Source organism: Shewanella sp. SM101 (genome assembly GCF_025654465.1).
GTDB classification, from domain to species: Bacteria; Pseudomonadota; Gammaproteobacteria; order Enterobacterales; family Shewanellaceae; genus Shewanella; species Shewanella oncorhynchi.
In genome coordinates, this window is sequence record NZ_JAKKRH010000004.1 from 1 (window position 1) to 57,671 (window position 57,671).

The 57,671-nt window shown below is 44.0% G+C and carries 46 protein-coding genes and 4 pseudogenes (1 of these 50 running past the window's edge); 13 read left to right on the forward strand and 37 right to left on the reverse strand.

Translation table 11 applies throughout. From position 1 onward, the window contains the following. The 3 genes and pseudogenes from L5M38_RS03065 to L5M38_RS03075 all read left to right on the forward strand — a co-directional run. A pseudogene (locus L5M38_RS03065) lies at positions 1-239 on the forward strand (IS4 family transposase); the annotation flags it as partial. A 331-nt stretch (positions 240-570) separates the two neighbouring features. Beyond that, positions 571-2,181, forward strand: a complete 1,611-nt coding sequence (locus L5M38_RS03070) for an ABC-F family ATPase (RefSeq protein WP_263178317.1) — start codon at positions 571-573, stop codon at positions 2,179-2,181. A gap of 206 nt (positions 2,182-2,387) precedes the next feature. Continuing rightward, complete coding sequence (locus tag L5M38_RS03075) at positions 2,388-2,543, forward strand: hypothetical protein (protein WP_168827125.1); 156 nt, start codon at positions 2,388-2,390, stop codon at positions 2,541-2,543. Positions 2,544-2,546: 3 nt separating this feature from the next. On the opposite strand, the pseudogene L5M38_RS03080 reads toward L5M38_RS03075, so the two are convergent. The 5 genes and pseudogenes from L5M38_RS03080 to L5M38_RS03100 all read right to left on the reverse strand — a co-directional run. Next, positions 2,547-2,918, reverse strand: a pseudogene (locus L5M38_RS03080) (Fic/DOC family protein); the annotation flags it as partial. Between the two features lie 373 nt (positions 2,919-3,291). After that, positions 3,292-3,759: a hypothetical protein gene (locus L5M38_RS03085; protein WP_263178318.1), complete on the reverse strand. Its 468-nt coding sequence runs from the start codon at positions 3,757-3,759 to the stop codon at positions 3,292-3,294. A 137-nt stretch (positions 3,760-3,896) separates the two neighbouring features. Then, a complete protein-coding gene (locus L5M38_RS03090) occupies positions 3,897-4,325 on the reverse strand; it encodes a hypothetical protein (RefSeq protein ID WP_219252384.1) in 429 nt (142 codons plus the stop codon). A gap of 327 nt (positions 4,326-4,652) precedes the next feature. Beyond that, positions 4,653-5,714 carry an HNH endonuclease gene (locus L5M38_RS03095; RefSeq protein ID WP_263178319.1) on the reverse strand — a complete coding sequence of 354 codons (1,062 nt, stop codon included), beginning with the start codon at positions 5,712-5,714 and terminating at the stop codon, positions 4,653-4,655. Next, entirely contained in the window at positions 5,704-6,384 is a 681-nt protein-coding gene (locus L5M38_RS03100; protein WP_263178320.1) for a class I SAM-dependent methyltransferase, read from the reverse strand. The genes L5M38_RS03095 and L5M38_RS03100 overlap by 11 nt, the downstream gene beginning before the upstream one ends. A gap of 390 nt (positions 6,385-6,774) precedes the next feature. Between L5M38_RS03100 and L5M38_RS03105 the strand changes: the two genes are divergently transcribed. After that, positions 6,775-8,409 carry a diguanylate cyclase gene (locus L5M38_RS03105; protein WP_263178322.1) on the forward strand — a complete coding sequence of 545 codons (1,635 nt, stop codon included), beginning with the start codon at positions 6,775-6,777 and terminating at the stop codon, positions 8,407-8,409. 108 nt (positions 8,410-8,517) lie between these two features. Here L5M38_RS03105 and L5M38_RS03110 read toward each other — a convergent pair whose 3' ends face one another. From L5M38_RS03110 to L5M38_RS03155, 10 genes are read right to left on the reverse strand one after another with little or no spacing between them, the layout of a single operon-like run. Beyond that, positions 8,518-9,567, reverse strand: coding sequence for a chemotaxis response regulator protein-glutamate methylesterase (locus L5M38_RS03110; protein WP_263148274.1), 1,050 nt, complete (start codon positions 9,565-9,567; stop codon positions 8,518-8,520). Between the two features lie 3 nt (positions 9,568-9,570). After that, complete coding sequence (cheD, locus tag L5M38_RS03115; protein ID WP_105252529.1) at positions 9,571-10,191, reverse strand: chemoreceptor glutamine deamidase CheD; 621 nt, start codon at positions 10,189-10,191, stop codon at positions 9,571-9,573. Continuing rightward, entirely contained in the window at positions 10,178-11,023 is an 846-nt protein-coding gene (locus tag L5M38_RS03120; RefSeq protein ID WP_028759906.1) for a CheR family methyltransferase, read from the reverse strand. Before L5M38_RS03120 ends, cheD begins: the two co-directional genes overlap by 14 nt. Then, positions 11,024-13,021, reverse strand: a complete 1,998-nt coding sequence (locus L5M38_RS03125; RefSeq protein WP_263178324.1) for a methyl-accepting chemotaxis protein — start codon at positions 13,019-13,021, stop codon at positions 11,024-11,026. It lies immediately after the preceding gene. A 5-nt stretch (positions 13,022-13,026) separates the two neighbouring features. Next, positions 13,027-13,539 (reverse strand): chemotaxis protein CheW, encoded by a 513-nt coding sequence (locus tag L5M38_RS03130; protein WP_049821692.1) that lies wholly within the window; start codon positions 13,537-13,539, stop codon positions 13,027-13,029. 10 nt (positions 13,540-13,549) lie between these two features. Beyond that, on the reverse strand, positions 13,550-15,703 hold the full coding sequence (locus tag L5M38_RS03135) for a chemotaxis protein CheA (protein WP_263178325.1): 2,154 nt from the start codon (positions 15,701-15,703) through the stop codon (positions 13,550-13,552). 17 nt (positions 15,704-15,720) lie between these two features. Continuing rightward, positions 15,721-16,086, reverse strand: a complete 366-nt coding sequence (locus tag L5M38_RS03140; RefSeq protein WP_028759902.1) for a response regulator — start codon at positions 16,084-16,086, stop codon at positions 15,721-15,723. Positions 16,087-16,089: 3 nt separating this feature from the next. Further along, the gene (locus tag L5M38_RS03145) at positions 16,090-17,823 is read right to left on the reverse strand and encodes a SpoIIE family protein phosphatase (RefSeq protein WP_263178327.1); all 1,734 of its coding nucleotides are present in this window, start codon (positions 17,821-17,823) and stop codon (positions 16,090-16,092) included. Positions 17,824-17,831: 8 nt separating this feature from the next. Continuing rightward, entirely contained in the window at positions 17,832-18,116 is a 285-nt protein-coding gene (locus tag L5M38_RS03150; RefSeq protein ID WP_028759900.1) for an STAS domain-containing protein, read from the reverse strand. Positions 18,117-18,130: 14 nt separating this feature from the next. After that, on the reverse strand, positions 18,131-19,273 hold the full coding sequence (locus tag L5M38_RS03155; protein ID WP_263167375.1) for a methyl-accepting chemotaxis protein: 1,143 nt from the start codon (positions 19,271-19,273) through the stop codon (positions 18,131-18,133). Between the two features lie 276 nt (positions 19,274-19,549). Between L5M38_RS03155 and L5M38_RS03160 the strand changes: the two genes are divergently transcribed. After that, complete coding sequence (locus L5M38_RS03160) at positions 19,550-22,255, forward strand: acetate--CoA ligase family protein (protein ID WP_105252534.1); 2,706 nt, start codon at positions 19,550-19,552, stop codon at positions 22,253-22,255. 131 nt (positions 22,256-22,386) lie between these two features. Here L5M38_RS03160 and L5M38_RS03165 read toward each other — a convergent pair whose 3' ends face one another. The 5 genes and pseudogenes from L5M38_RS03165 to L5M38_RS03185 form a co-directional block, all read right to left on the reverse strand. After that, a complete protein-coding gene (locus L5M38_RS03165; RefSeq protein ID WP_028759897.1) occupies positions 22,387-23,415 on the reverse strand; it encodes a GGDEF domain-containing protein in 1,029 nt (342 codons plus the stop codon). A gap of 188 nt (positions 23,416-23,603) precedes the next feature. Then, positions 23,604-25,236, reverse strand: a pseudogene (locus L5M38_RS03170) (phosphoethanolamine transferase). Between the two features lie 268 nt (positions 25,237-25,504). Continuing rightward, positions 25,505-27,598 (reverse strand): prolyl oligopeptidase family serine peptidase, encoded by a 2,094-nt coding sequence (locus L5M38_RS03175; RefSeq protein ID WP_263178330.1) that lies wholly within the window; start codon positions 27,596-27,598, stop codon positions 25,505-25,507. Between the two features lie 211 nt (positions 27,599-27,809). Beyond that, the gene (locus L5M38_RS03180) at positions 27,810-28,304 is read right to left on the reverse strand and encodes a MarR family winged helix-turn-helix transcriptional regulator (protein ID WP_263178331.1); all 495 of its coding nucleotides are present in this window, start codon (positions 28,302-28,304) and stop codon (positions 27,810-27,812) included. Further along, the gene (locus L5M38_RS03185) at positions 28,305-29,528 is read right to left on the reverse strand and encodes a cation diffusion facilitator family transporter (RefSeq protein WP_263178333.1); all 1,224 of its coding nucleotides are present in this window, start codon (positions 29,526-29,528) and stop codon (positions 28,305-28,307) included. Positions 29,529-30,168: 640 nt separating this feature from the next. On the opposite strand from L5M38_RS03185, the gene eco reads away from it, so the two are divergent. Next, complete coding sequence (eco, locus tag L5M38_RS03190; protein ID WP_263178334.1) at positions 30,169-30,720, forward strand: serine protease inhibitor ecotin; 552 nt, start codon at positions 30,169-30,171, stop codon at positions 30,718-30,720. Positions 30,721-30,806: 86 nt separating this feature from the next. Here eco and L5M38_RS03195 read toward each other — a convergent pair whose 3' ends face one another. The 4 genes from L5M38_RS03195 to L5M38_RS03210 all read right to left on the reverse strand — a co-directional run bounded on the left by L5M38_RS03195 (position 30,807) and on the right by L5M38_RS03210 (position 34,446). Continuing rightward, positions 30,807-31,082 carry a hypothetical protein gene (locus L5M38_RS03195; protein ID WP_028759892.1) on the reverse strand — a complete coding sequence of 92 codons (276 nt, stop codon included), beginning with the start codon at positions 31,080-31,082 and terminating at the stop codon, positions 30,807-30,809. Continuing rightward, positions 31,075-33,063, reverse strand: coding sequence for an ATP-dependent DNA helicase RecQ (locus L5M38_RS03200; RefSeq protein ID WP_263178335.1), 1,989 nt, complete (start codon positions 33,061-33,063; stop codon positions 31,075-31,077). The genes L5M38_RS03195 and L5M38_RS03200 overlap by 8 nt, the downstream gene beginning before the upstream one ends. A gap of 348 nt (positions 33,064-33,411) precedes the next feature. Then, positions 33,412-33,750: a hypothetical protein gene (locus L5M38_RS03205; RefSeq protein ID WP_105252539.1), complete on the reverse strand. Its 339-nt coding sequence runs from the start codon at positions 33,748-33,750 to the stop codon at positions 33,412-33,414. Positions 33,751-33,918: 168 nt separating this feature from the next. Beyond that, the gene (locus L5M38_RS03210) at positions 33,919-34,446 is read right to left on the reverse strand and encodes a hypothetical protein (RefSeq protein WP_219252409.1); all 528 of its coding nucleotides are present in this window, start codon (positions 34,444-34,446) and stop codon (positions 33,919-33,921) included. A gap of 589 nt (positions 34,447-35,035) precedes the next feature. Between L5M38_RS03210 and L5M38_RS03215 the strand changes: the two genes are divergently transcribed. Then, complete coding sequence (locus L5M38_RS03215) at positions 35,036-36,151, forward strand: tyrosine-type recombinase/integrase (protein ID WP_263178336.1); 1,116 nt, start codon at positions 35,036-35,038, stop codon at positions 36,149-36,151. A 421-nt stretch (positions 36,152-36,572) separates the two neighbouring features. Further along, complete coding sequence (locus tag L5M38_RS03220) at positions 36,573-38,630, forward strand: PhoX family protein (protein WP_173496890.1); 2,058 nt, start codon at positions 36,573-36,575, stop codon at positions 38,628-38,630. Between the two features lie 148 nt (positions 38,631-38,778). On the opposite strand, the gene L5M38_RS03225 is transcribed toward L5M38_RS03220, so the two are convergent. Then, on the reverse strand, positions 38,779-39,543 hold the full coding sequence (locus L5M38_RS03225; RefSeq protein ID WP_263178337.1) for a tRNA-uridine aminocarboxypropyltransferase: 765 nt from the start codon (positions 39,541-39,543) through the stop codon (positions 38,779-38,781). Between the two features lie 394 nt (positions 39,544-39,937). Here L5M38_RS03225 and ampC point away from each other — a divergent pair, with 394 nt between their 5' ends. After that, positions 39,938-41,122 (forward strand): class C beta-lactamase, encoded by a 1,185-nt coding sequence (ampC, locus tag L5M38_RS03230; RefSeq protein ID WP_263178338.1) that lies wholly within the window; start codon positions 39,938-39,940, stop codon positions 41,120-41,122. 380 nt (positions 41,123-41,502) lie between these two features. Beyond that, positions 41,503-42,735: a multidrug efflux MFS transporter EmrD gene (gene emrD, locus L5M38_RS03235; protein WP_263178340.1), complete on the forward strand. Its 1,233-nt coding sequence runs from the start codon at positions 41,503-41,505 to the stop codon at positions 42,733-42,735. Positions 42,736-42,889: 154 nt separating this feature from the next. Here the strand turns inward: emrD and pssA are convergent, their stop codons facing one another. Both pssA and L5M38_RS03245 read right to left on the reverse strand, forming a co-directional pair. Beyond that, entirely contained in the window at positions 42,890-44,203 is a 1,314-nt protein-coding gene (gene pssA, locus L5M38_RS03240) for a CDP-diacylglycerol--serine O-phosphatidyltransferase (protein ID WP_028759883.1), read from the reverse strand. Between the two features lie 11 nt (positions 44,204-44,214). Next, a complete protein-coding gene (locus tag L5M38_RS03245; protein ID WP_028759882.1) occupies positions 44,215-44,547 on the reverse strand; it encodes a DUF1904 domain-containing protein in 333 nt (110 codons plus the stop codon). A gap of 430 nt (positions 44,548-44,977) precedes the next feature. On the opposite strand from L5M38_RS03245, the gene L5M38_RS03250 reads away from it, so the two are divergent. Next, a complete protein-coding gene (locus L5M38_RS03250; protein ID WP_006081710.1) occupies positions 44,978-45,154 on the forward strand; it encodes a hypothetical protein in 177 nt (58 codons plus the stop codon). Between the two features lie 59 nt (positions 45,155-45,213). Further along, positions 45,214-46,707: a D-alanyl-D-alanine carboxypeptidase/D-alanyl-D-alanine-endopeptidase gene (gene dacB / locus L5M38_RS03255; RefSeq protein ID WP_263178341.1), complete on the forward strand. Its 1,494-nt coding sequence runs from the start codon at positions 45,214-45,216 to the stop codon at positions 46,705-46,707. 101 nt (positions 46,708-46,808) lie between these two features. Here the strand turns inward: dacB and L5M38_RS03260 are convergent, their stop codons facing one another. The 10 genes and pseudogenes from L5M38_RS03260 to aroA all read right to left on the reverse strand — a co-directional run bounded on the left by L5M38_RS03260 (position 46,809) and on the right by aroA (position 57,000). Continuing rightward, positions 46,809-48,566: an acyl-CoA dehydrogenase family protein gene (locus tag L5M38_RS03260; RefSeq protein ID WP_198573179.1), complete on the reverse strand. Its 1,758-nt coding sequence runs from the start codon at positions 48,564-48,566 to the stop codon at positions 46,809-46,811. A gap of 221 nt (positions 48,567-48,787) precedes the next feature. Continuing rightward, positions 48,788-49,330 (reverse strand): DUF2058 domain-containing protein, encoded by a 543-nt coding sequence (locus L5M38_RS03265; RefSeq protein WP_006086757.1) that lies wholly within the window; start codon positions 49,328-49,330, stop codon positions 48,788-48,790. A 70-nt stretch (positions 49,331-49,400) separates the two neighbouring features. Next, a complete protein-coding gene (locus L5M38_RS03270; protein WP_028759878.1) occupies positions 49,401-50,222 on the reverse strand; it encodes an SDR family oxidoreductase in 822 nt (273 codons plus the stop codon). A 186-nt stretch (positions 50,223-50,408) separates the two neighbouring features. After that, entirely contained in the window at positions 50,409-51,104 is a 696-nt protein-coding gene (gene pyrF / locus L5M38_RS03275; RefSeq protein WP_113940395.1) for an orotidine-5'-phosphate decarboxylase, read from the reverse strand. A gap of 45 nt (positions 51,105-51,149) precedes the next feature. After that, the gene (gene lapB / locus L5M38_RS03280) at positions 51,150-52,310 is read right to left on the reverse strand and encodes a lipopolysaccharide assembly protein LapB (protein WP_113940394.1); all 1,161 of its coding nucleotides are present in this window, start codon (positions 52,308-52,310) and stop codon (positions 51,150-51,152) included. Between the two features lies 1 nt (position 52,311). Further along, positions 52,312-52,587, reverse strand: coding sequence for a LapA family protein (locus tag L5M38_RS03285; RefSeq protein WP_263167349.1), 276 nt, complete (start codon positions 52,585-52,587; stop codon positions 52,312-52,314). Between the two features lie 122 nt (positions 52,588-52,709). Next, positions 52,710-52,997: an integration host factor subunit beta gene (gene ihfB / locus L5M38_RS03290; protein WP_006081718.1), complete on the reverse strand. Its 288-nt coding sequence runs from the start codon at positions 52,995-52,997 to the stop codon at positions 52,710-52,712. A gap of 73 nt (positions 52,998-53,070) precedes the next feature. Then, positions 53,071-54,741 (reverse strand): annotated as a pseudogene (gene rpsA, locus L5M38_RS03295) (30S ribosomal protein S1); the annotation flags it as partial. A 99-nt stretch (positions 54,742-54,840) separates the two neighbouring features. After that, on the reverse strand, positions 54,841-55,533 hold the full coding sequence (gene cmk / locus L5M38_RS03300; protein ID WP_168827070.1) for a (d)CMP kinase: 693 nt from the start codon (positions 55,531-55,533) through the stop codon (positions 54,841-54,843). 186 nt (positions 55,534-55,719) lie between these two features. After that, a complete protein-coding gene (gene aroA / locus L5M38_RS03305) occupies positions 55,720-57,000 on the reverse strand; it encodes a 3-phosphoshikimate 1-carboxyvinyltransferase (RefSeq protein WP_263167347.1) in 1,281 nt (426 codons plus the stop codon). Between the two features lie 435 nt (positions 57,001-57,435). On the opposite strand from aroA, the gene L5M38_RS03310 reads away from it, so the two are divergent. After that, positions 57,436-57,671: the 5' portion of an amino acid aminotransferase gene (locus L5M38_RS03310; RefSeq protein WP_263178343.1), read on the forward strand. The gene runs 955 nt beyond the window's last position; only the first 236 of its 1,191 coding nucleotides appear in the window; the start codon lies at positions 57,436-57,438; its stop codon lies off the right edge, out of view.

Here is a 57,671-nt window from a genome sequence, read left to right on the forward strand (position 1 = left end):
ATCGATCGGTCCATCCCAATCAACTGAGTTTTCGGGATGCTGCGAGTCATATCATCTTCAAGCTGACACAACTGCCATCACAAACGCCGGGGAATGTCCCGAGAGATGTATTGGATATAGAACGCAATGCACGGCAATTTAAGTTGGATGGTAAACGGGAAAGGGCTTATCCAAGAGTGCTTAAAATGAGCAAAAACAAGTACCCAATTAGACCAAATAAAAATGCCGTTCACTCTTAAGTGAACGGCATTACCGCAGCTGACGGTTTTAATCTACATATCCGCGATATCACGCTAACAGGTATGAACTCAGCATCAAGCTCAAACCCGTTTCTAAATTTTACCTATGATCCGCTGATGCCTTGGGTCAGCCTCAAAATAAACGCAACTGAAACGGCTCGATTTATAGCTGCGCATCACATCCTTGCTCGCATCTTTAGCCCTTAGTCTGTATACTCCGCGACCTTATTATCCCAACTTTAATGTTTTGGCTTAGAGTGGGTGAAGCGCATGTTTCATTTTGAGGCTTGTTTGTCACAATCCCCGTTAGCAAATACCTAGGAAAGCTCCTTTGATCTCTACCGCGAACATCACGATGCAGTTTGGCCCTGAGCCATTGTTTGAAAACATTTCAGCGAAATTTGGCAACGGTCACCGCTATGGTTTGATCGGCGCGAATGGCTGTGGCAAATCGACCTTTATGAAGATCCTCAGCGGAGCGTTAGCGCCAACCTCTGGCAATGTGTCCATCACGCCCGGCTTAAAAGTCGGTACCCTAAGCCAAGATCAGTTCGCGTTTGAACAATACAGTGTGATCGATGCAGTGATCATGGGGGATGTTGCCCTGTGGAAAGTCAAACAGGAACGCGATGCAATCTACGCCAATCCGAATATGACCGAAGAAGATGGCATGCGCGTTGGCGATCTTGAAAGTGAATTTGCCGAAATGGATGGCTACAGCGCCGAAAGCCGCGCCGGTGAAATTCTGCTCGAAGCGGGTATTGAAGAATCTTTCCATTACGGCCTAATGCAACAAGTCGCACCGGGTTGGAAACTGCGGGTCCTGTTGGCACAAGCACTATTTGCCAACCCAGATATTTTGCTGCTCGACGAACCAACCAACAACTTGGACATACATACCATTAGCTGGTTAGAAGCCGAGTTGAACAAACGCAAATGCACCATGATCATTATTTCCCATGATAGGCACTTCTTAAATGCCGTATGTACCCACATGGCCGATATCGATTACGGCGAACTGCGCATTTACCCTGGTAACTACGAATACTTCCTCGCACAATCGTCTTTGATCCGTGAACAATTATTATCGGGCAACGCCAAGAAGAGTGCTGAAATCGAAGAACTGCAAGACTTCGTTAACCGCTTCGGTGCCAACGCATCTAAGGCAAAACAAGCCAGCTCGCGCGCGAAAAAAATGGACAAGATCAAGCTTGATGAAGTGAAATCATCAAGCCGTATTCACCCTTCTATTCGTTTCGATGCTGGCAAGAAAATGCATCGCCAAGCACTGATCCTCGAAGATTTGGCCCACGGGTTTGATGGTGAGCAGCTATTCGAAGGCGGCGACTTAATCCTCGAAGCCGGTGCAAAATTAGCGATTATCGGCGAAAACGGCGTGGGTAAAACCACTTTCCTACGTTGCTTAGTCAATGATTTAGAACATAATAAAGGCGTGATCAAGTGGTCAGAAAACGCATCAATCGGCTACTGTCCACAAGACAGCAGTGACGAATTTGATAATGACTACACGTTAATGGATTGGATGTCACAGTGGCGCCAACCTAAGCACAACGATCTTATGGTACGCGCCATGTTAGGCCGTCTGCTGTTCACCGAAGATGACGCGAACAAGAAAGCCCGTAACTGTTCAGGCGGAGAGAAAAACCGCTTGTTATTCGGTAAGTTAATGATGCAAGACATCAATGTGCTGATCATGGACGAACCGACTAACCACATGGACATGGAAGCCATCGAAGCACTCAATAATGCGTTGAAAGACTTTGAAGGCACTTTGATATTCGTCAGTCATGACCGTGAGTTTGTATCGTCACTCGCAACACGTATCATTGATATTAAAGATAAAAAAGTGATTAACTTCCAAGGCACTTTCGATGAGTACCTTTCAAGCCAAGCAGAAATGGATGCGAGAAAAAGCGCGTAATGTTGTGCTTTGATAAACCTTAATCGGCTATGTCAGCTTGATTAAAAGAGTCGTCATTGGAGAACCTACTGACGACTTTTTATCGATATCTAAAGAGCGATATGATTGGTAAAACATGAAGTATTGCTGCTTTGGGCCTTGGATACACAGCTGTCTATTCGTTATCTAGAGTGCTATAATTCATGCACTTAATTGAGGTTGATCCTATGAAAACTAAATCAAAAAACACACAAGTGACTCAAAATCGACTCTATCGCGCTGTGGCCAGTTCAACCGCTATTGAGACGGGTAAAACTACGGCTGAAGTTGAAGCAAAATTGAAGGCCCAAAAAAGCCGTTTCAGTCATTTGACCTTAGCCTAAACTTCATTCGTTTTTAGCGCTGAGCACATCGTTTACCAAACGAGCCATATGTTGATAATCCCCACCCAACCCTGCTTGAATTGACTTAAAATAAAAATCTCTATTTTGTTCCCAAATCCCATAATCAAGTGGGAGATAACCCGCCTTTACTGCCATCACATCGAGTATCAAACGTGACAAACGTCCATTTCCCTCTCTAAATGGGTGAATTAGGATAAATTCCACATGACTTTCAGCCAAGTAACTCACAACTTCGTCTCTAGAAAACGAATTTAAGCCATTGAACTTGCTTAAATATTCCTTTTCAAACTGAGTGAGACACTTAAGTATTTGAGCCGCTGCCGTAAATTCGAAACCACCTTTTCCCATATTGACTGTACGCCGCTCACCAGCCCAGTAATAAACATTACCGAGCCATTTTCGATGCCACTCAAAGAGCTACCAACCGATAGATGCTCGCTTTCAATAACACCAGATTGAAACACGTACTCATAAAGCTTTAGTAACAACTGAGTCTCTACCTCTGCCATATCCTCTTCATCGGTTATCGCGAGTTTGTTACGAAGTATATGGCCGCCGGAACCGGGTTCGAATTCATCCTCGGTAGTGCCAATATGATATTTCGACATGATAATAGACCCGCTAACTGTAATAACTAATAGAAAAGCAAATATCCGAGTCACAGACAACTTAACACAACTACTCGATGAGATTGACCACACAAGTCTTTGAAATAGGTATGTAGAAACTATGGGCTATAAATTAGCTTATTAATTTTTTTAACCAATATCTCGCGATTTTTAGCCAGTTTAAAAATTGTCGGCAAATGTCGAATGACTATCGGCTCAGACTCGAATACCGCATTGCGATCTTTGGCCTGAATATAATCACGGATCTGAAGCATCATCTGTTTATTAAATGCCCAAAGTGAATGACCTTTAAACTCAAGGGAATAAAATGCGTCATTGGGCCATTCAAGTCGATGTTTCTGTTTTGCCATACACTGATAACAACAAATAAGACCAAGATCTGTACCATCTGTAAAAGCACTGTTCGCCCTATGTTCCCAAGTCGAAGTACCTTGGTATTTTTCTGGCAATTTTTCCCGCCAAGAAGCATCCAATAGCGGAGGGAAAAACAGCACTCCAGGCCATTTATGAGCAAATCTTTGATTAAACAGCTTGATCTCAAACTGCCTACCCTCAAATAAATGCACATCTTTTTTCTCTAAACGAAAAACATGGGCAAAGGTAAAAGTGGCGCAGCCAGCACAATGGGGGCAAGTAACCTCAACTCGTTTGGCAGGCTAAAAAACTCATAAAATCCTGTCATTGATACGACATTCCAAATGATTTAGAGACTAATTTGGAGCTCATCAATTTTCCAACCACCTTCATTTATCATGCTAATTCTTTGTTTTTCATTCGCCTCCGATGCATTACCACAGAGATCTTTTTGTGCATATTCAAGGACGGCCGTATCCCCTTCTATCACCTGCGACACTAAGGTGAGTGCTTTGCACTTGGCAGCCGCTTTTGAAAATGAAAGATAAGATGCGATCACTTCATCGCGGGACAGCTTCATCTGCTGCATATACTGTGGGAACTTAGACTCAACATCCGCTTGCTTACGTTGGGTATAGTAAGCCTTGTCCTCTTGATAACTCATCCCCTGCTGTACCTTAGCATTGTACTCGTCATAGACTTCGCTCGGCGATTTAGGCGTTGTACAACCTATCAGCACAAGCACAGATATGGGCAGTAAGAAAATCGATTTCATCATCTAACCTCCAAAACTAGACATGTATTATCAATAAATTCCATGGTGCATTCATCTGCTTGTTGTCACTGAACGAGTGCGCCATATATATCCACCAAATACTCCTTGTTCTCTTTGAAATCAATTACCTTGGCAGGAAGTAAACCTTTACTATCAACAGGTAACAAAATCAATGAAGATAAAATGTAATGCCACCAAGATAACATGTAAATAGTTCATCGATTACTTTAGCTTGGCAGCGTTGCTCACTCAATTGCAGGAACAAATGCTTTAAGGTCACTCGACCTTGGCGAGTGCTAAAAATAAGTGCCATAAAACTGTGAGCATGCTCTAAATTGCTGTATTTGACAGGTCATTGTCTAATGCATTAAAAGGCACAAAGGTCTTTTTATCGAGCCAGAGAGGCGAGCGATTTTGTCCTGCTAGCTGATAAGCCCAAGTAGTAATGGCTTCAGAGCGATCACTCTCACAGACGAAATATCGACTGAGTTCAGAGTGTAACGTTTGGCCATGCTGGATAATATTTTGCTCATACCAGTTATCTTTATGGTGCTGAGCGGCAAGATGATCGCGTTTTTGATTATTACAACTGCTATGAGCGAGGACAAAATTATGCCCTAAATCATTAGGATATCGTGCCCAAGGGATAAAATGATCCACTTCGCCTGTTTCTTTTAATGATTTTTGGCAATAGAAGCATTGGCCTTTTTGGATATCAAGCAGTACAGGTCTAGCATAGGTGATCGTCTGTCTGTCGCTACCAAACAGAAACTCACTTAAATTGCCTTTACTGCCTATAATGACCTGATTTGCTGGAAACTCGGCGATTTTTTGTACCCATTGAGTACGAGCCAATGACACCACTAAATCGTGAAATCGCCTGAAGCAAAATGCGATCCCCGGATTCAACTCGATGTAATTTTTCGTTTTATCATGGGGATAAAGGAAACATTCTTCATTACGTGACAAGTTTTGTAAGCGCCATAAGGGGCCATCTTTAAACGTACCGCGCGTTTTACGCAATAAAGCTGGATAACTAGGATGCGCTTTTAACTGGGATAGACTGTTAACACCTTGATGGCGTAGTTCAATCAAACTGTTGATCAAGGCTGATTGCTTTCCACTATTTTGGATCAGGACAAAATACCCATCATTGGCACCAAAAGGCAAAGAGTGTTGCCAGTAAAGTTCAATAAACTTCTCTACCAAATCATCAATACTGATCGCGGTTTTCAGCGCAGGATCGGCATTGAGTATTAATGGCCGTTCGATACAGATATCGGCGATCGCATGTAGTAAGGCAAATTTGTAAGTTGCAACGAAATCCCCTTCAACTAACAGACGTTGTAAATAGCTAATAAATTCAACTTGTCTTCTCGCATCAATCGGCATTCAGTCGCTCCTGAATAATAACGCTTGCTTCAGGTGCATTTACGTTTGGCATCAGTTTGGGTGTAAAAACTAGCGTCTGCCAATGCACTTGTGAGCGACCGAGTTTATCGGTTTCATCTTGGCTCAAATCTAAAAGTTGTAGCTGACAATCTGCAGCCAGTGTGAGCAGCTCATCGGCACTGACTGGGTGCATAACGCGTGCATCGGGGCTTGGGCCATGGCGCAAACTGATGACTAAAAGTCCAGTCGAATTGAGTAAGCGTGAGAGTGTTACTAGTGCAAGTGGGCGCTCTGAGGGAGATAAATGCATCCACACAGCGCTGAGTAAAATCAGATCAAACTGTTGCGCTAGGCCAACCACTTTTTGCAACTGAGGTAAACCATCCTCAATCCAACGCACGGGTAGCTCCCGAGTTAACACCTGCCCCATTTTCGCTAAAACAACCGCAGGTTCGACTGCAATAATTTGTGTTTCTTTGCCCTGTGTTTTTTCGGCTAAATAATGCACATCCCGCCCAGAACCTGCTCCCACATCCAATATCGACAATGTATTTTTGGTGAGTAGAGGCAAAAGATGATGCAACCAACTCGAATGCACTTCTTCAAAGGTTTTAGACAAATACTGTGCCGCGAGTATTTCGGCGTGGTCATTATAAAACACAGTGCTCACTGACAACGATCCTTTTGCAACAAGTGATTGTTTTTACAGACGCTAACTTATCACAGTCGTATTTGATAAAAAATACATGTCATTATTATCATGCTGTTTTGCATAAAATATTTAGCATTATGTTGTTCGCGATCACTGTGCTGATTTCAGCTATTCGACCCAATATTCTTATCAATGCCTATGCAATCTCAGCATTTCCCCGTCGTTTTTGTCGCAGTGGTTTACACTCTATGAGTGAGTGTAAAGATAAGTGCAATTGATTGAATCTGTTACATGCTCTCCAGAGCAGTTTCCATTTCAGTGTGGGAGTAAACGGGTTTTAACGTCTTGGCGTAGCGTCTACATAGAGATTAAGACCTAGGGCTCAATTATTTAGGATATCTATTGCCTATGAGTTTTGAAGATTCGTTAGAGCAACTTAAACGACAGTTTTTACATGCACTGCCGGATAAAAAGAAACAAATCATTACCTTGTGGATTTCATTGCGTAAAAATTGGGACGCACACATGCTGTCTGCCGTGTACCGAGAGGTGCATAACTTAAAAGGGTCGAGCGAGACCTTTGGGTTGTCAGATACCAAACACATAGTCGATAAACTGGAGTTGCTGCTTAAGGGGCTGCTCAATGCGCCAGCCCCCGAACTGCCTACTATCAAAGGCTTAGATACCCTCTTCCACCAGTTGTTACAAAACAATATGCGCGGCCAACCGTCGGCGCCAGTAGTAGAGGCGCAAATGCAGCAAAGCACCTATAAACCGTCAAAGGCGCGCCATGAGCACCATATTGCCATCATAGAAGACGATGGTAATGTCGGCGCTATGATCACAAAGCAGCTGCGAGAGTTCGGTTTTAGTGTGCAGCATTTTTTGAATTTCACGAGCTTTCTGGTGGTGCAAAATAAAACGCCCTTCGATCTGATTTTATTAGATTTAATTCTACCCGATTGGACTGAAGAGGCCTTGTTCGAAGCCGCCACTGAGTTTGAGAAGAATAATACCCGAGTGTTTGTTTTATCCTCGCGGGGAGATTTTGACATGCGGCTATTGGCCATTCGTGCCAATGTCAGCGAATATTTTGTCAAACCTGCTGAGACCACTTTATTAGTGCGCAAAATCCATCAATCCCTCAAAATGTCAGAGAAACAACCCTTGAAGGTGTTACTGGTGGATGATCAACAATCTATGGTGGATTACTTTTCAAGTCTGTTACGCAGTCACGGTTTGATGGTAAAAGGGTTATCGAGTGCCGAGCAAGTCTTGCCTGCCCTTGAGCAATTTGAGCCTGATTTGTTTATCTTCGATTTGTACATGCCCGAAGTGAACGGGCTTGAGCTGGCAAAGATGATCCGTCAATTGGACAAATACACCTCGAGCCCAATTCTCGTGTTGAGCTCTGATGATACGATGCAGAATAAAGTCAGCATCATACAAGCGGGATCAGATGACTTAATTTCAAAGCAAACCGCGCCGAGTTTATTCGTCGCGCAGGTGATTTCCCGTGCGCAACGGGGTCATGATATTCGCAGTTCGGCTAGTCGCGACAGCTTAACTGGGCTGCTAAATCATACCCAAATTCTGGTGGCTGCGAGACGCTGTTTTAACGTAGCGAAACGGATTAACTCTCAAGTTTGTATCGCTATGTTCGATTTAGATCACTTCAAAAAGGTCAACGATACTTATGGTCATTCCGGTGGTGATAAGGTGTTGTTGGCATTTGCCCACCTGTTACAACAATCCTTACGTCAAACTGACTTTACCGGCCGCTACGGTGGTGAAGAATTTATGTTAGTGCTGCCAGATATGCAAAAACCACTGGCGATTGCCAAGTTGAATGCGATCCGTGAAAGCTTTAGCCATATCGTATTTGTTGAAGATGGCGTCGAATTTAAGGTGACGCTCAGCGGCGGTTTAGCCTTTTCGGATCAATGTGAGGAATTTCAAGATTGTCTGTTACTGGCAGATAAAAACCTTTACGAAGCTAAGCGTTTAGGTAGAAATCAGCTCGTGGTTTCTACGACTGACTAATCCTAAACAGAATGAGCCACTGCAGCGCACAAATCAGTTCGGCGTAATGCTCTTCCTGCGAGACTCACGTTCTATTCGTTACTTTTTAATCCCACTCAGCGTGGGCGGTCACAGTGAGCTTAAATGGTTAATGAGCTTGCTCGGCATCTGCGATAACTCCACTACATAATCTACTGCACGGCACTTTATTGCTTCTCGTGGCATGCCAAATACCACACAACTTTGTTCATCTTGGGCAAATGTAGTGACGCCTTTTTGGTGTAACGCCACCATGCCTTCGGCGCCATCTTTGCCCATACCGGTTAAAATCATCGCGCTCATATTGGGCGCGGCACATTGGGCCAAGGCCGTAAACATCACATCGACCGAAGGTCTGTGGCCACTGACCTTTTCATCTTGGGTTAATTTAACTTTATAACTACCACCCACTTTGATGATCTCAAGGTGATGATCGCCAGGGGCAACATAGGCATAACTGGGTAAGAGTCGTTCCCCATGCTCGGCTTCTTTGACAGTAATCCGTGACTGTCGATTTAAACGTTCCGCAAAAGTGCGGGTAAACCCCGCTGGCATATGTTGGGTGATCACTATCGGCGGCATAGCCGCAGGTAAATGTTGTAATACATAAAGAATGGCTTCAGTACCGCCAGTAGATGCGCCTATCGCGACTAAATGCTGTGTCAGGGTTGTATTGGCCAATATTGGCCGCTTACTTGAAACAGGGCGTACTGGCTCAACAAATTTCTGCGGCTTGATGATTTTGGCTTTCGCGGCAGATTTGATCTTATCTAAAATCAAATCCTGATAATCATGAATACCTTGGGGCGAGTCTAATTTCGGTTTAGGGATAAAATCCACCGCGCCTAAGGCCAAGGCATTAAAGGTCGCATCAGCGCCCTGCTCGGTTAACGATGAAATCATCACTACTGCAGTGGGTCTGGCTTTCATCAAGCGATCCAAAAATGTTAAACCGTCTACTTTGGGCATTTCGATGTCTAAGGTAATCACATCGGGGCGAAATTGGTTCACCAGATCTTTGGCCTCGTAGGCATCGGCAGCAAGCCCAACCAGAGACAGTTCAGAGTCAGCCTCAATCATTTTACCGAGCAAGCTGCGCATTAGCGCAGAATCGTCAACAACTAACACTTTGATCGTCATAACTTAATCACCAAATAGTTCAACGTCGCCGCCCGAAGGTAAATTACGAACCCGTAAACGGTACTCACTTTCCCTGTCAAGAATTGTACTGTTATGCATGGATTTAATTTTGCGGACTTTCACTTTTCCCGAATGGGGGAAAAAATACACTTTGCGCGGATATACATCGAGTAAATCGGCAGCAACGATAGGGATATTTTCAAGATTGAGGTATTCAATCACAAACTCAGCATTACGCTCACCAATGTTGTGCACAGTAAAACTGCGTAACATATTGCCGCCCCCAAACACCTTAGCTTCGAGTGAATTACGCTGTGCGCCAAGCTTGAGCAAGTCGTTGATTAACAACTCCATGGCATACACGCCGTAACGGGCAGAATCGGCGAGCACCCCAGTACAATTGCTATTGTCACTTGGCAATAAAAAGTGATTCATTCCACCAATTTTGAGCTTAGGATCATACAAGCACACTGAGACGCAGGAGCCTAACACTGTTACTATCATGGTATCTTCACGGGTTGCAAAATACTCACCGGGTAATATTTTTACCGCATCGCAACCAAAATGATGATCGTGATAGCGATTCGGCTCTGCAATAGCATATTCGATATTAGGTTTTAGCACTCATAAGCCCCTTCACTGGCCGATAGGTTGTTTGACCAACGGCAGTGATGATTTGCGGGAACATATTAAAATTTTCCGAATGTCCCGCAATATAAAGTCCATCCTCGCTAAGGGAGTTCATCATGTGTTTTAATATGACTTCCTGCGTTTCTTTATCGAAATAAATCATTACATTACGGCAAAAAATCACATCGATTGGCGTTTTTAGCGGCCAAAAAGAATCGAGCAAATTAATGCGGGTAAACTTGAGCATCTGCTTTAATTCGGGAACCACGCGCACATTGCCCAACTGTGAACCCCTTCCGCGGTGAAAAAAACGTTTCTTGCGGATATCGCTAACAGTATCGATCCTGTCTAAGGGATAAATACCCATTTCAGCCTTTTTCAGCACGCCGCTGTCGATATCGGAAGCAATGATCTCAATAGGCGTTTTAAAACTGTTGAAATGTTCAGCGACGACAATCGCAATCGAGTAAGGTTCTTCCCCTGTGCTACTGGCCGCACACCAGATCCTGCGGGTATCTGGGTTATCGATTAAATATTGCTTTAACACTTCAAAGTGATGCGGTTCCCTGAAAAATGCCGTTTGATTAGTGGTTAACGCATTGATAAATTCTTGGTGTTCGTTTTCATGGCTTAGCAGATACTCAAAATAAGCCGAAAAACCGGCTAATTTCAATGTTCTGATCCGCCGCACTAAACGGCTATACACCATAGCATCCTTGCTATCGGCGAGTTTGATCCCCGCTAAGCGGTACAGCGTCGTCCTCGCGGTATTAAAGTGCACCGAGGTATAGGCAAACTCTCGTTCCAATGGTTTGTTTTCACTCAATTAAAATTCTTCCCATTCATCTTGATCTTGCTTAATGGGCTTCATCGCATTGGTTTTAGGTTTCTCTGTCACTCTGGCTCTTGCCATAGGTTGAAGCTGATGTTTGATGGGTTTTATCGCCTTCGCTTTGGGCGTCGCTAATCTCGCGTTGCTGCGTCTTGGGGCTTCATCTTCGTCGTCCACGCGAAAACTGGCGACACTGTCTGAGAGTTGCTGCGCTTGGGATTGCATGCTTTCCGCTGCAGCGGCCGCTTCTTCAACCAATGCCGCATTTTGTTGTGTCATTTCATCCATTTGCACTACGGCTTTGCTGATCTCATCGATACCGATGGCCTGCTCATTAGAAGCTGAGGCAATTTCCGCCATGATATCGTTCACCCGTTTAATGGCGATGACGATTTCCTTCATGGTATCGCCGGACTTACCGACAAGGCTGTTGCCACTCTCGATTTTAGACACAGAATCCGAGATCAGTGCCTTGATATCTTTAGCGGCATTGGCCGAACGTTGGGCTAAGCTGCGCACTTCTGACGCGACCACCGCAAAGCCGCGGCCTTGTTCGCCCGCCCGCGCCGCTTCAACCGCAGCATTGAGCGCTAAGATATTGGTCTGGAAAGCAATGCCATCGATAACACCAATAATGTCGGCAATCTTACGCGCCGATTCATTAATCGATGCCATGGTCTGGACAACTTGCTGAATAAGCTCACCACCGTCCACAGCGACTTCAGCCGCTTTAGAGGCTAAGGCATTGGCTTGACTGGCATTATCCGCATTGAGTTTCACTGTACCTGTGAGTTCCTCCATGCTGGCCGAGGTTTGCTCTAGGCTCGAAGCTTGCTCTTCGGTGCGGCTGGATAAATCGGCGTTACCTTGGGCTATTTCTGCCGAAGCGGTATTGATGGTATCCGCGGCTCGTTGAATATCTTGGATCATGAAGGATAACTTTTCAGCAGTTTGATTTGAGTAATTTTTCAAATCATCAAAGGTGCCTTCATAGTCGTTATAAATGCGAGTGGTCAAATCGCCATCCGCTAGCGCCATCAGCACCCGCGCCACATCTTGCAATCCACGTTCCGAGGTTTCAATTAACGAATTTAAATTGTTCGCCAGCATTAAAAAGAAACCTTGCTTGCCATCTGTTTCCGCCCTTTGGGAGAAATCACCCGCAGCTGCGGCTGTGACTATGCGGGAAATTTCCTGCTCGGTTTGGACTTCAATGGTGCGGTCGAGCCATTCAACCACAGTCCCTAAGCGCTCACCTTCTTTAGACACAATGGGGCTGGCAGTTAAGCGAAAATGGCAACTCGCGACCTTAATAAGCGATTCATATTTACGGTCTAATTTATCGAGTAAACTTGCTTGGTGAGCAGGATTGCGGTGGAAGATATCCATCGAGCTGCCGAGGATTTTATCTACGGAAAAATGCGGCAAGGCTTGTCTGATCTCACTTTCAGAATGGCGCAACATAGTTTCGACCGAGCGATTCATATAAATGATCGTACGGTTAGCATCGGCTATCATAACGTTGGTACTGGTATTATTGAGCGCTTCCATAATGCGCTGGGTTGCTCGCTCGGCTTCGATACTTTCGGTGCGGTCTATCCACTCAACACCTGTGCCTAAATGCTTATTTTCAGCGGTGATAATCGGCGTCAAAATCAACCTAAAAGTACGTTTGCCTATGGTGATTTGCGCGGTATGGGATTGGGTTAGACGCTCTAATAAATTGCGCTGATGTGCGGGATTTTTATGGAAAATGTCGATATTACTGCCAATCAGTTTGGCAACAGAGAACTGAGGTAACTCTTTACGAATATCGTCCTCAGCCTCTTGCAGCAAACGGACAACGGCTTTATTCGCATAAATAATATTGCGCTGACTATCAGCGATCATAAAGCTGTTGCCACTGTTATCAAGTAGCTGAAAATAGCGCTGACGCTCTTCATCCCTTTGCTCACGCGCCTCATCATTGCCAAAAAATTTGAAGATACTCATTATTATTACTCCTGATCAGTCAGACTATTTGCATCAATTAGACCCAGCTCATCACTGCTGATCAGAGCCTGAATATTTACTAAAATGATCATCTTATCCTCGACCGTGGCTAAGCCTTTGAGGTAGCGGCTATCGAACGCCACCCCAAATTCTGGGGCAGGTAAAATTTCCTCCGCCGACAGCTTAATCACATCGGAGACGGCATCGACCACTATGCCGACAATACGTTCAAACACATTGAGCATAATAACGATAGTGAACTCGTTATAAGTGGCTGTTCCAACAGCAAATTTCATCCGCAAATCCACTATGGGCACTATGTCACCGCGCAAATTAATCACGCCTTTTATAAAGCTGGGGGCGTTGGCGATTTTAGTGACCGACTCATAACCGCGAATTTCTTTGACGGACATAATGTCGAGGGCATAGTGCTCTTCGCCTAACATAAAGCTTAAAAACTCCACCTCATCATGGGCGTTGTATTCCACTTTGGCGGTCATAGTTGATCGACTCTCCATGGCTATTTCCTTAATTTTTAATGTGCAGAGCGAGCGATTCGACATCGAGGATCAACGCGACGCTGCCATCGCCCATGATGGTGGCGCCGGAAACACCGGGGATCCTGCGATAATGTTTTTCAAGACTTTTAATCACCACTTGCTGCTGGCCAACTAAGGCATCAACGCACAGGCCAAAGCGCTTGTGGTTGCTTTCGAGCAATACGACTATGCCCTCTTCTGGGCAGCGGGCATTGGGCTCAATTTCCATCAGCTGATAAAGATTGAGCAGAGGTAAGTACTCTTCACGTACTTTTAAGAGTCTTTCTTTGGCGAGAAATTTAAGTTGTTCCGTTTGCGGCTGAATAGATTCTATGATGTGCACTAAGGGCAGAATGTAGATCTGATTTCCCACAGAAACCGTCATACCATCGACAATGGCGAGCGTGAGTGGCAACTGGATTTCAAAGGTTGAGCCTTGGCCCTCAGTGGACTCAATATCAATGCGTCCACCTAAGGCTTCAATATTACGGCGCACCACATCCATACCAACACCACGGCCTGACACATCAGTGACTTCCTCCGCGGTTGAAAATCCTGCGGCAAAAATCAATTGCCAAATTTGCTTGTCGCTACTGTTATCAGCCACTTGCAAACCGTTTTCCCGCGCCTTTTGAATAATGCGCTCACGGTGTAAACCTGCACCGTTATCGTGCACAGCGATAACGATATTACCGCCCCTTTGACTGGCTTTAAGGGATAACACGCCCACTTCGGATTTACCCGCTGCGAGCCGTTTTTCAGGTTTTTCGATACCGTGATCTAAACTATTGCGCACTAAGTGGGTCAGCGGATCGACGAGCTTTTCAATCATTCCCTTATCAATTTCTGTGTTGCCACCTTCAATCACGAGATTGACGTTTTTACCCAGTTGCTCAGAAAGGTCCCTCACTAAACGGTTGAAACGGTTAAACACAAAAGATACCGGCAGCATACGCACCGACATCACTGCCTCTTGCATTTCACGGGTATTACGTTCCAATTCATTGAGTGCGGTCTTGAGTCGCTCACCTAAATCGCCCGTCATCTCGTTACCAATGAGGGTCAACATGGACTGAGTGATCACCAGCTCGCCCGCGAGATTAACCAAAGTATCTATCTTAGAAGTTTCGACCCTTAAGGTGGCATCCTGAGCCAGCGTGGCTGATTTTTTAGTCGCTGTTTTCACCTCTGTGGTATTGGGCTTTGGGGCAACGGATGAGTTTGATGTTGCGTTTGAACTCAGTATTGCAGGCGAGCTTGCTTTCACAGAAGGACTCGTGAGCAGGGTTGAATCAGGTACGGTGGGCTCAGTCGCTTTGGCTTTAAATAAGGTGTTTTTGGATTGGCTACTTCCAGTTTCCTTGGCTTGATGTGCTCGAGTGGTCGCTGGCTTATAAACCTTCTGCACTAGCGGTTTTGAACTTAATAACTCGATTTCATTGGCGAAGGATTCTGGCGTTAATGCTTCAAAAAAACCAAAGCCTAACTCATCATCGTCAATTGTCACATCACACAGATCAGCATTACGCTCTTTATTATTTATCGCACTGTTAGCGCTGATGTCTTCCGCTTGATAAGCCTCATCAAAAAATCCAAAGTCTTCACCTTCGATGGCAATATCACGTGCCATTTCATCTTCAAAAAATCCAAAACCCAGATCTTCTGCCTCCACTGGTTGGGTGGGTGTTGCATTTATGATGGGAGTGCTAGCGGCGTTTGTACCATTACGTATCGCAACTGATGAACTAAAAGGCTCACCATTTAACGCTGCAACCAACTGACTTTTACTGTATTCAACCTCCTGCCAATCAATCTGCTCTTCTTCGCGGTACAAGCTCAAGATATGGGATAACGTGTCCACAGTACTCAGCAGTAAATCGATAATGGATGACGTTAATTGGAAGTTACCCTTACGCGTTTTATCCAGCAGGTTTTCCATCACATGGGTGACACTGGTTAATGCGGTAAAACCAAAAATACCACTGCCGCCTTTTATAGAATGTGCAGCACGGAAAATGGTGTTCAGTTCTTCAGGATCGGGAGAAGCAAGGTCCAATGCCAATAGCAATTGTTCCATATTTTCAAGATGTTCATGACTTTCTTCAAAAAAGACCTGATGAAACTCGGCCATATTGATGGACATAGCGCACCCCGTTGCAGTTAACCCAGCACTTTAGCCGTAATAGCCAACAACTTTTGAGGATCAAAGGGTTTTACCATCCATCCCGTCGCACCCGCGGCTTTCCCTTGGGCTTTCATGTCATCGCCCGCTTCCGTGGTGAGCATAATGATCGGCGTACGCATAAATGCCGACATAGCACGTAAGGATTTAATTAAGGTCAGCCCATCCATTCGAGGCATGTTTTGATCAGTCAGAATGAAATCAAATCTCTGCCCATTACAGATATCGAGGGCTTCTCGACCATCTTTGGCCAGTACCACTTGATAATTAGCCGATTTAAGGGTCGCTTCGACCATTTGTCGAATCGCTGCGGAATCATCAACAATTAATATTCTTTTACTCATGCGCTATTCCATTATGACTTTAGTTATATTCCCTGGCGGTACTAATTCGTATGTCTTAGATAATGTTTTCACCAGCGATAGACCGCGCCCAGACAACTGAGGAATGTCCGCCATCAAATTTTCATCACCCTCAAAGCCTTTGCCACTGTCAGCCACGCTAATATGTAATTCATCCTGCGATGAACGCCAGATGATGCTCACTTTTACCCAATCATTTTCCGTGAGCCTATCTGCAAAACTGTCCCTAATACTATGGTACAGTTCGAAGCCTTCTGGATCATTTTTTAGTCGAGAATCTAATTTTAGTACACCATGATCAATGGCGTTGCTAAATAACTCTGCGACAACAGTAAAAACCCGTTGACAGAAATTAGTCGCAAATCCCAATATGCTGAGAAACTGATTCAATGAACTTAAATAATCAGCGCTGAGTAACATAGGCCCTGCAATACTGACATCCCAGCAGAACTCACCATCCATAATGGCTTTAATACGACTAACATCACGATCTTGATGCCAAGTGTTTAATCGTTCAAAATCTAAGGTACAAATAGTGATGTCATCGGCAATATTTTCAGCAGAACAGTACTCATGCATATTTTTCTCTAAATACTTTATTAAACCACCTGAAAAATGGATAAAAAGATCTTTTAATTTATCAATGCCAAATGGATTGCCTTCATGGGTATATTGCTCTATTAAACCATCACTAAAAAGGCAAGCATACCCATGGGATGGTAAATCAACCGTAACAATATCAGCTATAAAAGTATGCGGAGGTAAAATACCAAGGGCCATATTTTTCGATTTAAATTTATCGATGGATTGATTACTGACTGAACAAGAATGGTCAGTTTCTTTAATATTGTGGTTTGTTAAACAGTCAATTCCCCCCGTTTGAATATACACGGGGGGCATACCACCATTCCAAATGTGTAATTTATTACGATTAAAATCGGCTTCTAAAATAATACAGGCAACAAATCTGTCTTCAGGGTTTTCTCGGTGGAGCTTAGCATTCAGTTCATAAATAAACGTAACTAAAGAAAATCCCTTTGAAACCATGGCCCTAAATGTACTGGCAACACGCATGATGGGCATGGCTGCACTCAGGCCATGACCCGTTGAATCGGCGAGAATTAAGAAGAAATTACCATTAGGCGCTATGCCATTGAGGATAATATCACCGCTAAAATTGGCACTGGCTTGGCAGTAAGTATGTACAAAATCAAAGTCAGTATTATCAATATTGACTAAGTGCTCAAATAAATGCCGGGCCATGTGTTCTTCTCGGGCCTTTTCATAAAGCATTTTTTCAAGTTCAATTCTTTGATGCTCTACTTTATGCTGAAGTTGCACCCGGGTAAGTAAACATTCAACCTTGTACCAAAATATTTCAACATTTATCGGTTTAACAACAAAATCCAAAACCCCCATTCTAAAACAGGCTAACACGGATTGATTTTCTTTTGTCTCGCTCATGACTATAACAGGTGTTTCTTTTTTATCCTTATTCAACTTATCCAGTAACGCCAGTGCGGTACCATCCTTTAACCAATAGTTAATCAGAATTAAATCAACCGTATTTTGCGTTATTTCAAATAAACCTTCTTCTAGATCACTACAGACAATGACGTTGTAACCTTTGCTATGAATAAAATCACTGATCCTTTGACTCGCAATAGCGTCATCATCGATAACTAAAATAAAATGTTCCGGCTGAGTAAGCGATACCATAATGAGTGTTACTCTATGATGTAGATTTTCTGCATATTGGCAATACTAAGGATTTCATTCGCCTGACCATGTGCACCTTTTACAGACGTAGAAATATGTAACTCCTGCGCCTTACGATGCAGCAGTACCATCATGCCTAAAGCAGAACTATCGAGGTAAAGCACTCGACTAAAATCTAAAATAATATGGTTAACCTCTGGAAGCGTTAAAATATCTTGATAATCACTGGTGAATTTCTTGTGGTAATAAAAGTCAAAGCGCTCTGGCAATGAAATAACTTTAATATTTGACATTGTGTTATCCCTAATTAAAAGAGTTCAATTTCACCACAGGTAATTTGATCCCTTGAAACGGGATTATGAGTCTCCTGACGTCGGCGACTCATTTGTATTGTGATGTCATCCCCCTTAATGCCAAACTCCTGTTGTGACATAGTGGTGACGCGATTGAGCGATTCTTTTAAATGGTTTAGGGACTGATTTGTGTAAATCAGGCTTTGGGAAGTAATATCACTGAACTGCAATCCCCGAATAGTATCTGAGATGGCTTGTTCTAGTTCATGTGCCGATGAATCGATACGTTCAATCACTTGAGAATCCTTCTCTGCTTTAACGATAATCTGCCTTAGTGCAGTATCTATATCCTTTTTTGCATCAATAATATAAGTCATATCTTGAGCGGCGACTTTACTCACGTGTACGGTTAATTGTTCAATCTGAATTTGAATTGATTTAAGCTGTTTTTGTATGCTTTCACTAAAACCTGCGCTACGAGTGGATAAAGCGCGCACTTCATCTGCCACAACGGCAAAGCCTCTACCCGCATCACCCGCCCGCGCCGCTTCAATTGCCGCATTTAAAGCGAGCAAATTAGTCTGGGACGAGATTTGATCTATGTCTTGCAAGGCTTTCATTGCTTGAGGCATAGACTCGTAGATGAGATTCACTTTTTCCAACAATTCCATAGTTGATGCCGACATTTCTATGGTGGATTGAATAAAGCGCTCTAACGTCATTGAGGTATTGTTGGCAAATTGCTTCATTTGATCTGAATGGAATAACTCAGCATCATCAGTGCTCTTAACGAGATCTGAAATAAATCCTGTCTGCTCCGTCATTAACCGCCCTAAACCATCGAATGACTCACCGAGCAAATTGACTGCGTCACCTTGCACCGCTAGCACACTGTCAATATTAGCCTCGCAGCCGTTAAGCGTCGTGATTGACTCTTGGTACAGACTGATATGGGCTTGCCAATCTGCGGCAAGTTGGTTATTGAAGGACTTATCATCATGCTGTTGAACTGACTGCATTTGCTGGTGCTGATAAAATTGCCACAGCAACATAATCAATACAGAAATAACCGGACCAATAGCCCACAATGTTATCAAACTCAGCGCATATCCAACGCCTGCCGCGAGCACCGCAACGACCCCATCCTTGTATGTCATATGGACTTCACAATAATTGTACAGTGATTAAAAAGTAGTTTCATATTGGGTGATTTTCAAACACGAAAGTGAAATTATTCACATTGTTACGTGTCGCAATGCGGAAAATGCAGTTATCGCGATAGAAATCCCCATCATTGAGCGCTAATTCTCAGTAAATTGGCGTAAATTCATGATTTGCTAATAAACTTGCCCTAATGGAACCTGAAACTTAACTGTGCAGTCCTCATACCCTAGGTTACACTGGAAGCGTCATGGATTGGGATGGAATCGCTTATGAGTCAACGTACATTAAACTCCTTATTTAAACCGACTTCCGTTGCCATTATCGGCGCTTCGAATACCGAGAAACGCGCGGGTAATGTGCTGATGAAAAACCTACTATCGAGTGGTTTTTCGGGGCCTATCATGCCAGTCACCCCTAAGTATCGGGCAGTGATGGGCGTGCTCGCCTATCCCAATATTGAAGCCTTACCCATCAAACCCGATTTAGCGGTTATTTGTACCCGCGCTTGCCGTGTGCCCGCCATCGTTGAAACCCTTGCGCAATTTGGCTGTAAGGTGGCCATTATTATGGCAGCGGGAATGGCACAGGAATTTAACGAAGATGGCGTGAGCCTGCTCGACCTTGCCATGCAAAATGCTAAGCGTTACGGGATGCGCATTCTGGGGCCAAATAGCTTAGGAATGCTATTACCCCCATTGGGATTAAATGCCAGCTTAGCCCACGCCAGCGCCCTACCGGGCAAAATAGCCTTTGTGTCTCAATCGGCCGCCATTTGTACAACGGTACTCGATTGGGCCAATAACAAAGGTATTGGCTTTTCCTCCTTTATCTCCCTCGGTGATGCCACCGACATTAACTTTGACGAACTGCTCGATTACCTCGGCCGCGATAGCCGCACCAGCGCCATCATGCTTTATATCGACTCAGTGAATGAGAAGCGCCATTTCCTCTCGGCTGCTCGAGCCGCTTCACGCAATAAACCAATTCTAGTGATTAAATCGGGTCGCAGCGCCGAAGGTGCCCGCGCCGCAAAATTACATACGGGCGGTGTTGGCGGTAACGATGCAGTGTATGAAGCGGCGTTTCGCCGTGCAGGTATGTTGCGGGTTAACGATTTAATTGAACTGTTTGCCGCGGTTGAAAGTTTAGCGCATTCCAATCCGCTGCAAGGTGAGCGCTTAGGGATTATCAGTAATGGTGGCGGTCCTGCCGTATTAGCGGTAGATGAACTCATTATGCGCGGCGGTAAACTGGCGGAGTTATCAGAAGACACAATAGCCAAATTAGAAGCCGTGTTACCTAATACTTGGTCAAGGCAAAACCCCATCGATATCATTGGTGATGCGAACGCATCACGATATGCTAAAGCTTTGACTATCTTGATGGATTCCAATGAACTTGACGCTATTTTGGTCTTGCACTCCCCTTCAGCACTCGGTGAAAGTGTTGAGATAGCTGATGCTTTGGTGAGTGTGATCCACGCGCATCCCAAAAAGAATCGCCTCAATATTTTGACGAACTGGAGCGGTGAAGACTCGGCTTATCAGGCACGAAAACGCTTCACTAAGGGCGGTATATCCACCTACCGTACACCCGAAGGTGCTGTGGGTGCCTTTATGCACATGGTTGAATACCGTCGTAACCAAAAACTGCTGCAAGAAGTGCCGCAATCGATCCCCGACAATATTCCGACAGATAGCCTCACGGCGCGCAAATTACTACAAGCGGCTCAAGCTAAAGGAAAATCGGTACTGGAAACCCATGAGGCCAGCCCTATTTTGCGGGCTTATGGGCTTAACACCATAGACACTTGGTTTGTGAAAGATGCCGATGAAGCGGTGGCCATTGCGAATGAAGCGGGCTATCCCTTAGCGTTAAAAGTGCAATCCCCTAACATCTTGCATAAGTCCGATGTGCACGGAGTGATGCTCAATTTAACCTCGGCTGAAGATATCCGCCACGCCGCGAATGCGATTACCCAGAGGGTGCATCAAGCCAATCCCGAAGCCATTATTGAAGGCATGATAGTGCAGAAAATGGCGTTGACCGCTGGCGCGCAAGAAATCCGCGTGGCCGTGATAAGCGACCCCGTCTTTGGTCCGGCGATTTGCCTTGGCGAAGGTGGCTCAGAATGGGACCCCACCAATGATGCTGCCGTTGCCCTGCCACCCCTGAATATGGCACTGGCGCGTTATATGGTGATCCAAGCGTTAAAGACCCATAAGTTAAAGGACAGACATTTACCACTGGGTCTAGACATGAATGCCCTGTGCGTGATGTTAACGCAAATATCCCATATTATTATCGATTGCCCTGAAATCGCCTCGTTAGATTTAAACCCAGTACTGGCCGCGGGTGAAAACATCACTCTGCTCGATGTGAATATCCGTTTGCATGATGCCAATGCCGACAGTTCATCGCGGATGGCCATCATGCCCTATCCGAAGGAATTAGAAGAATTCGCCGAGCTAAAAAATGGCCTTAAGGTAATGCTAAGGCCGATTTTGCCCGAAGATGAACCTAAACATTTGGCCTTCGATAATTCGCTATCCGATGAAGACAGATACAAACGCTATTTTGGGGTGCGCTCGAAAATGACCCATGAAGAAATGGCGGTATTAACTCAAATCGATTACGCCCGTGAGATGGCCTTTATCGCCACAGCTAAGGGACCCGATGGCGATGACATCACCTTAGGTGCCGTGCGTGCATCTATTGACCCTGATAATACCGAGGCCGAGTTTGCCATGGCGGTGCGTGGCGATCATCAAGGTATAGGGTTAGGCAAATTGTTACTCGAAAAATTGATCAAATATTATCAGGCCAACGACACGCCCGTGCTCACCGGCTTTACCATGTTTGAGAATCGCAATATGGCCAGTCTTGCCAAGAGTCTCGGTTTTAAAGTGACCTTCGATATGGAGGAGCATTTGATCAAAATGCACATGGATTTAAAACCGCCCAGTGATCAATAGCACCTATCCAGACGAACAAAAACGCCGCAAATCATTGCGGCATTTTGTTATCCTAAGTAAATGATTATTTAACGAAATAGCGACCGAGCTAATACTTAACGCCTTGAAACATCGACACTCGCATCACATACTCAGCCTCTAACACAGTTACGGCCTTCGGACTTAGCTTGGTACAGTGCTTTATCGGCGCGACTAAACAGCGTTTCAGCATCATCCCCCTGTTGCAATGAGGCCATCCCAATCGAGACAGTAATCGCGCCAAGGGAAAGCTTTTTGTCTTTCCCTACCGTTAAGCGTCGCTCAGAAATACGTTCACGCAGATTTTCAGCCACTTGCAATGCGTCGTGAAAATGGGTGTTAGGTAGCACCACCACAAATTCTTCACCGCCATAACGCGCAACAAAGTCATCCCCACGCACACATTGCTTTAAGGCTAATGCGACATAGGCCAATACTTTATCACCCGTTAAATGACCATAGGTGTCGTTAAAGGCTTTAAAATTATCGATATCAATCAGTAAGAGACTACAGCGGGTCTGGTGATCTTGTGAACGGTAGATTTGATCCTGAATACTCAATTCATAGGCGCGGCGATTATGCAGAGACGTTAATTGGTCTGTCATCGCTGCGAGGCTAAGATTTTCCATTTCAGATTTAAGATTTTGTACTTCTTGACCCATGGTACACAGACTTTGCTCCATCTCACGGTTGTTGATAAGTAGCATCTGCATCTCATCGACCACACCATCAACCAGCTCGTTCAAGGTATTGATATCGGGATTAGTCTGTAATCGCAAACCAAACTCGGCTAATGAGCCAGAAAATGCCGCGGTTCCTTGACTCAACTGGCTGATTTTATTCAGCAGGCTATTGATCAAGATTTGTGTTTCAATCTGAACATTTTCAATTACTTCTGGTGACTGTTCTTGGATAAAGGTTTTATAAAGACTGGTATTAACTTCCTTGGTAAAAGAGACAGAATTCGCCAAAAAACCATCAATCGCGCGATTTAAATCGAGATTTGTACCTGCAAAATATTCATACCAAACAGTGTAATTTTCAGGAGTAACAGGAATATCGAGGGCAGACATTTGCGGCACGGCCAAACGCAAAATTTGCGCGGCAGAATCAAGTTCTTTATTTTCTGCAGTAGAAGACATAAATCGCGAACCATAAATTTGTTATGTTTTTGTATATATTAAGTTAACTCAACTGGTTCGATTTGGATATGGGAGAAATCAATTATTATGACAGGGAGCAAAAGAAAAGAGGATGTTGCCATCCTCTTCCTCATCACGGTACCGAACCAACTAGAACGAGCTAAACCTCGCGACAATTAAGTCCACAATTAACCGCGGCAGCGAGCAAAGATATCTAATTCAGGCTGATATACCTCAGTTTTGATATTCATTAGTCCCAATAGACTATCGAATAAATTGTCATGGGAGAAACCACCTTTCGCCGCATGCTCAGCCAAACAATCCATATCCAATTGATTATCTTTACTAAAATCTTTTGACACCCAAGCAAGCATAGGAATGCTCGTCTGCTCAATCGGTGCGATACTGTAAGGCGCGCCATGTAAATACATGCCTTTTTCGCCTAAAGACTCGCCATGATCGCTCAGATACAACATGGCTGGATCAAATTTATCTTGTTGGTTTTCTAACTTTTTAACCACTTCGCTAATAATATAGTCAGTGTACAAAATACTATTGTCATAGGTATTCATCAGCTCATCTTCACTGCAGTTTTGTATATCACTGCGCTGACAATCCGGTGTGAACTTACGGTGTTCTGCTGGATAACGTAAGAAATAAGTCGGGCCATGGCTACCAATGACATGCAATACAATCACAGTATCTTTGCGTTTTGCGTTCTGCGTTGGCTAAGGCTTCATCTAATTTGTTCAGTAACACTTGGTCGAAACAATATTGGCCAGTGCACAACTGAGGATCACTGTTCAAATCAATGGTTATGTTTTCAACTTGGTCACACACCCCTTTACAGCCAGAATCATTGTCAAACCACTGCACTTTAATACCACCATGATCCAACACATCAACGGCGGTGTCTTGAGCATAGGCACGGCGTGAATCGTAATCTTCCCGTCCCATGCGAGAAAACATGCAAGGCAAAGATACCGCCGTTGCTGTGCCACATGAATGGGTATCTTTAAAGACTATTAATCCTTGGTCTTGGGTATGGGCGTTGGTTGGCTTGTCGTAGCCATAATACTGATAACTCATTGAACGCGCGGTTTCCCCCACGACTAGGACTAATAAATTCGGTTTACCATTTGAGTTGGCACTGACATTTTTTGCATCGAGGCCAAGTTGCTGATATTCCATTGGCGTTTGCAAGTACTGCACATTGATGTACTTAGACACAGCACCGATAAAATACGTCGGCACGATATAACGTTTGAGCTCGTCGTTGTTACGGCCAAAGGCCGCGTAATCTTGAAAATAGAAGAAAGCAATAATGCCCAGTCCTGCCAACATCGCTAGCATAAAAAGCACTTTATGCAGTAGTTCTTTTAGGAAAGGTTTGTACTGAATATCCGCTTTAAAGATAAGGTACGCGGGTAAAATCCCAGTCAGTAACATATTCATTATTGAAGCGAAATTCACATACATGAACGCTTCGGCATGATTGGTTTGAAAAGTGTTTTCTATCATGCCGTAATCGAAGACGACATTGTATTGGTAGGCAGCGAAGAACACACTCGATGATAACAAGGTGAGTAAGATGAAAAACGGTTTAACGAGATACTTCACCGTAAATAAGGAAAATACAAAACTGAGTGCAAAGGTTAAAAACAACGGCACTGTAGCGATGAAGATAGGATCGACATCAGGTTGTTTTTCAATGCCTTTCTTAATGATGCCAAACAATGGGATATTGAAAATACAGACGTAAAATAACGCTGTGATAAAAGTGAATCGATTCACCGATAGAGTCTTAAATCTTGCTAACACTGATAGCTCTCACTCAAATTAGTTGTTTGTCGAGAATAACTTAGTATTCTTAAGGTAGTCTTAGCCTTTGACAGTGAAATTTTTTCGCAATAGTAGCAAGCTCTCGGCAATGGCTCAAATTATCTGTGGGTATTGTTAACATTAAATAATAAACTTAAAAAAACGGCCGAACCTCAATAAGTTCGACCGTTTTCTGCTCCCCAACCTATTAGGGTCTTGCTCGGTTTTACCAGTGAAGAGTTAACAATTCATGCTAACCCAGCGGTAATTATCTTAATTGCTGTAATAAGTAGGCAAACGCCATTGAATTAAGTTCCGCGGCTTGATTATTATCTGCAGCGCCGGCGTGGCCACCTTCAATATTTTCGTAGTATAAGACATCGATTCCCATGTCTTTCATCTTAGCAACCATCTTACGGGCGTGACCTGGGTGAACCCTATCATCACGGGTCGATGTGGTGAAAAAGACCTTTGGATAATGCACGTCTTTATGCAGATTATGGTATGGAGAGTACGTTTTAATGTAAGCCCATTCCTCAGGAATATCCGGATTACCGTATTCGCCCATCCAGCTGGCACCGGCGAGTAACTTATTGAATCTAAACATGTCAAGTAAAGGCACTTGGCACACGACAGCGTTGTACAGATCCGGCCTGCGGGTAAATGCCGCCCCCATTAACAGGCCACCGTTACTGCCACCTTGGATGCCTAAATGTTTACTTGACGTGATTTTACGGGCAATCAAATCCTCCGCTATTGCCTCGAAATCCTCATAGGCTTTATGTCGATTTTGCTTTAACGCCGCTTGATGCCAAGCTGGGCCATATTCGCCACCGCCACGAATGTTAGATAACACATAGACGCCGCCCTGCTCTAACCAGTTCTTACCAATGGTGGCCGAATAGGATGGACGCAGTGAGACTTCAAACCCACCATAGCCATAAAGTAGCGTAGGATTAGTGCCATCTAACTTAAGATCCTTAGCCATCACCACAAAGTACGGTACTTTAGTGCCATCTTTAGACGTCGCAAAGTATTGCTCAGTTTTAAACTTATCCGCAGCAAACTGTTGCGGCATACCTTTAATTTTCTTCGGATTTAAGGTTTTTGTATTAACCGTATAGAGGCTTGAAGGCTCAAGAAAACTGGTGTAATTCACGAAAAAATCATCACTGTCTTGCTCAACGTCCATTACCGTCAGGGCGCCATTCGCTTCGAATGGGACTTGGGTGCTTTGCCAAGCGCCCTTTTCGTCTTGCTCATACCGCACTAATTTGCTTTTCACGTTATCGAGCCAATTCACGAAAATCGCACTCTTACTAAAACTGAGCTGCGCTATCGATGCGGTCTGAGTCGGGCTCACAAATAAACTGAATTTGGCTTTTTGGGCGATAAGATCCGCCACATCGGCATACACGACCGCGCCTTGCTTAAAGTTACCGTCTTTGTTGGTTAAATCGCTCTTTAACTCAATAAATAACTTACCTTTAAAATAACCTTTAATCTCAGCATCTTGAGGTAATGGCAACCCTATGAGTTTGCCATCTTGATAGACATATTGGCTGGCGGTATAAAAAGTATGTGCCTCAGTGACTAAACTCAGCGGCGTTTTATCATCGAATAAAACCCAGCCTGATACTGCGACTGAGGTTTTGTCACCAGTGAAAATCGGTTTCGCTTGCTCGAGTGCTGTACCACGTTGCCAGAGTTTCACTTCCCGTGGATAACCTGAGTCAGTCATACTTTGACCATCACCAAAATCAGTGCCAACAAAGGCGTGGTCTTTATCTATCCAGCTCAGACTTGATTTGGCTTCTTTCAAAAAGAATGGCTTATCTTTGGTGGCAACAAAGGATTTAGTGTTTAAATTAAATTCTCGCACTTCCACCGCATCGGCACCGCCGCGGGAAAGTGAGACAAAACAGCGCTCATTTTCGGGATACTGACAGCTAATATCCTTAAATACCCAATTGACGGATTCAGCTTTACCTAGGGCATCGATATCAAGCACGGTTTCCCATTTGGGATCGGGTTTAGCATATTCTTCCATGGTAGTGCGGCGGTAAATACCGCGCACATGGGTGTCATCCTTCCAAAAGTTGTATAACTTGTCGCCAATGTGGGTCGCGTAGGGAATGCGTTCTTTATCGTTCAGGATGGCGAGACTGTTCGCCACTAAGGTATCAAAACCTTTAAACGCTTTAATTTCGGCGGCAGATGCAGCATTTTGGGTTTTCACCCATTCCATAGGCTTAGCGCCTTCAACATCTTCTAACCAAATGTATTTATCTTCTTCTGCGTGAAGTTGACCGCTCATACCGAGCACTCCTGCAATGCACAAAGGCAGTAATTTATTATTCATTCTATTCCTTTTAAACAAAGTCCATCTTGAGATCTGCCCTTACATTACCTTAATTAATATCCAGTTCAACTATTAATCCAACAAGAATGTAACAAAAGGTAAGATACTGTAATAGCTGATGATTAATCTAGAATGAATCGCGTTTTTAAAGATGTCATGCTATAAAAAAGCGTCCACGAGGGACGCTTTTTAGTGGATGAAATAGGGTAAATTAAAACTCGTTATTCATGCGAGACAACAAATTGAGCAGCACGATACGTTCTTCACTGCTCATTTTAGCGGTGAGATCTGTGGTGAGTTGTAGATGTAATGCATCATGTTCAAGGAACAAAGTTTGGCCCTTTTCGGTTAACTCCACCAGAATCGAACGACGATCGGTTTCATGGGGACGACGTACAACCCACTCAGCTTCTACCATTTTGTCGATTTGAACCGTTAGTGTGCCCGTTGTGACACCAATTTTATCCGCCAGTTCTTTCATCCTCATAGCGCCGTGCACGCCAAGTAACTCAATGGTGTGCACCTGCGATAGGCTAAAACCTTTGTCACGTACAATGGCGTGTTCCCAAGACGACAGCTTTTCGTAAAATTCAATAATCACATGATTTAATGCATGATCTGTTGAATGTGCGGCCGTTGAATGAGCAGTCGTTGAATGAGCAGTCGTTGAATTCAGGTTTGATGAATGATGATGTTCAACAGTCATTTAGGCTTCCTTAGCCATACACTCGCGCTGACGACAAGTATGGAGTTCAATAGTGATATGAGCCAATTCAGGAAATTGTGACAGTAACTGATTAAAATAACTGACATCTTTCGGTGAATGGGACACGATAGACACCATAATAGCATGGTGATCGGCACTCACTCGCCAAAGATGTAAATCGGCCACTTGATGATCCGGTACGGCCTCAAGAGTTTCCACGACCTTACGCTGCAATGACGCTTTAACACCACCGTCAAGTAAGATAGGGCTCGTTTGCTGAATGAGTCCCCATGACCAACGGCTAATAATCACAGCACCCACGATACCCATAACCGGATCGAGCCAAGTCAGTCCCATGTATTTACCAAACAACAAGGCCGCAATGGCGAGCACTGACGTTAACGCATCGGCTAATACGTGAAAATAGGCGGCGCGTAGGTTGTGATCATGACCACCGTGTGCCTTCTGACTCTCATGCTCAGCAGCATGGTGCTCCTGTTTATGATGGCAATGGCTATGATTTTGATGACTTTCAACGTGTGCATGTGAGTCATCATGTGTATGTGAATCCACACCATGTGAATGAGCCGTATGGACGTGAACGTCATGGGAGTGTGCTTCGCAGCTGTGATGAGTATGCTCGTCTTCATGATCATCTTGATGTCCATGATCGTGACCATGAGCGTGCCCGTTATGATGCCCATGGTCGTGGGTATGGTGATCTTTGAGTAAAAATACACTCAGCACATTCACGCTCAAACCTATGACAGCCACAAATATAGCTTCGTTAAAATGGATTTGCTCAGGATTAATCAGTCGCATTCCCGATTCAATCAACATCACCAGTGCCACAAGTCCTAGCGCTATTGCGCTGGTATAACCGCCAAGCACACTCACCTTACCTGTGCCAAAGGCAAAAGCAGGATCGTTAGCATGTTTACGGGCATAGGAATAGGCGAATAACGTGATCATAAAGGCCGCGGCATGGGTTCCCATGTGCCAACCGTCGGCGAGCAGTGCCATAGAACCGTAAATGGTTCCGGCAGCAATTTCAGCCACCATAGTGATCACGGTTAAATACAGTACATAGCGAGTGTTCTTCTCGCCATCGCGGTTCTGACTGGAAAACTCATGGGCGTGCTGCCACTGGGCGAGTGAGTGCCCTTGGCGGCTTCCCGTAGTAGCTTGATGCCCTGTCGCTTGCTCGGCTGTCATTGATTTCATTGTATGGCCCCTGCTCCATTTCTATCGCTATTAATGGTGAAAAACTCGTCGCTTGAATTATAGTTTGAAAATCAAAATATATGAAGATCAAATTAACTATTTATCAAGATATACTGTTTTCAAACTTTTAAACGTGTATTTGATCCCCATAATGCATCTGCTCTCCAGCCATCAGTCGAGACACTGATATGTGAATTAAGATCGGCAGCTAGACTAGGCAAAGAATATCAGGCAAGGTTTAATGGATTAGCGCTTGATTTATGAGTAAAAACAGCTCACATAGCTGAGTTAGATTGGCTTTATTACAGCCTTATGCAGTTATAGACAGACACAGCGGTGGCTTTTCAGTGCAAGTTGAAATCCAAGTTTTAAGGTTTTTATCTAGGCTGTTTCGTATATTTTTCGCATGATATGAGTCATAAAACAGCCATAGCAAAGAATTGAAATAGCTGCGAACTTAACAAAATAAGTCGTTGGAAAGTGTAATTAACCCTTATTATTCAGATTGATAAAAATTATTTGGGTAAAAAATCGATTTTTTATTGAATAATTTAACCCTTTTGTACCTCTGCTGCGTTTATAGGGAGCAGAACACAGACAAATTTATCGACATCAATTCAGTTCGATTAGGAGAAATAAAATGAAATTGAAGACCTTATTTAGCGTTAGCGCTGTTCCCCTTGCATTTGCACTATTGTCATTCAATGCCGCGGCGGTGAGCCCACCACACCCAACAGGATTAGATGCGCCTATGATCAGTATTCAACGTTTCGATCCAAAGGATTACAGCGCACAGGAAGCCACTAAGATGTTCCCTGCTCCGGCAGCAGGTATGGTGCAGCACATTTTAAGCTTACCTAAATTAGAAAACGAAGATGACTACATGGTCGAAATCCAAATTGGTCAGACTCAAATGGTTGATTGCAATAAGCATGGATTAAACGGGGAATTGAAGGAACTGACAGTTCAAGGTTGGGGTTATAACTACTATCAAGTCGATGAAATCGCTGAAGGCCCGAGCACTATGATGGCCTGTTTCGAACTAGCGAAGAAAGAAGCTTTTGTACGTATTCCGGGTGAACTAAAAATGCGCTACGACAGTCGCTTGCCTAAGGTGTTTTATCTACCAGAAGGCGCTGAACTGCGTTTCAGAACTTGGAAAGTAGATTCAACCTATCAATATTCCAAGTAAATAGCCGAATTTAACTCTTGCGTCATCAATCAAATGCGCTTCGAGTCTTTGCTGATTGATAAAAGCAAAGACTCGAAACGCATTAACTAGAATCGTTTGATTCTAACAACTTGCATAATTTCTATTTCAAAACCTGCCACAGTTTCTGTCTCTGGGTAATAGATGACATTGATCTTTTGCCCTTGCAGATTACGATACTTTTTAACCCGTCTAAATTTAAACGGCACGTCACAATCTTCAATCATAACAGTATGCTGTATCCACTCCGCCTTTTCCCTTTGCATATGCGAAACCACAGTCACACCTTCAGAGTGAACCAAATGTTCATGGGTGGCTAACATCTTTTTTACGGCCTTATTCATGTTCAACTCTTTTATCATCTAGTTGCGACAACAGTGACTCAACTTTCTGTTTAATTTCAGCATATCTCAATTTTTCACAGCGCCCGAAGCCACTTAACTTACGCACTTGGAACCGACTCACCAAAGGCACCGACATACCAGCGAGGCAACGACAATAGGTATCAAGTGACAAAGTATCAATGCCCTTAGCCGTTAAATGATGTTTCAACTCTCGCAAATCAGCCAATATCTGTAGTTCTGTCGGCCACGTCGGTTCCGTCGAATAACTCAACTTAGCAATACTGCCGCGGCAAACACTGCAATGACCGCATGTAACCGGTGTTTCATTATCATCAAAATATCGGGATAAATTGTGGCTTAAACACGTCTCAAGTTCAAAAAAGCGGACTAACTGCGCGATTCGCGCAATTTCTTTCTGCTCTTTATCAATAAAATAATGGTACAGCTCATCGATGAGTTCGGGACGCGCTAATGCGGCAACATCCACCCGATACACATCAGTAATTCGTTTGGTTTCTAATTCAATCAACTGATGTTCAGCTAAATATTCCAGCGCGGCTAACACGCGGCGGCGCTCATGACCCGTCGCACTGTACAAGGCATCAAAATCTAACGCGCCCCATATTTTCTTCATCTGCGTATGATTAAAAATCTGCGTCAAAAACGCCTGCCGCTCGGGATTAAATCGGCTCAGAATGGTCTGTTTGTCGACCAAAAACTTGTAATTAACGTCAGCGTAGTAAGCGAATAACGGCTTAACCACACCTAAAATTTCTAGCTGCACAAGTAACGTTTTTAACGGTAACTGGCGAATATTACTCGCCGTCGACACGCCATTGAGCTGACATTCCCACTGACCGGAATCTTGTTCAAGTCGAATAGCCTCAATGACTTGTGTTATACCTTCTCGCTCCGGCGTATCGCCATACACAAAATTCTCAACGGTATTGAGCCCGTCAAGATTGGCCAAGGTGACACAATGGGATAACGCACCATCACGCCCTTCTCTGCCGATTTCTTGGCTGTAGTTTTCAATGGATTTAGGCAAATCGTAGTGGATCACAAAACGAATATTGCTCTTATCGATTCCCATGCCAAAAGCGATGGTTGCCACTACCACTTGCAGCTTATCCTGCATAAAATCATTTTGAATTTGTTGACGTTTTTCATCTTCAAATCCAGCATGATAGGCACTGGCGACTATACCTTGTTGGCTCAAAAGTCGTGCGACCGTTTCGGCGGTTTGCTGCAAAGTTACATACACAATGCCGGCACCTAAGAAAGATGCAATCTGCTGAACCAGTAAGGCATTCTTCTCTTGCGTTGATACAGGCAGAACAGTCAAATCTAAATTGGGTCGATAAAATCCCGTTTGCACTATGTGTTCAGGCGCAATATCAAAGCGCTTGGCCATATCCAGTTTCACTTTACGTGTTGCTGTGGCCGTCAATAACAGTACCAATGGGATCTCAAGCTCACGCCGATAGTCGGGCAATTTAAGATAATCGGGCCGAAAATTATGGCCCCACTCTGAAATACAATGCGCCTCATCGACGACCAGCATGGACAGCGGAACCGATTGAATAAATTGCCGAAAACGTTCATTTTTGAAACGTTCCACCGACACCATCAAGATTTTCAGCTTGCCAGAGCGCGCATCTGCCATCACTTGCTGACTCTGCTCGGCGCTTAAGGTTGAATCTATGCTGGCCGCATGAATTCCCTTAGATTGTAAAAACTCCAGCTGATCTTTCATCAAGGCGAGTAAAGGCGAAATCACTAAACTCAAATGGGGTAACTGCAATGCTGTAAATTGATAACAAAGGGATTTACCGGAACCTGTCGGAAAAATCGCTAAACTCGACTTCCCTGCTAACAGTTGTGTTATCGTTTGCGCTTGACCAGGACGGTATTCAGAAAAACCGAAATCCTGCTGCAACAAACTAACGTATGGATTGGTTTCCGGAATGGGATTGAACATCAACCGTCCTTTACACTTATCCTTACCACCCACAAAATTCGGGCATACCGCAAGAAAAAGATTCAGCATTAAGTGAGTCGACTAGTCTAGCAAATTTTGACGTACTTTACGGAGTTAATTAGCAACAACTGAGTTTTCAAGCCAACTTAACTGCTCATCAGGAGCGTAATTATAGGTTCGAATTTGGTTACAAAACAATGATTAATATAGGATTAATTTACTTTTTTAGTCAGAAATTAAATATGAAAATAAAACCGATTTGTAAAAATACAAATCCGATATCTCCTATGAAAAAACAAGAAGTCAGATGAATCTCAGCAAAAAATACATCTCCGATAAATAGAGCATTTAAGGTTTTCTAGCAAGATATAGGTTGATCAGCGACGTCAGTTTGTCCTGAAATCTTTCTTCAAAACCATCAATGTCACGCCCTATAGAAACTAAATATTTAGTTGCCTGCTCACGCGAAAGCAACTTATTTGCAAGACTATATTGCATCTCTTCTAAGGTTTTATCATATCTTGGGATCAACACCCAAGTGCCGACATCGACGTCAAAATGTTGCATCGCTTTCTGGGCTAAAGCACAAAAAGCCTCAATATGATCTACGCCATCAGGTCCGAGACAGCCAGGTTCAATTCGGCATAAAACCGCAATTTTCCTATCGTTTGCAATACTTAAACTCATCTCTAATGCCTCGCGTTATCTAGTCGTAAACATAAGATCTTAACAGTAATTTTACGTGTCTGCACAGATAAGTCACGGCTAACTTACCCTTATTAGATAATCCATTTTAGGCAATAGAACAACTTTAAAATCATATTCTTCAAAACATAGATCCGCGGTTATTTTGTTCTATTCATCAACAATGTCGTCTACAACATCCTCATCAGTATGTTGTAAAACATTAAGCGAAATATTTTCATTATGCTCTGACAATAGGGTATCAATGGCTTGGTCAAAACTGTCTAACTTTTGAGTTTCCATATAACGTTTTAACCTCAAAATAATATCCCTACTCAGCTCAATATGAGACTTTTTTTGCCGTTTTTTTATTTGAGATAATTCTTTACGAACCATACGCCAGCCAAAATCAGTAAAATACTGATTAAGCATTTTGTTTACATTAGTAAGCTCGTTGTCGATCCGCTGTGCCTTTTTGCGTAATCGGACCAATTCATTTAGTTGTGTCACCAACTTAGTATAGAAAACCGTTTGTAACTCAGCGTCACAAAACCAATCCGGTTTAGATGCCACAGCTTCAGGATTGATAAGGCGATAAATTAAGGGTAAGGCAAAAATTAATTCTGCTTCCTCAAGCAATAATAATTTTCTCCCTGCTGTTGGTTTGTCTTGTTGATATATCCAGGCTTGCGGTTCCATAAATACGTTTCTTTAGCTAAGCATGCGTCTAATGCAGATGAAATAAATCTGTCCTTATGCTAGTACAAATCGATAAGTATTAATATATGGTTCAACCATTTTTTGTGTGTGATATCGATTCCTTGTGCTTCCTTTTACTTTAGGAAGAATAACTCAACTCGTATCAGGTCAAATACCTAGTAAGCTGTTGTACTTATTAGCTTAAATTTCATCCAATAGACAAGCCTAGTTTAGTGGCATTCCATTCAACAAAGTCAAAAAAATGGTTAAACCATTCTTTAAAGTTGTGATTCTTTGGCTAACCAAGTACGAAACCACCGCATATAGAAAGTACAAATTTCATACTATTTTTGCTTTTAATTCTATATCCGCATACTTAATCGCCATTGTTCAAACGGCTTTATCTTGGCTATTTTTTAAACTAAAAAAACCAACTAAATGCTATTTAATGCGCCCTATTCCGATAACAGAAGTTTATTTGAACAAATAAGCACTCTACCAGTGATAATGACGATTATCACTGGTAGATGTAGACGTGATTTGCGTATAATTACGCCTTCTTAATTCGATATCAGGTGACTTCAACGGCATGTCTAAAATGATCCGGACAAATAATAACGCTCAAAATAACACCAATGTATCGAATGAAAGAGTGACTGGATCAGAACATCACAATAATAACCATGCTGAACAGCCACGTTTTTTTGAAGAGACTTTCCTGCCACAATCTGTTCGAAGTGATTATTTAAGTGCTGCCGAAGAAACTGAATATGAAATTTCAGCCAACACCCGCCGTGTTTATAATACGAGCTTTAGTCTATTTAGCCGTTATTGTGCCGAACACCAACTGCAGGCCCTTCCCGCAGATCCCCGTAGCGTGATTTCATTTATTGGTCATCAGAAAGAATTGATCCAAGAGAGTACTGGAGTACAACTTTCTAAACAGACATTAACGACTCGACTCGCGGCGATACGCTACCACCATATTCAAGCGGGATTCCACTCACCTACCGAGCACCCACTGGTGATCAGAGTGATGCGCGGTTTAAGCAGAAATCAATCTCGCCATGTGAGTGATTATGATCAACAACCGATTATGTATGATGAAGTGGAAATGCTCATTCAAGCTATCGATGAACAAGTGCAGCCATTAACCCGAGCAAGAGACAAAGCCATTATTCAGTTAGGATTACAAGGTGGGTTTCGCCGTTCTGAACTTGCAGATATAAAAGTTCAATATGTCAGTTTTTTACGCAATAAGCTAAAAGTGCGCCTACCTTATTCGAAGAGTAATCAGCAAGGTCAACGGGAATGGAAAGACCTGCCGGATCATGAACCTTTTGCAGCACTTAACGCGGTAAAAAATTGGTTATCACTCGCCAATATAGAGGATGGACATTTATTTAGATCGCTTTCCCGTGATGGGAAATATTTACGCCCTTATCAAATAGTAGAACATCACTCTGAAGCTAATTCAAGTTTACATAAAAATAGTGGTTTTCTCACGGGAGACGATATTTATCGCATCATTAAAAAATATTGCACAAAAGCGGGCCTACCTGCAAAGTTTTATGGTGCCCACAGTTTGCGTAGTGGTTGTGTCACTCAACTCCATGAAAATGATAAAGATCATTTATACATTATGGCCAGAACTGGCCATACAGATCCTCGATCACTCCGCCATTATTTAAAACCAAGAGACTAAAACCCAAAAGACTAAACTAGATCATGACTCGGTAAGAATCAGTTAGTCTTTTACCTAAAATAAAATAGCAATTTTAATGTTAAATATAAATCTGTCATGTTTATGAATAAAGATGATATTCAGTAATTTATATTTAAATTATTTCCAAGTTTTATATTTAAAAATAATTAAAGCAATAACTTCACATTATATATTTTTATCTGTGACACAAGATTTGACATCATAGCAGAATAAAAATCCTAATCGAGGTACTTTGACCTCAGCAGCTTAGACCATAGCAAACTGCTGGTTAACATTTTTATAGCATATCGGGTTTATTGCTCACTGCAGTATTATTGTAATATAAAATCATCTTTATTGTCATATTGATACTTTAGCCTTAGTCACGAAATTTAATCCATCGTACTAGCCGGAGTAATATATGAGTAAGGCCACCTTTGATCCTACACTTTATAATAAAAGTAATAACGAGCCATTTAACCAAGTGTTGGATAAACATTTATCTCGCCGTAACTTCGTAAAAAGTGGTTTAGGCCTCAGTGCTATGACAGCTTTTGCCAGTGTAGGCTTAACTGCTTGCGGATCAGATGACACACCCGTTACAAAACCTGTTGATCCAGTGACACCTTTGCCACCGACAAAAAGTACCGCCAAGCTAAACTTTACGTCAGTTGCGGGTTCTCGTTTAGATGCCGTCGTTGTGCCAGAAGGCTATACAGCGCAGGTACTTGCACCATGGGGCACGCCATTAAATGCAAAAGCAGCACCATGGAAAAGCGATGGTAGTAACACTGCCGATGACCAAGCGAACTCAGTCGGTATGCACCATGATGGCATGCATTTCTTTCCATTAAATGATTCGGGTAATGACGGTTTACTTTGCATTAACCATGAATACATTGATGAAGTTGCATTACATCCTGCAGGACAAACTTTTGATCCTACTTCAGGTTTGCGCACGATTATCGATGAGGTACGTAAAGAAATCAACGCCCATGGCGTATCGGTTGTACGTATAAAACTGGTTAGTAATCAATGGGAAGTGGTTAGTAATGATAACCATAACCGCCGATTCACCGGTGCGACTGTGATGGATATTAGCGGTCCTCTCGCCTACTCTTCTCTACTCGAAACCCGCTATTCTCCCGACGGGAGTCAGGCTCGCGGTACATTAAATAACTGCGGCAATGGTTACACGCCTTGGGGCACTTATTTGACCTGTGAAGAAAACTGGCCAGGCTATTTCGCAAACCGTGGTACGTTAACTGCGGAGCAAAATCGCATTGGGATCAGCAAAACCAGCACACGTTATGGCTGGGATGATCTTGCAGGTCATGATGAGGAACGTCTCGATGAATTCGCGCGTTTTGATGTCACGCCAAAAGGTGCAAGTGCTCAAGATGACTATCGTAATGAAGCGAATGGTCACGGTTATATTGTTGAAATTGACCCTTTCAATCCAACATCGCGCGCAGTAAAACGTACCGCGCTTGGTCGTTTCCGCCATGAAGGCTGTACCTTTGGCAAGTTAACCGAAGGTAAGCCAGTAGTGTTCTATTCTGGCCACGATTCACAATTCGAATACCTCTATAAATTTGTCTCGGCCGCGGCGTGGGATGCAAAAGATGCTGACAGCAGCAATCGCATACAAACTGGCGATAAGTATATGAATGAAGGTACTTTATATGCAGCTAAGTTTAATGCAAACGGTGGTGGTGTTTGGTTGCCTTTAACCTTAGATAGCCAGACTACGGACGGAAAAACCCTAGGCAATACTTTCGCTAGCTTAGCCGAGATTATTTTGAACACCGCAGGCGCAGCGGATCTTGTTGGTGCAACACCGATGGATCGCCCTGAATGGTGTGCTGTCGATCCTTTCACAGGTTCAATTTATTTGACCCTGACCAACAACTCAAAACGAACTGAAACCAATCCAGCGAACCCAAGATTGAAAAACCACTTTGGCCATATTATTCGTTGGGATGAAAGTGACAAAGATACTGAATTTACATGGGATATCTTCGTATTCGGATCACCAAGTGATGGTAACGCAGAGACAAACTTATCAGGCTTAACGGATCTTAACCAATTTGCCAGCCCAGACGGTTTAGCCTTCGATCAACGCGGTATTTTGTGGGTTCAAACCGACAATGGAGCCAAGGAGGTCGCAGAAGAAACCAACGATCAGATGCTAGCAATAGTGCCTTCAACGCTTGTTGATGGCCAAGAGAAACAGCTCGGCGTAACGGCTGATAACCAAATGGAATTAAAGCGTTTCTTCGTTGGACCAAACGACTGTGAGGTTACGGGTTTTGCTATTAGCCCTGATTACACTTCTGTTTTTGCTAACATTCAGCATCCCGGTAATTGGCCTTATTCGTCCAATGCCGCTGAAAAAACGCCTGCGGGCACGACATTACGCCCTCGCGCCGCTACGGTCGTTATCCGTAAGTTAGATGGCAAAGAAGTCGCGGTATAAACAATTATGCTTGTGCGAGGTATCTTCTTAAATATGAAGTTCCTATAAGTTAATTGCTACACATAACAAATCCCCTCACTGTAGGGGATTTGTTATTTAAGAAGATAGTTAACTAGCCTTTTTCAAAATTGATTAAATCCAACATCGATTAACTCTTACTACGACTTGCTTGTTCAAAAGCCAGTTCAAAAGCATCGGTAAAATCTGTAATTGGCAGAAGGTCCTCACGGCAACGGCGATTGCGGCCAAGTAAGGAAGATTCAACAAACAAATCAAACCAAGTACTTAAGGCTTTACCATTAGCCGCTTCGCCAATCGCTCCTAAAGCCAATGATGCCACCTCGGCGGTGCCAAGTTGAAAATCATGACTACCTTTACGCAATGCATAGGTCGCGAGCGTGTCGGGATCGAAGGAAAGCAACGGCAGTGAGTGTAAGTAAGGACTCTTACGGAACATTTTAATCGCTTCACGCCAACTGCCATCGAGCATGATTAGCAGCGGTCGTTTACCTTCGGCCAATGTCGACATCGGCACTTGGTTCAGTACGGTTTGCCCTTGCTCTGCATATTGGGCAGGAAACACTAAATAGGGTTGATATTGCGGCGAATTCAGCAAAGCAAGCAACTCAGCATCAGGTTCTGTACGTGACCAAATATAGGCGTGGGTATCAGGAATAAGATCCGCAATGAGTCGTCCACTATTAGTCGGCTTTAACACCTCATCGTTATACATAATCAGCAGGAAACTGGCGTGAGTATCTAACTGACGGCGTAGCGCACAGGTACAGAACTGCTCACCTAAGAGACATAATGGACAACGGATCAGTTTTTTACCGCGGGCACCAAAGGGTTTAGTCGAAATAGACTTACGGTACTGATATAAATGGTGCACTGCATGGGGGGCTAAAGCCATAAAAACCAATTCTCTATCAAACTTATTAAGGATCGCGACCACATCAGTTAGCACTTTTTTATCGCGGTGGCGCAGTTTATCCCTTGGCCATCAATGGTGCAATCGCGCAATACATTATCATGATAAAAGGCCGGTATCAGTGGTTGATGATTTCATCTGCAGCCTAACGTCAGCGAGATAATTTAAGAGCACTTAAAACAACTGTAATGTATTAATCTGTGTTACCACTTAGTATGCAATAGCGTGCAACACTACACCGACTAAATTAACGTTTAAATTACTTATTGGGGGAGTATTGAAGCTAAATATCAGTAATGACTTAATTTAGTGTGGAATTGCCCTAATATCATGCGAAAATCGACTCTACAAATACAGTCTCAATGAAAGGTCAATTATGCACCCAAAAGCCCCGCTCACTTCTATACCGTTATTAAGCGGCGTACTGCTCACTGCTACGCTATTTTCTACTGTCACTACGGCCCAAACGCTTAATACCAAAGACATCCAGTCAATTGTAGATTCCGCAGTTAAACCACTGATAGCCGAGTATGCTATTCCCGGTGCAGTAATTGGCATCACCATAGAAGGTAAACAGTATTTTTACCAATATGGCGTCAGTTCTAAAAACTCTGGGCAAAGTGTGACTGAAGATACCCTGTTCGAGATTGGCTCTATCAGTAAAACCTTTACCGCAACACTGGCTAACTATGCACAGGGCGAAGGTAAATTAACACTCACAGATATGGCCAGTGATTATGTTCCAGCATTAAAAGGCAGCCATTTTGATAAGATTAGTCTTATCAATTTAGCCACCCACACAGCGGGTGATTTGCCGATGCAAGTTCCTGATAAGGTCACTAATAACGCAGAGTTAATGGATTACCTTAAGCATTGGCAACCGTCATTTGCCGCGGGGACCCACAGAAATTACGCCAATCCGAGTATTGGGCTGCTCGGTATGATTGCCGCGCAGAGTTTAGGGAAAACTTTTCCACAAGCCCTTGAGCAAACACTATTTCCACAATTGGGTATGACAAGCAGCTACATTAACGTTCCGAGCAGTAAAATGGCCGATTATGCCCAAGGCTACGATAAGCAAGACATGCCAGTGCGGGTCAATCCTGGGGTATTAGCCGATGAAGCTTATGGCGTTAAAACCTCTGCAAAGGATTTACTGCAATTTGTTGAGGCCAATATGCAAATGCACCCAATTGCCAAACCACTGCAAACGGCACTCGATGAGACCCACACGGGATACTTTGATGTCGGTGTGATGACCCAAGATATGATTTGGGAGCATTACTCATATCCTATTGATCTTGATAAAATACTTAAGGGTCACACTCAGGAAGTCGTATTTGGCAGTACACCCGTTAAACCCATAGTGCCGCCCCTCGCGCCGCAGCAAAATGTGTGGATCAATAAAACAGGTTCTACTGGCGGTTTTGCCGCTTATGCAGCCTTTATTCCTGCAAAAAAACTTGGCATAGTATTGTTAAGCAATAAAAATTATCCCGTACCGCCTCGGGTGACTGTGGGGTATCAGATTTTAACTGGGGTCGAAAAATTGCAAAAATAGCCATGCGCCAGAATGGAGGAGATAAGTGTATTAGTACTATCTCCTTTTTCTTAACGATATTTTCTTGTCGCGACTGATTTATGGCTGACGCCTTGCTACTAACTCACAGCTTCCTTGCAATCTCCCTTTTCTCATCGGCGGCTTGTAAGAAAAGATGCACCACAGGGTTAATCCTTGCGTTAATTCATTTGCAACTCATCGACCTAGTTAACAGACAAATAACCTATCGTAAGTTTAGCTTTACAGCTTAAAATCAGGATAAAAACTTATGCATCGCATTAAAAATTATTTCGTTAAATCAATATGATTGACACTTGAAGTTACGCTTTTAGGGAGTAAGATGCGCGCAAATACCTTAAGTGACCTTTTTCGGAAATATCATGTCAGGCACGCCACATTCTCCTATTCATCACGATGTCGCTCCAGCGGCGAGTCAGTCTAGCCTACTGTTAATGATTGTCTTTATGGTCGCCTGTGGCCAAATGGCGCAGACGATTTTTGTACCTGCCCTTCCACAAATCGCACTCGGGCTCCATGTGGACGCCAGCCAACTACAAGCCGTGATGGCCTGTTACTTACTCTCCTACGGGATGTTTCAATTTGTGTATGGCCCAGTGTCAGATCGCGTTGGCCGCAAAATGCCACTCGTCGTGGGTATCGCAATTTTCGTTCTAGGCGCTGTATTTGCGGCGAAGGCCACAAGTTTTAACCAACTGATAATGGCAAGTCTTATCCAAGGATTAGGCACAGCCAGCGCAGGCGCATTGTGCCGTAGCATTCCCCGCGATCACTACTTTGGCGACCGACTGGTAAAATTTAATAGCTATGTCTCTATGGCTGTGGTGTTTTTACCTTTGCTTGCACCATTTATCGGCAGCGCCAGTGCAGCCTATTTCGGCTGGCAAGCCGTATACTGGGTATTAGCGGGATTCGGTGTCGTGGTCTGGCTGTTGTTAATATTCCTCTTTAAAGAGTCTTTACCTAAGGCGCAACGGGAACATCAAGCCGTTTTCAAATCCTATAAGCATGTCCTGCGCCATAGAGCGTTTCGCGCTTATTTATTTTCATTGATCGCCACCTTTGCCGGTATTGCGGCGTTTGAAGCCATTGCTGGTGTACTCTATGGCCAATATCTCGGACTGACACCTTTTATGGTCAGTTGTTATTTTGTTGCGCCAATTCCTGGCTACTTACTGGGGGCTCTCATCGCGGGCCGACAGAATAAGCCACAAAGGGTTGTTTACCAAGGTGTAGCGTTACTCGGTGCTGGCGCATTATTTATGTTGATCCCAGGTCTTTTTAATCTAGTGGTTGGTTGGAGTTTACTTATTGGATCGATTTTATTCTTCAGTGGCGCAGGCATGCTATTCCCTACCCTAACATCTGCTGCGTTAGAGCCATTTCCACGTCAGGCGGGGATTGCGGGCGCATTACTAGGGGGATTACAAAATTTTGGTGCCGGACTTGCCGCATTAACTATGTCTTTAGTGCCTATGGGCGGCCAGTTGAGCATAGGTTTATTAAGTGCTGTAATGGTGGTTTTAGTGATTCTGTCTCTGTATTACGCCAAAGATCAAAATGATACTCACCAGAATTTAATGCCACAGATTTAATGGATATGATTTGAAGCGACAATTCTTGGTTTAAGCTAAATCTATTACCATCAGTCAAAAAAAAGCCCACATTGTTGTGGGCTTTTTAAATCGATAAGACACTGTAATAAATCAAAAATATCGATTAATTTATTGTATCTATAGCTTTGAACGTTTACAGAATGCGACGCAGTAAAAAATCAGCTTTAAGGCGACGAATTCTAGTCATGATCTTCTTCACTGGCGCAGGATAGCTCTGTAAGGTGTCCACTTGGCTGTAGTGATATAACCGCTGTGTGTGTTCCAGAATATGCGCCTGCTCGGCTTCAAACTGAGCTTTCCAGCAGCCAATTTCATCTTGGATCAACAAACCATTCTCAAGATCCAGCGCCCAAGCTCTTGGATTCAGATTAGAGCCTGTGATCAAATGCTTATTACCGTCGGCACTGATGCCTTTGAGGTGATAACTGTTGATGCCGTGTTTCCACAGATGGATATTCAACTGACCATTATCAATCGCCCACTGTTGGCGTTTAGCGAACTTACGCAATGATTGCTCATACATATAGGGCAAGGCACCTATGGTCGAGAAATCCTGCTCTGGCGGAATATAAAAATCGTTAGCTGTCTTGTCGCCCACAACGATATCGATGCGTTTGCCATTGCGTAAATGCTTAGCTAAAGCGCGCACTAAAATGTACGGCGGATTAAAATAGGGTGTGCAAATAAACAGCGAATCTTTTGACTCTTCCACCAAGGCGACAACCACTTTATTGAGCAAGTTTTTCTTACGTCCTAGCCCAAGTAACGGCGTGATGCGATTGCCATCACGGGTCTCCTTAAACTGATACTCAGCGTCAGACAGTCTCAGCTTAAAGCTACGCATGTCCGTCTTTGGTGGTAGCACTTCTTGCTCAGCATCTTGCGTTAATGAACACACAGCTGGATCAGAAATGATATTTTTCTGGATCATCGCGCGCATACTGCGCGCTAATTCGGCTGACTCAATCAAGTGATAACGATCGAAACGGTACTTATCGTGTTGTTGCAAATAGATATTATTGAGACTGGCACCGCTATAAATCACGGCATCATCGATAATAAATCCCTTAAGATGCAACACACCCATAAATTCACGGGATTTGACGGGTACACCTAAGATATCGATGGGATGTTCGGCTTCAGCCATAACTCTACGGTACATCAAATAGTTGCCGCTATCACCTTTATGGCCAATCAAGCCACGTCTCGCACGGTGAAAGTCGACTAACACTTTGATATCAAGCGTTGGATTTGCCGCTTTGGCATCCATGAGGGCTTGTAATATCTCACGACCCGCTTCGTCATCTTCTAAATACAGCGCCGCAATATAAATACTGTGCTTGGCGCTCGCAATACGAGCGAGTAATTCTGCCTTGAAACGGCATGGCGTGAGCAACCACGTTAAAGCCTCGGGTTGAACGGCTATTCCACCAAGCTTATCTAGCAAGGCATCCTCCTTTAAACATGCTGACCACCCCGATAGGAAGCGCTGGGGTTCAGTGATAAAAACATCACAGCAATATGTGTTAACTCTGGATAGGCCTCTGTCACTGCCAACCTGATCGTTTGTTCTACTTTAAGATGTATATCAGGGTCCTTAGGGAACCAGAGTAACTCAACTTGGACAAAGCGTTGATCAATTTTTCCATTTCGAAAACTGATGCTTGGGATCCAATCTAATGTGAAACTCTCTGCATTACCTTTACATATATCCGCCAATGACTGCAGTAATGTTTGGCTGAACGCTGCAACGACCGCTTGTGGTAAGCCGCGCATACTAATATGTGGCATGGTTTAGTTGTTACCTAAGAACCTAAAATCGTAAGGGGTAGAAATTACCGACTTCACCTCGTCTCGGCAAGACTTTTCTCCCAAAAGTCTTGTTAAACCTAACGGTTTTGCTGGTAATTTGACCTCACGCGATTTTATTCCACTTCAGTGCACCGATTTACCTAAAAATCTTCTTCATTTATCCTTGCTTGAAATCGCATTTTACGGCGAGTATTCTCGGCATTATTTGCCCGTCCACACAATATTTCGCCCCTAAATAGGGTGATTCTTAACGCTACAAATCAGTCCAAATTTCACTAAACTGCACCCAAAATGTCTGCCAAATCACAAAATAATCTTCAAACCCATTTCATTAACCCCGAATCCAGTGATTTAGCGTAAACTAAACCGCCTATTTGCGATTAGACCACACGATACAAGATTAAGAACTATGAACAAAAAAATTCTGCTGACGTTAGCACTGACATTGCTGTTTGCTTGGGGTATTTTCCATTTTAAAACCCAGTTAGGGTTACTCATCCTGCCGTTGTTTATTGGGCTAGTATTGTTTGTTACCCTACGTTTATATCGCTTGATGGAAAAGGATGACGGCAGCAGTGAGGATTAACCGCACACAATACCAACCTAATCTTAATGATGTTTTGATAAAAATGGCCAATAGCTAACATGGAAACGTTACTGAAAACCACTCTATATGCCGGCCTACTCCTAGCCGCAAGTCATAATATGGCCTATGCAGAGCAACATGATTCTAGGCCGATAAGTGCTCAAACCACTTCGCTTAGCCAAGCAATCAGTAAGATCAGCCCTCGACATTCACAAATCGCCTTACTGGCAATGAATATGTCGAACAATCAAGTGATCTATAGCCAACAAGCTGAGACCTTGTTTATTCCAGCCAGTACCCAAAAGCTGCTCACGGCAGTCAGTGCTATGGCTCAGCTTGGACCTGATTTTCGTTATGTCACACAATTATGGACAGATGCACCGATACGAAAAGGCCATATCGCAGGCAGTGCTTATCTGCGTTTTAGTGGCGATCCCACGCTGACTCAAGCCGATCTCAAGGCCATTTTTGCCAATCTCGTAAAACAAGGCATTAATCGTATTGACGGACATCTGTATTTGCTCGGCGATAAGCAGGAACAATTGCAAGCTCCGGGTTGGGTTTGGGATGATTTGGGCATTTGTTTTGCCGCGCCAGTGTCGAGTTATATTATCAATCAGAACTGCGTCTATGGTCAGTTTAGCCCAAGCTCTACCAGCAAACCTTCACAGGTAAGTCTGCGCGCGGGGAGTTATGGAGTTAAAATCAGCAGCGATGCGGTGTTTGATCAAAAGGCGAGCCGCGAATTTTGCCAACTTGATATGGTCAGATTAGGTCAAAATAACTACCATTTACGCGGCTGTTACCCTGGCGGTGAGGCGATACCACTGGCGATTGCGGTCAGCGATCCGTTCAAATTTGCCCAAGATAACCTCACCTCCCTACTTAAAGGCGAGATGTCTCTTGCGGGTAAAGTACAACTCGGCACTAGCTTACCCCAAAAGGCAAAACTAATTGCCAGCCATAGCTCGGCGCCCTTACCTGAGCTGCTCGAGACTATGCTGCTCAAGTCAGATAATTTGATTGCCGATAGCCTTTTTAAGCAACTTGGTAAAAGTTATTTTAAGACCCAAGGCAGCTTTACCAATGGTGCCGCTGCCATGCAGCGAATTTTAACGAATTTAGGCATAGATTTGAGTAACGCCAATATTGTGGATGGTTCAGGATTGTCACGCTATAACTTACTCAACGCCAAGCAGTTAGCCGCGGTGTTGGCGCTAATCCACCAAGATAGCCGCTTTAGTCCGTTAATCACGAGTCTGCCACAGGCGGGGATCAGCGGCACCTTAAGATATCGTATGGGCTACAACAAGCCGCCGCTTAAACAGCAAATTTTTGCTAAAACAGGCTCGATGCAAGGCGTGTCTAATTTAGCGGGCTTTATCCGTTTGCCCCAGCATAACGATACCCTGTTTGTAATCCTTGAGAATGGCATGAGTCCTGAATTGAAAAATCAGCATAACCCCTCATTCAATGCCGAGTTTCTTAAACAATTGATTTCAGTGCTGCAACCGTCATCAACCACTGCGACTGTGAATACTGCGGCTCACTAGAGTCATTAATTAATCGCTACAGAGTAAAAAACTTGCATAAAAAAGCACTGAGTCATCAGTGCTTTTTCAGTTTTTATCTAAACGAATATACCGAAGCCTTGTTAAAACAACTCCGCAGGCATCGCCATAGTCGTCGCATCACCAGCTCTGACTTGGGCGATATGGTAGTCCGCTTTTGGCAATAACTTATCAAAATAGAACTTAGCTAAATAGACTTTCTGCTCGGCGAAAGCTTTATCTTCATGATCCGCGACCTTATCGACCATAGCCAACCAGTAGAAACCATACAGGGTGTAACCAAAGGCATCTAAAAAGTCGACCGCGCAGGCATTAATAAGTGCAGGCTGAGCCACTTTGCGATCATTAACTGACTCGGCGACTATAACTAATGCATCTAAACGTGCGCATACTGCCGCCACTTTCACCGCATCAACATGGGTGAATGCCCGCATTTGTGCCTTCAAGTCTGCCACAAATTCGTTTAATGCGGCTAAGTTATCGCCAGTGACTTTACGACCGAGGAAATCGATGGCTTGAATGCCATTGGTGCCTTCATAAATCTGAGCGATACGAGTATCACGAACTAATTGCTCAATACCTGTTTCACGAATATAACCATGTCCACCAAAGACTTGTTGCGCCATGATAGTCGCATCTAGACCCCGATCGGTTAAAAATGCTTTCGCCACTGGCGTTAACAAACCCACATAACGCGCCGCTTTAGCCTTAACCTCATCTTGGGCATATTTTGCTAAATCCAGCTGTTGTCCTGTAAACACAGACAAAGCACGGCCCGCTTCTGTCATCGCACGAATGGTCAACAACATACGGCGCACATCGCCATGGACAATAATGGGATCAGAATCACTGCCCGTCGGAGAGCCGCCAGCGGCGATGCCTTGATTACGCTCTTTAGCATAATCGGCCGCCATCTGGTACGCCGCCTGCGCACTGCCAAGCCCTTGAATACCTATCGCTAAACGCTCATAGTTCATCATAGTGAACATGCATACGAGGCCACGATTAGGCTCACCAATCAAGAAGCCTTGGGCATTCTCAAAGTTCATCACACAGGTCGCAGAACCTTTAAGGCCCATCTTATGCTCGATAGACCCCACTGATACACCATTGGCATTGGCTAAGCTGCCATCGGTATTTACCGATATTTTAGGTACAAGGAAGAGTGAAATCCCTTTGCTATCCGGTAGCTTAGCAAGCACTAAGTGGATGACGTTTTCAGTTAAATCATGATCGCCACCCGTGATAAAAATCTTGCTGCCCGTGATGGCATAACTACCATCATCCTGCGGTAAAGCTCGAGTGCGAATATTACGCAGATCAGAACCCGCTTGCGGCTCCGTCATATCCATAGCACCCGCCCATTCGCCGGAATATAACTTAGGCAAATAAGCTTGTTTCAATTCTTCGCTGCCGTGGGCATTGATACATAAAGCCGCCCCCGCGGTTAACGAGCCATAAAGTGTAAACGCATTACAAGCACTGTAAGCCATTTCGTCGACTAAGATCCCCAGCATCTTCGGCATCCCCATGCCACCAAATTCAGGATCGCCACACAAACCAATCCAACCGCCCTGGGAATACTGCTCATAAACGGCTTTGTAGCCATCAGGGGTAATCACTTGATTGTCTTGATGCAACACGCCCTGCTCATCGCCCGTCCGGTTCAGCGGATGGATCAACTCACTGCTGATCTTGGCTGCTTCTTCCAAAATGGCATTAGCAGTGTCGATATCGACCATTTCTGCAATCTCAGGCAATTGTGCCCAAGTGTTTGGAGCATCAAATACCTGTTCCAGTAGGAAACGCATATCCGTCAACGGGGCTTGGTAAGGATTCATTGGTAGACTCTTAAACGTAGGATTAAAACAGTTGTTTTAATTTATACCAGTTCACTGTAGAAAACAATCTCATTACAAATACAGCTGTGAATAATATGGAGGTACGTGAGCAAAGTATAAATTCAACCCATAAAAAAAACCTTAAGCCTGAACTTAAGGGTCTCTATTTTATAAGCTTTACCACAGGATTGTCGCAGCGTTAGCTCACAAGCTTGTGGCAATTACCACATTAAATCATCAGGAATTGCGTAATCTGCATAGGGATCATCTTCAACGACCACAGCTTTAGATTCATCCTGTTGCCACAGATAACCACACCACTGCGGCACCAGCAGTTTAACTCGCTCGGCTAACTTATGTGGTACTAAGTAACTCTTATCTTCGTAACGCACTATGCCTAACTGCCCTTTAAGCAATTCTGCCTGCAGTTTTTCATCTATGTATAAAGAATAAATTTTATTATCAAGAGTATAGTTAAATTTCACTTCAGCATAAGCTGGGATCTTAATCGCAGACTTAGTGAACTCTGTGATTAAACCGCGCACCTGTCCACGCTCAGATGCCTCAGCAAAACGTTGCTCATTTAGCACTTTATCTTTTTGCGCCTGCAACCGTTTTTGCTCGGCCACTTCTTGCTTAAAAGCACTTGAGCCATCATCAACTCGTGATTTTTTGTCACGGCGTTTTTGAGTCTTAACGTCGCGAACCTTTTGTTTACTGGCAAGCCCTGCTTTGAGTAGCTGCTCTTGTAATGCATTAGCCATGGATCATTACCTACTTAATTTCTATAAAATCAAAGTTCTCGATTTTGAATATCAATAATCTAAAACCAAACTACATTTTTGCGGCCAGTTCGCCAAGCTCTGTCATCGCTATACTGGCGCCGCCAAGTGACCAACCGCCATCGACCGGCAGCACAACTCCCGTAATATAGGAAGCTAATTCAGAGCCTAAGAATAGCGCGGCATTGGCGATATCCTGACCTGCGCCATTGCGTTTTAGCGGAACGGATTGGGCAACCTTTTGCTGTAATGCGGCGCTGGGTGCAAGGCGATTAAAACCTTCAGTATTGGCGATGGGGCCAGGCATAATCGAATTAATTCTCAGCCCTTCACAGCCCCACTCTAACGCTAAAGTTCGCGTCAGCATATCCACACCCGCTTTAGCCGCACAAACATGCACTTGCATTGGCATAGCGATCGAAGCCTGCGGCGCCGAAATCTGGATAATATTGCCATTGGGGCGACGCAGCAAAGGATAAGCCTGCTTTAGCACTTGAAAACTGCCGAGCAAATCAATGTCCATCACCGACTTAAAACCATTGGCCGAAAGCTTTGCGGCGCTGGCGGGGAAATTCCCCGCCGCGCCGCTGACCAACACATCGATAAAACCAAACTCAGAAGCGATTTTATCAAAACCGACTTCAAGGGCGCTAAGATCGCGCACATCAAAACTCACACCCAAATGAATACCGTCAGGATTGGCCTGTTGCAACTGCAATACCGCGGCATCAATTTTATCTTGACTGCGGCTCGCAACGGCCACATTTGCGCCAGCCTGTGCGAACGCAATGGCAATCGCGAGATTTATCCCACTGGTTCCTCCGACAACGACAACATTTTTACCTTGATAGTTAAACATCGTAGCATTAAACATGGGCGTTCTCCGTGAACAGTGAGATATGCACTCAGGGTGTGATTAAGTATTTTACTTTGTAATTCAACATACTATTTCAATTTTTATCAATCATATCAAGGATACCAACAAGCGATTCCAAGCCTTTTTTATTTAAACGACGGTCAAACGACTTTCAAACCGCGCTTTAGACGGCTAGTGTGGCGTCTATGCCAATGATTGGTGAATCGCTTGCAATGCTGCTAACGGATCGGCAGCTTTGGTGATCGGGCGGCCAATCACTAAGTAATCAGAACCCGCTGCTATCGCTTGAGGTGGCGTCATCACGCGGTGTTGATCGCCAGCATCACTGCCAACTGGGCGGATCCCCGGCGTCACGAGCTTGAAATCATGACCTAACAGTGATTTCAAGGCTGTCGCTTCTTGGGCGGAACACACCACGCCATCGAGTCCCGCTTGTTGCGTGAGCTTCGCCAAACGTTGCACATGCTCAAACGCAGGCACATTGATGCCGAGTAATTTAAGATCGTCATCACTCATCGAGGTTAATACCGTAACCGCGATCAGCATAGGCGCTTTATCGCCGTATGGCAGTAAGGCTTTTTTAGCCGCTTCCATCATGGCTAAGCCACCGCTGGCATGTACGTTCGTCATCCATACGCCCAGCTCTGCAGCAGCGGCCACGGCTTTGGCGACAGTATTGGGAATATCGTGAAATTTCAAATCAAGGAATAAATCAAAACCACGATCATGGATATCTTTCACCAGTTGCGGGCCAAACAAGGTAAACATTTCTTTGCCGACTTTAAGGCGGCACATGTTGGGATCGAGTTTTTCTATCAGTTGTAAAGCATGGTTTTTATTATCGTAATCAAGCGCTACGAGGATAGGTTTAGTCGTCATCATCTCTCCAACGGGGTTACACAAACTGTGTATTCTTCTAATAGATTATTCGCCGTCTAGGCCTCGGATCCGTTTAATGCTGCCCCAGTTTTTACAGGAAGGACAATGCCAGTAAAGCGCATGGGAAGGAAAACCACACTCCTTACAACGGTAACTCGGACGGAATTTAATTTGTTGTTCAACGAGCTGCTCTAGCATAGTTAAACTTTGCTTAGCTTGCCCTTCTTCGGCTTGGCGCAAATGCATCTGCATCAAGTGCTGAAAACCTTTCATGGTCGGATGGCGATATAACGCATCGAGTACCATGGTCTCTGCCGCTTTAATCTCATCAAGACTTATCATGTGCTGCGCTAAGGCGACCACTACAGAAGCTCCAGCGCCATCGGCCATGGCGCCCGCGAGTAATTCTTGAAAACCTTCTTTATCTTGCGTGTCGCGATAAACTTGTTTGGCCGTTGGAATCGCATCGGCAAAAAGCTCGATATCGGCTTTTTTCAGTTGCAGCAGCATTTGCTTACACTGGGCATAATCTTGAATATCGAGGAATTTTTTCGCTAGGGTCAATAATGCACGACCGCATTGGGGATCTTGCTTCAGCGCTTGCTGTAGCAGTTTAATTTTCTGCGCGTCATCACTGGCTTCATCGGCTAACTGGCAATAGAAATGCGCCGTTAACGGCTTTAAAACTTGTTGACGTTTACGACTCAAACGCTTAGTGATATCAATGGCTTTTTGCCACTCTTTAATCACTTGATAGATAGCAATCAGCTGTGTTTCAGATTCTTCACTGTGATCGTCTTGGCTGACCAAGTTGATAAAGATTTCTTCAGCTCTGTCATAAAAACCTGCTGCTAGATAATCTTTACCCAACTCCATCATAGCGATGTCACGCTGCTCATTGGTTAATGTAGGCCGCGCGATTAAATTTTGATGGATACGAATAGAGCGGTCGACCTCACCTCGCTTACGGAACAGCGAACCGAGTGACAGATGGGTATCTATGGTTTCATCGTCAACATCTAGCATACTGATAAACAAATCGACGGCTTTATCCGATTCGTTCGACAGTAAGAAATTGAGGCCAGTAAAATAATCCCGGCTCAATTGTTTACGTTGATTACTTTGATTCTGCCTTATGCTCCGTCGCCCCATATACCAGCCATAGGCGGCAGCAATGGGAAGCAACAGAAAGAGGATCTCAAGCATATTAGGCGTCTACATCCTGAGGGATTTTAGTGATCACTTGATTTAGTTTCTTTTTAGTTGCCGCTAAACTTAATTTCAAGCGAACAATATAGTAGCTAGCAAATAACCAACTCAAAATAAAACCAGCAAAAAAGACAATCGCTAAGACAACAGGTAAACGATATTCACCCTGTGCGACAAAATAGCTGATGGTCACCACTTGTTCGTTACGCGCGCCAAAAATCAACGCCAAAATAAATAACAGTGCCACAAGCACAGTTGCTACAAATGATTTCACGCTGCACTCCCTAAACGCGTTTCAATTTAATGATTATCCAAGAAATTTACTAAGCTGACCAGCATTGCCTTGCAATAGATACAAAAAAGCCTCCTAACGGAGGCTTTTTACTATGCGGTCAATCACACATTAACGGCGTCAACACGCTCGCGCAGTTCTTTGCCTGGCTTAAAGTGCGGGACGTATTTACCTTCCAAATCGACTGATGAACCAGTCTTTGGATTACGGCCAGTCCGCGGTGCACGATAGTGAAGCGAGAAACTACCAAAGCCACGGATCTCAATACGATCACCGCTTTCTAATGTTGTTGCCATTTGCTCCAACATTTCTTTGATTGCGCCTTCAACCTCTTTCGCCGACAGCTGCGACTGCCTGGTGGCGAGTTTTTCGATAAGTTCAGATTTCGTCATCCTAGCTATCCCCTATTATCAAGCCAAACACAGTCGCCTAATGGGGAGAGATGTCTCCCCAAACAACAGGCGATTATTTACGAGCTGCTTTAAACGCTTCAGCCATTGCATTGCTAATAACAGCGTCATCTTGTTTGTTCAGAGTCGCCATTACTTCTTTCTCTTCAGCTTCGTCTTTCGCTTTGATTGACAGGCTGATAGAGCGGTTCTTACGGTCAACACCCATGAACTTAGCTTCGATTGCATCACCTACATTATAGACAGTAGATGCATCTTCGATACGCTCACGTGAAATGTCAGCTACACGGATGTAACCTTCAACAGTGTCAGCCAGTTCAACAGTCACACCTTTAGCATCAACAGCAGAAACAGTACCGTTTACGATAGTACCTTTCTTCTTGTCAGCCAAGTATGCGTTGAATGGATCATCTTCAGTTTGCTTAACACCTAAGCTGATGCGCTCACGCTCTGGATCTACAGACAGAACCACTGCATGGATTTCATCGCCTTTCTTGTATTCAGAAACTGCGTCTTCGCCAGTACCGTTCCAAGAAATGTCAGACAGGTGAACTAGACCATCGATACCGCCGTCAAGACCGATAAAGATACCGAAGTCAGTGATTGACTTGATCTTACCAGAAACCTTGTCGCCTTTGTTGTAACGAGTTGCGAAGTCATCCCATGGATTGGTCTTACATTGTTTCAGACCTAGAGAAATACGACGACGCTCTTCATCGATGTCTAGAACCAGAACTTCAACTTCATCACCTAAGTTAACCACTTTAGATGGGTGAATGTTCTTGTTAGTCCAATCCATTTCAGAAACGTGAACCAGACCTTCAACGCCTTCTTCGATTTCTACGAAGCAACCGTAGTCAGTTAGGTTAGTAACGCGACCAGTTAAACGTGTGTTTTCTGGGTAACGTTTGCTGATTTCTAACCATGGATCTTCGCCAAGTTGTTTCAGACCTAGAGACACACGAGTGCGCTCACGATCGTACTTCAGTACTTTAACGTTGATTTCATCGCCAACATTGACGATTTCTGATGGATGTTTAACACGTTTCCACGCCATATCTGTGATATGTAGCAGACCGTCAACACCACCTAAATCTACGAATGCACCGTAGTCAGTCAGGTTCTTAACGATACCCTTAACTGCTTGACCTTCTTGCAGGTTTTCTAACAGTGCATCACGCTCAGCGCTGCTTTCTGATTCGATAACTGCACGACGAGAAACAACAACGTTGTTACGCTTCTGGTCTAGCTTGATAACTTTGAATTCTAATTCTTTGTACTCTAAGTGAGCGGTGTCGCGAACTGGGCGCACGTCAACTAGAGAACCTGGTAAGAAGGCACGGATACCGTTTAATTCAACAGTGAAACCGCCTTTAACTTTACCATTGATGATACCGATTACAGTTTCAGCATCTTCATAAGCTTTTTCCAGAACGATCCAAGCTTCATGACGTTTCGCTTTTTCGCGAGACAGTTGAGTCTCACCGAAGCCGTCTTCAACAGAGTCAAGAGCTACGTCAACTTCATCGCCAACTTGAATTTCTAAAACGCCTTGAGCGTTTTTGAATTGTTCAGCTGGGATTGGGCTTTCAGACTTCAGACCCGCGTCAACCAGTACCATACCGTTTTTGATTGATACAACAGTACCACGAACGATAGAGCCTGGACGGAATTCCAGAGTTTGAAGGGATTGTTCAAATAGATCAGCAAAAGATTCAGTCATGTTTAGGTTACTTTCTTTATTAAACCACTGTCCGTCCTAGACGTGGAGTCAGTCAAATTATCCGTATCATCCTTAATACGAATACCTATCCGGTGGACTAACTTAGTTAGTGCCGGATAATTTTTGGTTGATAAAGTTAAGCGCTAGCGCTAGCACTTCATCAATACCCTTACCGCTAGTATCGATAATGAGCGCGTCCTCGGCGGGGACTAAAGGAGCCACCGGACGATTCATATCGCGGTCATCACGTTCGATAATTTCACTTAAAAGGCGCTCGATATTAACATCGAAGCCCTTGTCCTGCAACTGATTATAGCGTCTTTGGGCACGCTCTTCAGCTGAGGCGGTTAAATATAATTTTGCCGGCGCACTTGGGAAAACCACTGTTCCCATGTCACGACCATCGGCAATTAATCCTGGCGCCGTTTTAAAGGCCCGTTGGCGACGTAATAAGGCTTCTCTCACCCGTGGAAAGGCAGCGACTTTTGAAGCGGCATTCGAGCACTCTTGGGTGCGAATGTCGTTGGTGACGTCTTCACCTTCCAATATCACTTGAACCGGATCTTTATCATTGCCTGTTAGAAACTTCACATCCAGATGTGCCGCTAACAACGTGATAGACTCTTCATTTTCCAGTTCAACGTTATGATGAATTGCTGCAAGCGCAAGAACTCGGTAAATGGCACCACTATCAAGTAGTTGCCAACCTAGATGCTGAGCCAATAATTGACTAATTGTACCTTTGCCAGCACCACTTGGGCCGTCGATTGTGACTACAGGAGCCCGTTCAGACATACATTCCTCCGCAAAAAATAACCATCATCCGTGAGTTCATCAAGTGAGCCCCCGAAAATGAGCGCGCCGCATTGTACCACAAAAGACAAACAAAATCCGTGGATTTTTTATGAAGATTAGAAGCCGCACAAATACGGCTTGCTATTCTTGACATCGATGGTTGTAACAATGACGAAACAAACAGACTTAGCCTTGCAGGCTCGCAAACTGCTTAAAGTAGTCAGGGAATGTTTTAGAAGTACAATCTGGATCATTGATGGTGATACCGCAATCGGCAAATGCCAGCATAGAAAAGCACATGGCCATGCGGTGATCATTGTAGGTATCAATTTCAGCGGTGTTAATAACGGCTGGCGGGGTGATTTTAATGTAGTCATTCCCCTCTTCAACCTCGGCGCCCACTTTTCGCAGTTCAGTTGCCATAGCCGCTAACCGGTCTGTTTCTTTAATACGCCAGTTATAGATATTGCGAATAACCGTCGTGCCTTTAGCAAATAATGCGGCCGTTGCAATGGTCATGGCCGCATCGGGAATATGGTTCATGTCTAAGTCGACGGCAGTTAATAGGGAGCCGCGTGCAATAATATAGTCATCGCCCCACTCGATATCTGCGCCCATTTTTTCGAGCACATCGGCAAATTTTACATCGCCTTGGATACTCAAACGACCTACACCCGTGACTTTGACTTCGCCGCCCTTAATCGCCCCAGCCGCGAGGAAATATGATGCCGATGACGCATCGCCTTCTACCAGTACTTTGCCTGGTGATATATAACGCTGGCCTGCAACAATCTCAAAACGCGCGTAGTCATGGTTAATGACTTTAACGCCGAACTGCGCCATCAAGGCGATGGTGATATCGATATAAGGCTTAGAGACTAACTCGCCTTTGACATGGATATTCACGCTGCCCTTGGCAAGCGGCGCCACCATTAGCAATGCCGTTAAAAACTGGCTTGATAAATCCCCGGCAATTTCAACATCACCGCCATTAAGGCCAGTGGCATTAATCGTCAGTGGCGGGAAACCGTCATTTTTAAGATAAACAATATTGGCACCGAGTTGCCTTAAGGCATCGACTAAATCGCCAATCGGACGCTCTTCCATACGTGGTTCGCCCGTGAGAGTAAATTCACCTTGGCCTAAGGTTAAGGCGGCGCATAAGGGGCGCATTGCGGTACCCGCATTGCCTAAAAACAATTCCTGCGCGGATGCTGAGGAAATCACACCACCTAAACCATCGAGTTCACACACAGTATTGTTTTGCGATAAACGGTAGTTCATCCCTAACTGCTTGAGGGAGGCCAACATGTGGCGGATATCATCTGAGTCGAGCAGATTGGTGAGCGTGGTCGTACCTTGGGCTAAGGTGGCCAATAATAAGGCTCGATTTGAAATACTTTTTGAGCCCGGAATATTGATTTCACCGCGGACTTGCACAACAGGTTCAAGACGTAATTGCTTCATGAATAAATCTTCTTTCTCTCTAGGGCGTCATCATCACGATCACGCGGACTGAATACGCAAAATGGCAACTTCACGCTACAGCGCGTCAAGTTAAGATTACAAATAAAAGGAGATTGGGGCCTTGTTGGTGCTTCGTCGTTATAAAATTACCGATTGTCGCTAAGGATTCAACCGTTTTTTCGAGAAAAATGGCATTTTGGTCAGATTATTTGCTGAGATCAGTGTAAAAATAACAAAAACGCAAAATTTAAGCGGTTAATTTATGATTTAACCGTATTTTTGGCAGGCTTTTTTGCCAAGATAACTGGCGTGTAATCACAGTTTTCACTTTAATTACTTTACCTTTCCGCGCTATTCTAACCTCCAAACGATAAATAACGCATATCTGATACGAACAATCACGTTTGCACTATAACCAGAAAGGTAGATGGAGCTATGTTTAACTCACTCATCGCAATGCCAGCGGACCCCATCCTTGGCTTGTTAACTCAGTACCGAGAAGACTCTCACCCACAAAAAGTGGATTTAGGTGTGGGCGTTTATAAAGATCCTACCGGCGTTACCCCTATTCTAAGCTGCGTGAAAAAAGCGGAAAAATTCCGTCTCGATACCGAAACCACCAAAGTGTATATAGGCCCAACAGGCTCACCACAATTCAACACCTTGATGAC

Coding starts and splice junctions, on each gene's coding strand:
- L5M38_RS03075 (WP_168827125.1), top strand. CDS start 2,388: ATGAAAACTAAATCAAAAAACACACAAGTGACTCAAAATCGACTCTAT.
- L5M38_RS03090 (WP_219252384.1), bottom strand. CDS start 4,325: ATGATGAAATCGATTTTCTTACTGCCCATATCTGTGCTTGTGCTGATA.
- L5M38_RS03095 (WP_263178319.1), bottom strand. CDS start 5,714: ATGCCGATTGATGCGAGAAGACAAGTTGAATTTATTAGCTATTTACAA.
- L5M38_RS03105 (WP_263178322.1), top strand. CDS start 6,775: ATGAGTTTTGAAGATTCGTTAGAGCAACTTAAACGACAGTTTTTACAT.
- L5M38_RS03110 (WP_263148274.1), bottom strand. CDS start 9,567: ATGACGATCAAAGTGTTAGTTGTTGACGATTCTGCGCTAATGCGCAGC.
- L5M38_RS03125 (WP_263178324.1), bottom strand. CDS start 13,021: ATGAGTATCTTCAAATTTTTTGGCAATGATGAGGCGCGTGAGCAAAGG.
- L5M38_RS03130 (WP_049821692.1), bottom strand. CDS start 13,539: ATGGAGAGTCGATCAACTATGACCGCCAAAGTGGAATACAACGCCCAT.
- L5M38_RS03135 (WP_263178325.1), bottom strand. CDS start 15,703: ATGTCCATCAATATGGCCGAGTTTCATCAGGTCTTTTTTGAAGAAAGT.
- L5M38_RS03140 (WP_028759902.1), bottom strand. CDS start 16,086: ATGAGTAAAAGAATATTAATTGTTGATGATTCCGCAGCGATTCGACAA.
- L5M38_RS03145 (WP_263178327.1), bottom strand. CDS start 17,823: ATGGTATCGCTTACTCAGCCGGAACATTTTATTTTAGTTATCGATGAT.
- L5M38_RS03150 (WP_028759900.1), bottom strand. CDS start 18,116: ATGTCAAATATTAAAGTTATTTCATTGCCAGAGCGCTTTGACTTTTAT.
- L5M38_RS03155 (WP_263167375.1), bottom strand. CDS start 19,273: ATGACATACAAGGATGGGGTCGTTGCGGTGCTCGCGGCAGGCGTTGGA.
- L5M38_RS03160 (WP_105252534.1), top strand. CDS start 19,550: ATGAGTCAACGTACATTAAACTCCTTATTTAAACCGACTTCCGTTGCC.
- L5M38_RS03165 (WP_028759897.1), bottom strand. CDS start 23,415: ATGTCTTCTACTGCAGAAAATAAAGAACTTGATTCTGCCGCGCAAATT.
- L5M38_RS03175 (WP_263178330.1), bottom strand. CDS start 27,598: ATGAATAATAAATTACTGCCTTTGTGCATTGCAGGAGTGCTCGGTATG.
- L5M38_RS03180 (WP_263178331.1), bottom strand. CDS start 28,304: ATGACTGTTGAACATCATCATTCATCAAACCTGAATTCAACGACTGCT.
- L5M38_RS03185 (WP_263178333.1), bottom strand. CDS start 29,528: ATGAAATCAATGACAGCCGAGCAAGCGACAGGGCATCAAGCTACTACG.
- eco (WP_263178334.1), top strand. CDS start 30,169: ATGAAATTGAAGACCTTATTTAGCGTTAGCGCTGTTCCCCTTGCATTT.
- L5M38_RS03195 (WP_028759892.1), bottom strand. CDS start 31,082: ATGAATAAGGCCGTAAAAAAGATGTTAGCCACCCATGAACATTTGGTT.
- L5M38_RS03200 (WP_263178335.1), bottom strand. CDS start 33,063: ATGTTCAATCCCATTCCGGAAACCAATCCATACGTTAGTTTGTTGCAG.
- L5M38_RS03205 (WP_105252539.1), bottom strand. CDS start 33,750: ATGAGTTTAAGTATTGCAAACGATAGGAAAATTGCGGTTTTATGCCGA.
- L5M38_RS03210 (WP_219252409.1), bottom strand. CDS start 34,446: ATGGAACCGCAAGCCTGGATATATCAACAAGACAAACCAACAGCAGGG.
- L5M38_RS03215 (WP_263178336.1), top strand. CDS start 35,036: ATGTCTAAAATGATCCGGACAAATAATAACGCTCAAAATAACACCAAT.
- L5M38_RS03220 (WP_173496890.1), top strand. CDS start 36,573: ATGAGTAAGGCCACCTTTGATCCTACACTTTATAATAAAAGTAATAAC.
- L5M38_RS03225 (WP_263178337.1), bottom strand. CDS start 39,543: ATGGCTTTAGCCCCCCATGCAGTGCACCATTTATATCAGTACCGTAAG.
- ampC (WP_263178338.1), top strand. CDS start 39,938: ATGCACCCAAAAGCCCCGCTCACTTCTATACCGTTATTAAGCGGCGTA.
- emrD (WP_263178340.1), top strand. CDS start 41,503: ATGTCAGGCACGCCACATTCTCCTATTCATCACGATGTCGCTCCAGCG.
- L5M38_RS03245 (WP_028759882.1), bottom strand. CDS start 44,547: ATGCCACATATTAGTATGCGCGGCTTACCACAAGCGGTCGTTGCAGCG.
- L5M38_RS03250 (WP_006081710.1), top strand. CDS start 44,978: ATGAACAAAAAAATTCTGCTGACGTTAGCACTGACATTGCTGTTTGCT.
- dacB (WP_263178341.1), top strand. CDS start 45,214: ATGGAAACGTTACTGAAAACCACTCTATATGCCGGCCTACTCCTAGCC.
- L5M38_RS03260 (WP_198573179.1), bottom strand. CDS start 48,566: ATGAATCCTTACCAAGCCCCGTTGACGGATATGCGTTTCCTACTGGAA.
- L5M38_RS03265 (WP_006086757.1), bottom strand. CDS start 49,330: ATGGCTAATGCATTACAAGAGCAGCTACTCAAAGCAGGGCTTGCCAGT.
- L5M38_RS03270 (WP_028759878.1), bottom strand. CDS start 50,222: ATGTTTAATGCTACGATGTTTAACTATCAAGGTAAAAATGTTGTCGTT.
- pyrF (WP_113940395.1), bottom strand. CDS start 51,104: ATGACGACTAAACCTATCCTCGTAGCGCTTGATTACGATAATAAAAAC.
- lapB (WP_113940394.1), bottom strand. CDS start 52,310: ATGCTTGAGATCCTCTTTCTGTTGCTTCCCATTGCTGCCGCCTATGGC.
- ihfB (WP_006081718.1), bottom strand. CDS start 52,997: ATGACGAAATCTGAACTTATCGAAAAACTCGCCACCAGGCAGTCGCAG.
- cmk (WP_168827070.1), bottom strand. CDS start 55,533: ATGTCTGAACGGGCTCCTGTAGTCACAATCGACGGCCCAAGTGGTGCT.
- aroA (WP_263167347.1), bottom strand. CDS start 57,000: ATGAAGCAATTACGTCTTGAACCTGTTGTGCAAGTCCGCGGTGAAATC.